Here is a 47,047-nt window from a genome sequence, read left to right as displayed (position 1 = left end):
GTGCTGGCCGTCGATGAACACCTCGACGTACGGGGCGTGACTGGATGTGATCTTGTGTTCGACCAGGCGGACCAACTGCGTGCTACCCGGATCCTCGACCGTGCTTTGGGCGGCCAGGCGCAGCTCACGGTACTTCGACCAGCCGCCGAGCAGGCACGTGCCCAGATCCAGGCCGCTCAGCAGTTCGCTTCCCGCCCGTGCGACGTTGCCGTTGAGCGCGTCCCTGAAGGCGGTGTCGGCGCGCCGGGCGCCGTCTTCGACCGTCTCCAGCATCCGCTGCGCGTCGATGGCCTCGCCCAGGGCCTTTACGGCGTAGCGGGGATCGCCGAAGAGCAGCAGATCGGCCGTGCTCGGATCGGTTTCGATGGACACTGTCACGTGAGGACCTCTCTGATCTCCTGACGACCGGGGTCGGCGTGCGGCTCGACGCGGATGCCCGGTGAGCTCACCGAGCCGCTGCCGTGAATTTCCACCCGGGGCGTGAGGTCGGGGTGGGGGACGCAGCGGATCGCGAAAGTGCGGGGTCTGCTCTGCCGAATCTGCTGGCGGGAGCGGCGACGGCGGATCAGCAGCAGACCGGTGAGTGCCGCCCCACCGGCGAGGGCCACCCCGCCTGTCAGGCCCAGCCCCCCATCGGGGCTAGGTGTCTGTGGGGTATCCGGCGGCGCTTTGAGCCACACCCTCACGCTGGTGTTTCTGGTGACCTTTCTGTCTTTTGGTGGGTCTTGGCGGGCGATCTTGCCCACGCGAGGAGAGTCTGGATGCAGCTGCAACTTCAGGCCCACGGCGGCGAGCTTCTTCTTGGCGCTCGCCTGGCTGAGGCCCTTCAGCTGCGGCACGACCACCTTGGGCGACGGCCGTGGGGGAGTCGGGGTCTCGGGGTCGGGCGTCAGCGACACCAGAGGCGAAGAGGTGACCGGTGCCATCGCCTCAAGGTCCACCCTCGTGCCGTAGGGAACGACCTTTTCCGCGCCGGGTTCCTGATGCACGACCGTCCAGTCGAGGCCTGCCTCGGCCGAGAGGACCCTGGAGGCCAGATCGAGCCCCTCGAGCTCTTCGGTGGCCTGCTGGAGAGTGAGCTCGGCCAGATCAGGCAGGCGGACGCCGTGTTTGAGCGTGACCTGGTCGCAATTTCCTGAAACGCTGATCGCGAAGGGCGGCGGCATGCCTGGAATATCAACAGGGTCCAGCTTGATGTGGATGCCCCGGGCGCGGAGCAGCTGCTGAGCTTCCTCAAGAGACAGTCCCATCACCTCCGGCAGCGAGCAGCCGGTGCCGTCCGGGGGTTCTTCCACAGTGGGTGACGGGGAAGAGATGAACGCTGCCAGTGACATCACGAGAATGAGAAACGGGCGAACCATCTTCCACCTCACGGGTCAATCGGTGACACCGGTATTCAGGGGCTTGGTCCTGCGGGGATACAGGACGGTAGGGTCAGTCGATGGACGGCGATCACGCGAATGTTGTTCGTCTCGGCATGATCTCTCCTTGGTAATTTGGGTGTTGGGGCGGGAATCTGCAAACATGGCGGTCCTGTACGCGAGCAGGTCTGGATTGCCGTACTGGTGGCTTCGTTCTACGCGCATCGTTGGAACGTGACATCCCCTTCGTTCCAATGAGGAACCGGGTCTTGACAACTGCCGGAGACTTAAAGCAGCGACCACTGATTGACGTCCCTGACTTCGGCGTCGTGGGTCGGTTGCCCGGCTCATTCACACCGCAGGGGTGCGTATGGATCTGGATCTCGGTTTGGTCGCTAATTTTTTGGTGTTAGTGCAGGAACGGCATTACGGGCGGGCGGCCGTGCGGCTGCATTTGACCTCATCGGCGTTGACCAAGCGCATCCACCGTCTGGAAGGACAACTGGGGGTCGCTCTCGTTGAGCGGGACCCTGCGGGGGTGTTTTCGGTGACCTCCGCGGGCCGGCGGTTCGCGATCGCCGCCGGGCCTTTGATCGCTCAAGCTAGCGCTGCTCGCGACAGTGCCCGGGCCACCCCTGCCCGCTGCACGCTGCGGGTTGGTATCCCCGCCGGCCTCGGCGCGATCCTAAGCCACACCGATATGACCGGCATCGCAAAAGAGGTCCGCCTCAGCTTCCCCGAGGCCCGACTGGTGCGCCAAGACATCCCCTTCCCCGCACTCACCGGCTGCCTACCCGAGCATCGGGTGGACGTCTTATGGACCATGGCGCCCGTGCGACATCCCGCCGTGGACTCCTACCCCCTGGCCACCAGTGCGCGCATCGGCGTGGTCGGAGCCCGGAATCCCCTCGCCGAGGCGAAGACGATGACCGTGGAGGACTTCAGCGAGCACCCCATCCTGTACAACCCGGCCGTCGCCGACGAGTGGATGAACCAGTTTTGGCTCGGGGATGTGCGGCCCCGCCGCGAGGCGCACCTGATCGAGATCGACGCCGGGAGCCTCACCCGCCTCCTGCGCCAAACCGCCGAGAGCACCGCCGTGATAGCCACCTTCGCGGAGATTGCTCCGCTCCTGGGCTCCGACTTGCGGGCGGTGACGCTGACCGGCGCCGCCCCGGTGCTCTTCCATATCGCATGCCGGCGCACCGACCGGCGTGGCGCCGTTCACGCCCTTGTGAAAGCTTTCCAAGCCCTCGGCACCCGCCCGCTGTAGGGGTGCCGTTAAGAAACGTGTCGCCGACCCCGAATGGCAACCTCTTCGCAGGTCGGGCAGAGCTGCCTTACGCAGAGACATCAACTTGCTGGAAGGTGACGTTCCCGTGAGTTGTCAGCCACTCAGGTAAATCGGACATTCTCGCCCGCGCCGGGGCCCCCGGTGGCCTCGGGTGCCGGGCGTTCACCCCCACCCGGTGCCGCCCACGCCCCGGACACCAGTCCACGATCGTCGGCCGCTATCCGTCCCGAGCCACAGGTCCTCGAAGAGGGAATTCAGATTCCCTGAGGGAGGCGGAACAGGCGGCCGGGGTCGCGGGCGGCTTTGATCTGGGAGAGGCGGGCGGCGTTCGCGCCGTAGTAGGCCGTGCGCCAGCCGCTGAGTTCGGAGTCGATGTAGTTCACGTAGGCGTGGTCGCCGAAGTGGGGGCGCATCGCGGTGTGCGCCTTCTTGGCCCAGGCCGCGGCTCCGGCGCGGTGGGCGTAGTACTGCACGCTGTAGAGGGCGGCCCGGTGCGGGAAGGCCGTGGCCTCGGGGCGGACCCGGCCGACGGCGCCACCGAGGGCGTCCAGGAGCACGGTGTGGTTGCCGGGACGGGCGACCTCGGCGACCAGGGCCTTGGCGCCGGCCTCTGAGAGCGGGCGGTAGGCCATGTGCGACTTGGCGCGGGAGTCGTCCCTGGACAGCTTGCCGCCGCGGGCCTGTCCCGGCAGGGATCCGGGCTGGTGGCACTGGGCGACCGAGAGCGTGGAGCAGCCGGCCATGACCATCATCGCGTGGCTGTAGGAGGTCTGCCGCACGGAGGAGGAAGAGGTCGCGCCGATCGCGTCCGCCAGCCGGTCGAGCAGCTTCTCGCAGGCCGCCCTGCCACCGAGGTAGAGCCCGACGATCTCCACGTCCAGCCCGTTCTCACGGCTCAGGTGCATGCCGGACCACATCGCGTCCGGGGTCGTGGGCGACCACGCCTGCCAGGCACGCAGGGCCTTGGCGGCCTTCGCCCACGGCCAGTGCAGGAAGAAGGTCGTGACCTCCCGCGTGGGGTGGGTCCGGAAGCCGAAGGAGACCGCCACGCCGAGGTTGCCCCCGCCGCCGCCGCGCGAGGCCCAGTACAGGTCGGGGTTGTGGTCGGCGTCGCAGGTCAGCAGCCGGCCGTCGGCCGTGACCATCTGGACCGACTCCATCACGTCGCAGGTCAGACCGTACTTCCTGGACACCACGCCGATCCCGCCGCCCAGCGCCAGCCCGCTCATCCCCACCGTGGCACAGGTCCCGGCGGGGATGCTGACCCCGCTCGCGGCCAGCCTGTCGTAGACGTCGACGAGCTTGGCTCCGGCCCCGACGGTCGCCCGGCCCGACGCGTGGCTCACCTTGCTCATCCGGGAGACGTCGACGACCAGGCCGGTCCCGGTGGACCAGCCCGCGTAGGAGTGCCCGCCGGAGCGTACGGCCAGCGGCACGTTCATCCGGCGGGCGAAGTTCACGCACTCGGCCACGTCGGAGGGGTTGGCGCAGTAGGCCACACCCGCGGGGCGCACTCCGTCGAAGGCGGGGTTGAACAGCCGGCGGGCGCTGTCGTAGGTGGCATCGCCCGGACGGATGAGCTTGCCGTCCAGCCCTCGTCCCAGCGCGTTCCAGTCCGGTGCACCGGGGGCGGTCGTCGCGCCCAGGCTCAGGGCGGCCATGCCGCCGATCCGAAGGAACGTGCGTCTGTCCGGAACGGTCCGCATATTTTTCTCCCGAGGGTCAGGTGTCGCTGCCCGTTGAGACGATCGGCAGGCTGCTTTGGTTGGTCACAGTCGCGTCACTTCGAGGGGTGAGCGTCCTGACCGCTTCCGAGGAGTGGGCGTTCTGACTGCGTTCGAGGGGTGAGCCTCCTGACCGCTTCCGAGGGGTGAGCGTCCTGACCGCTTCCGAGGGGTGAGTGTTCTGACCGCGTTCGAGGGTGGGCGTTCCGACGGTGGACGCCAAGAATCCGGCTGACGGTCCGCGGCGTCTCCGGGGCGGGAATTCACCCGTTCTTGGAGACGGCCCGAGACTCACCAACCGGCCGGTTCAACTGATCATGGTCGAGTCACCCCGTGGCGACTCGCAGGGCCAGGGCGGGGCACATCTCGACGGTTCTGCGGGCCATCCGGCGAAACTGGTTGGGGATGGCGTCGCGGCTGAGCACCGGGTAGCCGTGCTCGTCGAGGTGGATGAGGTCGGGGGCGAGCTTGGCGCACAGGCCGTGTCCCTGGCACCGGGTCCAGTCCACGGTCAGCCGTACCTCGGGGTCGTTCTCCTGCGGGGGCAGGGGAAGCACGCCCTTGACGGGACGGCCGCACGTGCCGTTGAGGATGTGCTCCTCGATGTCGTCGGGGAAGGCGCCCAGCGCCGACAGCACGAACCTGGACGTCCCGTCGGGGTGGAAGCAGGCGCCCCTTCCCTTGACCCCGGCGGCCCTGTGACGCAGCTCGTCCAGGGCGGCGGCCGACCCGTTCACGATCTCGGACATCGACCGCGCGATGTCCGGGAGCCCGAGCCTGCATGGCCCGCACTGCCCCGACGACTGCTCGGCCAGATATTTCGCGACCCTGGTCGTCTCACCCAGCGGGCAGGTCTCCGTGCCGAGCGGCACGATGATGCCGGCTCCGAGCTGCCCGCCCGCGTCGGTGATGCCCTGCCGGGAGACGGTCGCCACGACGGCGGCGTCCGGGTGGAGCCACCCGCCGTGATACCCGCCGAGCAGCACGCCCTCGCCGAGCGAGGCCTGGCACGCGTCCAGCACGGCGTACAGCGGCGTGCCGGTCGCGACCTCCACCACGGCCGGGGCCTTGGCGGACCCTCCCACGGTGAGCAGGACCGTCCCGGGCTCGCGGGCCGTGCCGACGTCGGCGTAGCGCTCGGCGCCCAGGGTGGCGAGTACGGCGAGCTGGGCGAAGGTCTCGGCGTTGGACAGCAGAGTGGGAAGCCCGTTCACCCCGCTCTCGACGGCCCGGACCTTGCGGCCCGGGGGCTCGCCCACGAGTCCGTTCACCGACCGGACCAGCGCGCCGCCCTCGCCGGAGATGAACCGTTCGACGATGCCGACCACGCGGACCCGGTCGCCGACGCCCCGCTCCTCGACCGCGGCGGCGACCGAGGACTCGCCCATCCCGCCCTTGACGGTCGCGATCACGACCTGCTTGGCGTTGATGGCGCCCGCCGCGAGCAACGCGCCCTCGATCACCAGGTGGGGGGTCCGGGTGAGCAGCATCGTGTCCTTGCTGCTCGCCGGTTCGCCCTCAGCCGCGTTGACGAGGACGACCTTCTCCGCACGCTTGTCCATCACGGCGCGGAGCTTGCGGGCGAAGGGGAACGCCGCGCCGCCCCGGCCCCGGAGGTCCACCTCGTCGGCCAGTGCCGCGAGTTCCTCCGCGCTCATGCTCGCCGCCGTGCCGTGCATGGCCCGGTGTGCGGCGAGATCCATCCTGCGGCAGTCCTCAAGCCCGGCGGTCAGCCGAGCCGGTCCCAGTTGCCGCACGGGGGGGACACGATAGGGAATCATCCAACGCCTCCGATCCGGTGAAGCTCGGGCGGATCCTCGCGCACCTGGCGGGGGATGCGGCCGACGATGCTGAGGGGTGGTGCGACATCCGCGGCGACGGGCTGTTCCACCGGCGCCTCGATGTGTACGACGACGTTCCTGGGCTGGAGAGCGGAGATCATCCTGATCAGCAGGGCGGCACCCACGGCGGTCAGGCAGACCACGTAGCTCCAGGTCACCCACTCGGCGGGCTGACGGCCCGCGGTGAGCCCGTGCAGGATGGACATCGGCCACGCCAGGTAGGCGGAGCCGTGCAGGAGCCTCCAGAGCCACGGCCTGCGGTTCGCCGCGAAGCTCGCCCTGGCGATCCCGGTCGCGAAGACCAGGAGCATCAGGTCGGAGGCGATCGCGCCGAAGCCGACGTAGAGGCCCGGACCGGCGGTCGCCGTCGGGACCACGGCGGCGGCGGGGGAGGCCCTGTCTTCCACGATCTTCATGAGCACGTGGGTGGCGATGAAGCCCACGCCCACCATCGCGGCGGCCCGGTGGGCGAACTGGGTACGGATCCTCCCCAGGGCGGGAAGGACGACACGATCCGCGGAGAGCAGCCCGAGCGCCACGGTGATGGTCAGCGCGACGAGGGCCACCACGCCCGCGAAGAACGAGAGAACTCCACGGACGGCCGCGGCCATGTCCATGCCTACCGGCGTGCGGGCCAGCATGAGCAGGGCGACCACGGAAACCGTGGTCACGACGCCGAAGGCGATCCGAGCGGGCCTCTGATCGAGGCTGGTTCCGTCCTCTGACCGGGTATGACGTGGAGTCCGTCGGTTACCCACTGACGCCTCCTTTCTGGATTTTCTGCGAATCGGCTCGATGACGTGTGCGGGTTGAGAGCGAGGTGCCCTCGGGTCCTGCGGGAATGCCGCACCCCCGTCTCCGCTGGGACTTGGGTGAAGGACGCGGAGACGGGGGAGCGGCGGTCTGGGGGTGGGTCAGCAGCGACGTCCCCGGTTGATGCAGTCCACGGCGGACCTCATCAGCTGGTTCGACATCACGTTCGCGAAGTCGGCGTGGTCGGTGACGGGGTTGTGGAGCTGTTCGGGGAAGGCGTCCACCGCGAAGGACGCCGTCCGCGGCGTGGTGTAGGTCAGGGTCATCCGGAGCTGCGGGATCGCCTTGGTGCCGGAGGGGCAGGCGCCGCGCGCGTCGGGGAAGAGCACGTGGGTGCGGTGGTTGGCGCTGTCGGTGTTCTGGCCGTCCCAGCAGCTGGGGAAGTCCAGGATCCGCAGGAGCTGGCTGCCGCGGGGGCAGAGCGGATACTTGGTGGTCACCCGGTTGGTGAATCCCGTGCAGCTCCACTGGGCGCGGCCGTTCGCGCCGCCGTTCGTGGCGGCCTTGGCGTCACCGGTGATGATCCGGATGAACCTGGGCATCGCGGTGACCTTGGACACCGGGTTCCCCCGGAACTGCAGGCTCACCTGGCGGGCGGTCAGGACGGTGCCGACGTTGCCGTCCGCGTCGTCGACGTTGGCGTCGGTCGTACGGTCGCGCAGGACCGGCCAGAAGTAGGTCGAACGGTCTCCGAGCGCGCACGTGGTGCCCGCCGCGGCCAGGGACTGGTCGGTGGAGAACCCGTCGGTGGAGAGGTTGCCGACGTAGTCGTGCAGGTGGTGGGCGCCGTTGCTCACGCCCGGGGCCACGATGAAGTTGTCGGGGTTGTTGTGGCGGTTCTCGTTCCTGCCGCACCGGGAGGTGAAGGTGCCCGAGGAGCCGGCGCGCTGGGTCCGGACCGTCTGGACGTTCCGCTGGACCTGCCTGATGTCGACGAAGTCCTCGGCGAAGGGCCCGAGGTCGGCGCACTCCGCCTCTTCGCCCTCGTCATGCCCGGGGGTCGCGGAGGGCGTGGGAGTGGCGGAGGGGGTCGCGGAGGGAGGCGCCTGGGTGGGCGTACGGCTGGGCTGAGTGGGCCTGCGGCGGGAGAGCGACTCGTTGGCGGGCTCATCCTCGGACGCCTGCGTGGGGGAGGGCTCGGGGGACTCGGGGGTCTCGGGGGAGGGCGACTCCGCGGGATCCGCGGGGGAGGCCTGGTTGACCGCTCCTCCGGCGGGGGGGAGATCCTGCGCGGCGGGGTCCTGCGCCGCGGGGTCCTGGCCCTGTTGGTTTTGCTGGTCTTGACCCTGCTGGTCCTGGTTCTGCTGGTTCTGGTCCTGACCTTGCTGGTCCTGGCCCTGCTGGTCCTGGCCCTGCTGGTCCTGCTGGTCCTGACCTTGCTGGTTCTGCTGGTTCTGCTGGTTCTGGTCCTGACCCTGTTGGTCCTGGGTCTGCTGCCGTTGAGCCTGGGCCTGACTCTGTTCGGCGGGGTCGCAGTGGTCACCGAAGGCGGGAACCGTACTCACCGTGAACGTGATGGCGGTGAGTGTGCTGGCCGCCAGTGCCAGTGCGGACATGGTGACGAACGCGCGTTTCAAGAGATTTCTCTCCTCACAGGTGTGTCGAGAGCAGCCGTGGCGGGCGGCGGCGACGGCGCCGGAGGTTCGGGCAGGATCGAGTAGTCGACCAGGCCCGTGCTCTCCAGCAAGGTCATGTGCTTCATGACCACGTTCACTGCCCGCTGGGCGAAGGATCGGATCAGGTCGTTACGGGTGCCGGCGCGTACGCCGGCGACGACCCCGAAGACCTTTCCGTGGGCCTGCCGCAGCAGTTGAGCGAAAGTGCGGTCGTATTCGGGGCCGGACAGGCCGGAGAGCTGTGCCATCCAGCCCTGCTGGTCGGCGTTGGGCTGGCTGGGCAGCACCACGTTCAGCCGGGCCGCGACGTCGCGGACTTCCTCGTCGAGCTTGAGGTGGTCGGTCATCAGGTGCATGCCGACCTCCTTGACCAGCTTGTTTCCCGATCGCTGCTGGGCCTGCTGGCCGGTGGGTATCTCCCAGAGACCGGCTTGGCGAACCTTGGCGAGGAAGTCGCGGTCGGCTGGACTCAGCGGCCCCTGGGGGGTCTGGGTCCAGCCCTGGAGGGTGGCGGAGGTGGAGGAGCCGCCGGGCGGCGTCAGCACCACGACCGCCACGGCGGCGATCGCGATGAAGATTCCGAACAGCAGGAACTCTCCGGTTCCGAAGCGGCGGCGCAGTTTTCTGAGCATGGTCCGGCCCGGTCGCCTAGTAGCCGTCCGTGGCCTGAGACGTCCCAGCGCGCGGCCTACTGTCCGGCGCGCCGGTGAACCACGTGCCGCAGACCCTCTGGCCTGCGCCTTCCTCCGCGTCCTGAATGGTGATGGGAATCGCGTAAGCCTCTCCTACGGTGGCACCCCCGCCGCGTCCGGCGAGAAGGGGGAGGGCGAGGACAGTTCCGACCGGCCACGGGATGTGCCGCTCTGCCATGGTCTTTCCTTCCCCGAGGACCCGCTGGTGCGGGTGCACTTGGTGGGAGATACGCGGCGCTCCCAAGGGAGGTTCATAGGAAGTGATGAGATAGTTAGAAATGACTGGAGTTGCCAGAGTTGCAGACGTGACTGATAACGAAGGTGTAAAGATGTGCCCGTGCGTCGTCAACTCGACAGTCGGTTCGAGAGCACGGACACCGATGTCGTCCTGGTAGAAGGTCTGTACCGGGAGTTCGGTGTCCCCCTGCTCCGACATGTACGTAAGGCCACAGGCAACGATCTGCAATGGGCCGAGGACGTCGTCCAGGAGACGCTCGTCCGCGCCTGGCGCAACGCAGGGAGGTTGCACAGAGAGCCGGGACTTCTATGGGCCTGGCTGCTCACCGTCGCCCGCCGTATCGTCATCGACGGTCGTCGCAGGCGAGGGGCGAGACCGCAGGAGGTCGAGCCCCCCGACGCGAACGCCGTTCCCGTTCCCGACGGATCGGATCGAGCGATCGAGGCGATGATCGTCGCCGATGCGTTACGCGAACTATCTCCAGAACACCGCGAAGTCATCGAGCACACTTACCTACGGGACCGTACGATTAACGAAGCGGCGGAAATCCTTGGGATCCCGCCGGGTACGGTCAAGTCCCGGCTCTACTACGGGATCCGGGCTCTCCGAAAGGTCCTGAAGGAGAGAGGTGTCGCGAGCTGATGGTCCCCTCCCCGCACTTTGACGTGGCTGCATATGCCCTCGGGGTACTCGATCAAGAGGACCACGAGGTGTTCGAGCGCCACCTCATGGCGTGCGAGGAGTGCCAGATCGAGCTCCGGGAACTGAGTGAGGTTCCCGGATTCCTCGATGTGGTACGGCGGGACCGCTCCAAAAGTCTGGACGACGACCGGACGCCACATTGACGTTTTGCCACTTTTCGGGTGGTATCAGGAGCGGTGCCGTGGCTCGGTCAATGGGGATCGAGCCAGGTTGCCGCTGGAGGTGTCGTGCCGCGGGCCATGCCCGGTGGGCGGAGTATCGGTACCGGCGAGACCGAACTCGCTCGGTTGTGCCGCGACCTTTCCGACCCCACCCTGTGGGATGCTTGTTCCACCGCCTCCCCCCAGCAGGAACTCGCCGTCTCCGACCACGAGATCGCCGGTTCTCCGCCGGTAGTGGCGAGGGGCCGCGGGTCACATGCCGACTCGCGGCGATCAGCCGGACATCCGTTCACGCATGGCGAGACAGCCGCCGCGCGACGGGTCTGCCGTGCCCGGACAGCCGGGCTGTGGAGGGCTGAGTGGCTGAATCGGGCCGAGTACGGGTAATTCGTTCCATAGAGGCGCCGTACCTCGGAGGATTTTCACCCCTTATGACCTTCCTCACTATAGGAATCATGGGCTTAGCCATGGTTCCTCACCAAAATGTGCAACAACCCCTCACAAAGGAGTGAGAGCGACATGCCGCTCGACGAGGCGAAGGACGAGCTGCTGAGGAGTGCCGCCGAGATGTGCGCGCACACACCGGGCAGCGACCACGTGAGTGATGAGGAGGCACTCGCCTTTCTCAGGCTCTATTACCGGCATGTCGCCCCAGAGGACCTGCTGAGCCGTAACCCGGTTGATGTGTACGGCCCGGCGATGGCTCAGCGGCAGCTCGCCGAGAAGCGCCCCCAGGGACGTGCGCTGGTGCGGGCCTACACGCCGACCCTGGAGGAGCACGGCTGGGATCCGGGAGGCTCGGTCGTCGAGGTGGTCACCGACGACATGCCCTTCCTGGTCGACTCGGTGACGATGGAGTTCAACCGGCACGAGATCGGCACCCAGCTCGTCGTCCACCCGCAGATGCGCGTCCGCCGCGACATGACGGGCAAGCTGCTGGGCCGCGGCGAGGAGGACATCACCGGGCAGATGCTCGCCGAGTCCTGGATGCACTTCGAGATCGACCGGCAGAACGACCCGGCCGTGCTCAAGCAGCTCGAGACCGACCTGCAACGGGTCCTGGAGGATGTGCGCAACGCCGTCGAGGACTTCGTCAAGATGCGCGCCCTCGCCCTGCAGACCGCGGAGGACGTGTCGGTCAACCCACCGCCCCTCGACCCCGCGGGGGTGGAGGACAGCCTGGAGCTGATGCGCTGGCTGGCCGACGGGCACTTCACCTTCCTCGGTTACCGCGAATACCGCCTGGAGGAGGGTGAGGAGGGCGACAGGCTGCATCCGGTGTTCGGCACGGGTCTGGGCATCCTCCGCCACGACAAGGTGGGCTCCGACAGCTTCGCCGCGCTCCCTCCCGAGCTGCGTGCCAAGGCCCGTGAGAAGCAGCAGATGCTGATCATCACCAAGGCCAACACCCGCGCCACCGTTCACCGCCCGACCTATCTGGACTACGTGGGCGTGAAGCTCTTCGACGCCTCGGGCGAGGTCGTCGGCGAGCGGCGTTTTCTCGGCCTCTTCACCCACGTGGCCTACAGCGAGTCGATCTCCCGTGTCCCGGTGCTCCGCCGCAAGCTGGCCGAGGTCCTCGAACTCGCCGGGCTGACCGCCGACAGCCACGACGGCAAGGACCTCATCGAGATCCTGGAGACCTTCCCCCGCGACGAGCTCTTCCAGACCTCGGTGGAACAGCTGCTGCCGATCGCGCTCGGCGTGCTCCTGCTGCGCGAGCGCAAACAGGTGAAGGTCTTCCTCCGCCCGGACGACTACGGTCGTTACATCTCGTGCCTGATCTACCTTCCGCGTGACCGTTACACCACCAAGATCCGCCTCAAGATGCAGGAGATCCTGCTCAAGGCGGTCGGCGGGGCCTCGTTCGACTACAGCGCGATGATCGGCGAGTCGGCCCTCGCCCGGCTGCACGTGGTCGTGCGCGGCGAGCGGGGCAAGCCGCTGAACGCCGACGCGGTGAACGTGGAGGAGCTGGAGGCGAAGCTGGCCGCGGCCACCCGTTCCTGGGAGGACGACCTGGCCACGGCCATCACCGAGCTGAGCTCCGAGGATGAGGCGCCCCAGCTCATCCGCCGGTATGCCTCGGCGTTCCCCGAGGGCTACAAGGCCGACTTCCCGGCCCGGTTGGCGGTCGCCGACCTGCGTCGCCTGGAGGCGCTGGCCGGATCCTCCGACGAGATCGGGATGAACCTCTACGAGCCGTACGACTCGCCCGAGGGCGAGCGCCGGTTCAAGCTCTACCGGATCGGCGGGGCGATCTCCCTGTCCCGCGTGCTGCCGCTGCTCCAGCGGATGGGCGTCGAGGTGGTCGACGAGCGGCCGTACGAGATCGACCGTGACCACCGTCCGGAGACCAAGGACGCCTGGATCTACGACTTCGGCCTGCGTTACACCCCCTCTTCGGAGGTGGACAGGGATGAGTTCAAGCGGCTTTTCCAGGACGCCTTCGGCGCCCTGTGGTACGGCCAGGTCGAGAGCGACGGGTTCAACGGGCTCGTCCTGGCGGCCGGACTGACCTGGGAACAGGCCGAGATCCTGCGCGTCTACGCCAAATACCTGCGCCAGGCCGGGACCACGTTCAGCCAGGCCTACATCGAGCGGGTGCTGCTGGGCAACGTACGGCTCGCGCGGCTGCTGGTGCGGCTGTTCGAGGTCAGGCTCGACCCCCGGCGCTCGCAGGAGGTCCGCTCGGAGCTGTGCGACGCGCTGCAGGAGGAGATCCTGGGGGCCCTGGACGAGGTGGCCTCCCTGGACGAGGACCGGATCCTGCGGGCCTACCTGGAGATGATCAACGCCACGCTGCGGACGAACTACTACCAGACGACCGCGGACGGCAGGCGTAAGCCGTACATCAGCCTGAAATTCGACTCGCCGTCGATCAGCGTGCTGCCGCTGCCCCGGCCGAAGTTCGAGGTGTTCGTCTACTCCCCGCGGGTCGAGGGCGTGCACCTGCGCTTCGGGAAGGTCGCCCGAGGCGGCCTGCGCTGGTCGGACCGGATGGAGGACTTCCGCACCGAGGTTCTCGGGTTGGTGAAGGCGCAGATGGTGAAGAACACCGTCATCGTTCCCACCGGCTCCAAGGGTGGCTTCGTCGTAAAAAATCCGCCTAAGTCGGGCACGCGGGAAGACACGCTGGTCGAGGGCATCGCCTGCTACCGGATGTTCATCTCCGGCCTGCTGGACATCACCGACAACCTCGTGGACGGTCAGGTGGTCCCGCCCGCCGACGTGGTCAGGCACGACGAGGACGACACCTACCTGGTGGTCGCCGCCGACAAGGGCACCGCGACGTTCTCCGACATCGCCAACGGCGTGTCCAAGGAGTACGGCTTCTGGCTGGGCGACGCCTTCGCCTCGGGCGGCTCGATCGGCTACGACCACAAGGCCATGGGCATCACGGCCCGGGGCGCCTGGGAGTCGGTCAAATATCACTTCCGCACGATCGGCGTGGACGTGCAGACCACCGACTTCACCGTGGCCGGCGTCGGGGACATGTCCGGCGACGTGTTCGGCAACGGCATGCTGCTCTCCCAGCACATCCGGCTGGTCGCCGCCTTCGACCACCGGCACATCTTCGTCGACCCCGACCCGGACGCCGCGCGCAGCTACGCCGAGCGTGCCCGGCTGTTCGCCCTGCCGCGGAGCTCGTGGGCGGACTACGACGCCTCGCTCATCTCCAAGGGAGGCGGCGTCTGGCCGCGTACGGCGAAGGCGATCCCCATCTCCCCGCAGATGCGCGCCGCGCTCGGCATCGCCGACGGGGTGAAGTCGCTGGCTCCCAGCGACCTGATCAGCGCCATCCTGCGAGCTCCGGTGGACCTGCTCTGGAACGGCGGCATCGGCACCTATGTCAAGGCGTCGAGCGAGTCGAACGCCGCGGCCGGTGACAAGGCGAACGACGGCCTGCGGGTCGACGCCTCCGAGCTGCGCTGCAAGGTGATCGGCGAGGGCGGCAACCTGGGCTTCACCCAGCTCGCCCGGATCGAGTTCTCGCTGAACGGCGGGCTCGTCAACCCCGACTTCATCGACAACTCCGCCGGGGTGGACACCTCCGACCACGAGGTCAACATCAAGATCCTGCTGGATCGGGCGGTCCGCGACGGTGAGCTCACCGACAAGCAGCGCAACCAGCTCTTCCTCGACATGACCGACGAGGTGGCGGATCTTGTCCTGCGGGACAACTACGACCAGAACGTGGTGCTGGCCGCGGCCCGCGCGCAGGCGCCGGAGATGCTGCACATCCACTCCCGCCAGCTGCGCAGGCTGGAGCGGGCCGGACTGGTCAACCGGGAGCTGGAGTTCCTGCCCTCGGACAAGACGCTCGCCGAGCGGCGTCAGGCCGGGCTCGGGCTGACCCCGCCGGAGTTCTCGGTGCTGCTGGCGTACACCAAGCTGGTGACGGACGCGGAGATCCTCGCCTCCGACCTGCCCGACGACCCCTATCTGGCGTCGTGGCTGGTGTCCTACTTCCCGTCGGCGCTGCGCAAGCGGCTCCGCACCTACATGGACGCCCACCCGCTCCGCCGGGAGATCATCACGACCGGCGTGGTGAACGACCTGGTGAACTCCAGCGGGACCACCTTCATGTTCCGCATCGGCGAGGAGAGCGGCGCGTCGGCCCCGGACATCGTCCGCGCCTACCTGGTCACGCGCGAGGTCTTCGACCTGCCGAGCTTCTGGCGGCGGATCGAGGAGCTGGACAACAAGGTGGACACCTCCACCCAGATCGCCATGGAGCTGGAGGCCCGCAAGCTGGCCGAACGGGGCAGCCGCTGGCTGCTGGGCAACCGGCGCTCGCCCCTGGACCTGGCCTCCACGGTGAGCTTCTTCGCCAAGGGCATGAACGGACTGGTGCCGCACCTGCCCAAGCTGCTGACCGGGTCCGACCTGACCGCGTTCGAGGACCGGCGAGACAGCTTCATCGCGCGGGGCGTCCCCGAGGACCTGGCCGAGCGGGTGGCCGCGATGGTCCCCGCGTATTCCACGTTCGACCTGGTGGAGGTGGCCTCGCGCACCGGCCGTCCGGTGAACGAGGTGGCCGAGGTCTACTTCGATCTGGCCGACCGGCTCCAGCTCTCCAGGCTGCGTGAGCGGGTCGTCGCGCTGCCCAGGGACAACCGCTGGAACTCCATGGCGCGGGCGGCCCTCCGAGACGATCTCTACGCCTCGCACGCCTCGCTCACCCACGACGTCCTGGTGCACAGCACACCGGGACTGACCCCCGAGGAACGTCTGGCGCGCTGGACCGAGGCCAACGCGGCGGCGGTGGCCAGGGCCAAGCAGACCCTGTCGGAGATCTGGGAGAGCGACAACTTCGACCTGGCGACGCTGTCGGTGGCGCTGCGTGCGATCCGCACGCTGGTGGCCACCACCAACCTCCCGCACAGAGAGGCCTGACCCTCGCGGGCTGGGCCCTCCCGACCGGAGGGCCCAGCCCGGTGACAGGTCAGGACCGGCGAGGAAGACTCAGTCAGACCGGGATTCGGCCCCGGACAGGATCCGGGCCGAGGGGAGAGCCGGCCGGGCCGGGATTCGGCATGGCCGGGAGTGCGGGCCGACGGGAGGATCCGGCCTGGCCGGGTCCGGTCCCCGGGTTCAGCTCACGGTCACCTTGGTGATGCCGCCGAGATAACCGATGACCTTGGCCGGCCCGCCGCTGTTCTTGGCCGGGACCGTGCTCACGTACAGCTGCGTCTCCACGGTGCGCAGCTCCTCGCGGACGAAGCTGTCCGAGGTCAGCTTCGCGACGTCCGGCGGGATCCTGAAGTCCGACGCGCACGGTTCGACCTTGACCGTCTGGGTCGTCGTCCTGATCAGCGAGTAGAGGACCAGCGCGCCGCCGTCGGCGGTGCGCAGCGCGTGCACCGGATAGTCGCTCGCGGCGAAGATCGAGTCGTAGCCCAGGCAGGCGTTCTTCTCGGCCGGGCGCTTCTCCGCGATCTCGTCGGCGTAGCCGGTGGTGTGCGGGCCCTCCTCGATCAACCCGGCGGCGAAGCCCTGAGCGCCCTCCTCGGCGGAGGTGGCGTGGAGCGGGGCCATGAGCCGGGGGCTGATCTCCACGGTCGTGTCCTCCTCGCCCAGCGCGGTCGCGTAGCCGTCCGCGTCCTTGACGATCGCCGGTGCGCGCGTCCCCACGTCGAGCAGCGAGGTGGAGCTGAGCCGCCAGTCGTCCCTGCCCTGCCTGATCACCGTCAGTACGGCGGAGCGCGCCTTGCCGGCCGTGTCCTCACGTCTGACGATCGCGGCGAACCAGGGGGCGCTCCCCTGGACCCTCGGGACCAGCAGGTCGGGTGCTCCCCAGGTGTAGTGGGGGAGCGCGTCGGATGAGGAGCTGAAGGCGGCCGCGGTGAGGGCCTCCTGCCCGTCACGGGTCTGTTCCAGGATGTTCTTGCGGTCGGCGTCCAGATGGGGCGTCGCCGCTCCCAGCACCCCGTCGGCGCTGATGATCCCCGCCAGCACCCTTCCGGCCTCTGTCAGCGTGACCTGGGGCACGGGAGAGGGAGGAGGGGAGGGGGTGGAGGCGACGGTGGCCACGGGGCTGCCGGTCGTGGGGGTCGGTTTGGGCGAGGCGTCGCCGCCCCCGCACGCCGATGTGCCGATCAACACGGCCAGGGCGAGCGAGAGCAGACCTCGTCGCCCATGTCCCCGCACGTCCGCCTCCCGAGTGGTCCCCGCGCGCCCATGCTAGCCATGGCGGAGGTGCTTGCCGTACACAATGGGGCTTGGTGGTCGCGTACCCTTTACAGACGTGGCACTCATCGACCCGGCAGAAGAGATAAACGAGCTTAGAGGCACGCTGAACAGTATTCAGGACGTGCTCGACCTCGACGCGATGCGCAAGCAGATCGAGGAGCTGGAGGACCAGGCAGCCGCACCGGACCTGTGGAACGATCAGGACCGGGCGCAGAAGGTCACCAGCAAGCTCTCCTTCCTGCAGGGCGAGGTCAACAGGGTCGAGTCTCTGGGACGGCGGCTGGAGGACGCGACCGTCCTCTACGAGCTGGCCGCCGCGGAGGACGACGAGGAGACCCGCGAGGAGGCCGACCGCGAGCTGGCGTCCCTGAAGAGCGACGTCGGCGCCCTGGAGGTCCGCACCCTGCTCTCGGGCGAATACGACGCCCGCGAGGCGGTTGTCACGATTCAGTCTCAGGCGGGTGGCGTGGACGCCGCCGACTGGGCCCAGATGCTCCAGCGGATGTATCTGCGGTGGGCCGAGCGCAGGGGCTACCCGACGGACGTCTACGAGACCTCCTACGCGGAGGAGGCCGGGATCAAGTCGACGACCTTCACCGTCAAGGCGCCCTACGCGTACGGCACGCTCCGCGGCGAGCACGGCACCCACCGCCTGGTCCGGATCAGCCCGTTCGACAACCAGGGCCGCCGCCAGACCTCCTTCGCGGGCGTGGACGTGGTGCCGGTCGTCGAGACGACCGATCACATCGACATCAACGAGGACGACCTGCGCGTCGACGTCTACCGGTCGTCGGGGCCCGGCGGCCAGGGCGTCAACACCACCGACTCGGCGGTCCGCCTGACCCACCTGCCCACCGGCATCGTGGTCTCCTGCCAGAACGAGCGCTCCCAGCTGCAGAACAAGGCGACCGCGATGGCGGTCCTGCAGTCCAAGCTGCTGGAGCGCAAGCGCCAGGAGGAGACCGCCGCGCTGAACGAGATCCGGGGCGAGTCCACCACCTCGTGGGGCACCCAGATCCGCAACTACGTGCTTCACCCCTACCAGATCGTGAAGGACCTGCGGACGGGCGCCGAGGCGGGTAACCCGAGTGCGGTGCTGGACGGCGACCTCGACGGTTTCATCGAGGCCGAGATCCGGTGGACCCGTCGCCAGGAGTCGGGCGCCGACGACGCGTAGGCGGGCGCTGGAAGGCAGGCTGACGCCGCCTTGAGCGGCCGTGAGGCCCCCTCACGGGTGTTCGTGTACATCGTGAGGGGCGTCTCCGTGTCAGGCGCTCGTAAGGTGCTTCAGGGCGAGGGTGAGAAAGAAGAGCGCGATCAACGCCAGCGAGATGAGCGCCGGCGTCATCCCTCCCAGGCCGTTCTGGTGCAGCCGCTCGCGGTTGGCGCGACAGCGGGGACAGCGGCCTTCGGCGACGGGGTGAGCGCACCCCGCGCAGACCAGGTCTTCACAGCTCATGAGGTCCTCCCTCTTCGAGGTCAGAACTACTTTATGCGGTCGTTACCGGGCGCCGAATCGTTTTGTTTCCGTTATGGACGTTCCATGCCAGTCTTCCCCCTAGACTGGGCTCCGGCCAACCGGAACGTCGATCCAGAGTAAAGACCGGCGCCCTCCGGCCGGCGCGAGGCGGAAGTGGACCTCTGCCACTCCCGAGACCGTCCTACCCCCTAGACTGGCATGCCGTGATGCGCCTGTGATCCATTTTGATAATGTCACCAAGGTCTACGTGAACCAGAACCGGCCCGCGTTGGACCACGTCAGCGTCGATGTCGACAAGGGCGAGTTCGTATTCCTCGTCGGCCCCTCGGGGTCCGGGAAGTCGACCTTCCTCCGTCTGGTCCTGAAGGAGGAGCGCCCCAATTCCGGCGCGATCCACGTGGCCGGTAAGGACCTTGCCCGACTGTCCAACTTCAAGATCCCGCACCTGCGCCGTCGGATCGGGTGTGTGTTCCAGGACTTCCGACTGCTCCCGAACAAAAACGTGTACGAAAATGTCGCGTTTGCTCTGGAGGTCATCGGCAAGCCCAGGCGATTCATCCGTAAGGTGGTCCCCGAGGTCGTCGAGCTCGTCGGCCTCGAAGGCAAAGCCCACCGGATGCCCGACGAGCTGTCCGGTGGTGAGCAACAGCGGGTCGCGATGGCCCGGGCGTTCGTCAACCGGCCGATGATCCTGCTGGCCGACGAACCGACCGGAAACATCGACCCCGCGACGAGCATCGGCATCATGAAGGTGCTCGACCGGATCAACCGGACCGGCACCACCGTCGTCATGGCCACTCACGACGCAGCCATCGTCGACTCCATGCGCAAGCGCGTAGTGGAACTGGAGGACGGCAAGATCGTCCGAGACCAGTCGCGTGGCGTGTACGGCCAGGCGTACTGACACCAGGACCGGCAAAAGCGACAGGAAGAGCATGCGGGCAAACTTCATCTTCTCCGAGGTCTGGATTGGCCTCCGCCGTAACCTCACGATGACGATCGCCGTCGTCGTGACCGTGGCGATCGGCATGGCGTTGCTGGGCGTTGGCCTGATGATCAGCTCTCAGATCTCCAGCATGAGGGACTTCTGGACGGACAAGGTCGAGGTCTCGGTCTTCCTGTGCAAGAAGAACGACGCCTTCCCGCAGTGCAAGACCAGCGGCGGCGTCAATGAGCAGGAGCAGGCGGATCTCAAGGCGGAGATCGAGGCCATGCCGCAGGTCGAGCAGGTCACCTTCGAGAACGCCGCCGAGGCCTACAAGAACTTCCGGACCCAGAACGCCAACAACACCGTGCTGCTCTCGGCGATCCAGGTCGATGACATGCCCGAGTCGTTCCGGGTGAAGCTCAAGGACCCCAATACATACGCCGCGGTGATCGAGGCGCTCAGCGGCCGTCCAGGGGTCTCGAACGTGATCAATCAGAAGGAGCTCCTGGAGAAGTTCTTCGGATTGCTGGAGAAACTCCGCTGGGCGGCCCTGATAATCGCGATCATCCTGGTGTTCGCCGCGACGCTTCAGATCGGTAACACGGTCCGGCTCTCGGCCTACAACCGAAGACGTGAGACGGGCATCATGCGCCTGGTCGGTGCCTCCAATCTCTACATCCAGCTCCCGTTCGTGATGGAGGGCGTGATCTCCGGCCTGATCGGCGGTGTGGTGGCCGCGATGCTGCTGATCGTCAGCAAGGTGTTCCTCTTCGACGCCGTGCAGGTCGCCCTCAACAACAACAGTGAGCTCGCGTGGGAGACGGTCGCATCGGTGATCAGCCTCACGATGGTCGTCGGTGTGATCATCTGTGTGCTCGCATCCTTCTTCACGCTCCGTCGTTACCTACGTGTCTGACGCGCCGGTGACTGTGCCCACGGCGCCCGTGGTGTCCGTCGCGCGCCCGCGCCGGGTTCGTGTTTCGCGCTCGGCGCTGATCTCGTTTCCGCTTCCGGGCGCGGCTCACGGCCCCGGTCCCCGGTAGGCTCCAGGCATGCCACGTGAGATCGGGCGGAAGGTCATCGCCCAGAACAAGCGTGCCTGGCACGATTACCACATCGAGGACACCTACGAGGCTGGTCTCGTGCTGCAGGGCACCGAGGTCAAGTCGCTGCGTCTTGGCCGGGCCTCCCTCCTCGACGGCTATGCCGTCATCAAGGACGGCGAGGCCTGGCTGATCAACGTCCACATCCCCGCCTACACGATGGGGACGTGGACCAACCACGCCGCGCGCCGTACCCGCAAGCTGCTGCTTCACCGTAAGGAGATCGCCAAGCTGGTCTCCAAGACCAAGGAGGGCGGCCTTACGCTGGTGCCGCTCGCCCTCTACTTCAAGGACGGCAAGGCCAAGATCGAGATCGGTCTCGCCAAGGGTAAGAAAGACTGGGACAAGCGGCAGACGCTGGCTGAGAACCAGGCCAAGCGTGAGATGGCACGCGAGTTCAGGCACAGGAACAGGTAATTGTGACGGGGAAGGCTCGGCGTACCGCCGCCGCGGCGCTCGCGCTGGTGGCGATGGCTCCCATGCTGTCGGGGTGTTTGGAGGAGCCCTCGGCCCACGAGGCGGTGCGCGACTTCCTGGTCGGCTGGCAGACGGGTGACTACACCGCGGCCGCCGAGCGCACCGACGGGGACGAAAAGGTGGTCCGAAAGGCTCTGGAGGACGCCAAACTCCAGCTCGACGCCGCCTCGTTCCGCTTCAACCTCACGGGAATCCGGGGCACCGGCGAGCAGGTCGAAGCCGACTTCAGGGCCGAGGTCGACCTGGGGGAGAACAACCCCCTCTGGGAGTACGACGGCAAGCTTCCGCTCCACCTGGTGGACGGCAGCTGGAAGGTGCGCTGGTCGCCCGGTGTGCTCCACCCCCAGTTGCACGAGGGGCAGCGCTTCGCGGTGGACGTCACCCCCCAGGAACGCCAGCCGATCCTGGACCGCAAGGGCGAAGCCCTCCAGGAGGAGGCCACCCTGTACGTGGCGAGTGTGATCCCGGCCACGTTGAAGAACGCGGAGGAGGTCTGCGAGCGGATCTCCAAGATCACTGGATTTCCGCAGGACCGCCTGCTGAGCCGGATCCGTTCCGCCCGGCCCGACATCCCGGTGCCGCTCGTCACCTTCGGCCGCATCAAGTTCGCCCAGCTCGGTAAGCAGATCGAGGCCATTCCCGGCGTCACGATCACTCCGCAGCAGCAGTCGCTCAACCCCGACTCACCCACCCAGATCGTCGGCAGCGTCACCGCGGTCACCCCGGAGCTCGTGCAGCAGCTCGGCGGCCCGCAGCGGGCCGGAGAGACGGTGGGCCGGACCGGGCTGCAGAAGGTCTACCAGGAGCACCTGACCGGCTCGACCGAGACCAGCGTGATCACCGTGGACCTCAAGACGATGGCGGTGACCGAGCTCAAGAAGTGGAAGCCCGACCGCTCCACCTCGCCGGTCCACACCACGCTCGACCGTACGGACCAGGAGACCGCCGACGCCGCGCTGCTCGGTGGAGGGGTCCCCGGCATGCTGGTCGCGGTCCAGGCCTCGACCGGTGAGGTGCTGGCCGTCGCCAGCACCAAGGGGAAGTACGACCAGGAGAAGGACGCGCTCGCCGGGAGGTTCCCCGCCGGGAGCGCCTTCTCGATCATGTCCGTCGAGGGTCTGATCAAGGCCCAGATGAACCCCAAGCAGAAGCTCGCGTGCCCCAGCGAGCGGAGTGTCGGCGGCGCCCGGTTCCGCCAGGCGGGACCGCCCGCCGGAGAGACGCCGAGCCTCCAGGCCAACTTCGCCACCGGGTGCGTGACCGCGCTCGCCTCGCTCGCCCGCAAGATCGGAAGCGCCGATCTGACGACCAGCGCCGCCCAGTTCGGCATCGGGGCGCCGTGGACCCTGCCGCTGAAGTCCTTCAGCGGTTCGATAAATTCGAAGAAGCCGCTGACCACGGACGCGGCCACGGCCAGGGCCATCGCGGGCCAGAACGTCCTGGTCAGCCCGCTGTCCATGGCGCTGGTCGCGGGAGCGGTCGCCTCGGGCACCTGGCGGCCGCCCGTCCTGGTCACCGCCCCGAAGACGCTCGACCCGTCGGTCAAGGCCGCTCCGTCCAAGGAGCCGGACCCGATCAAGATCGATGAGAAGACGGTCGAGACCCTCCGTACCTTCATGCGCTCCGGAGTGGTCGCGGGCTCCGCCCGTGCCGCTGCGGCCCCGGGCGATCCGGTTCACGGCATCACCGCGGTCGCGACCCGGGATCGCAAGCCGCTGGCCTGGTTCGTGGGCTGGCAGGGAGACGTGGCGGTGGCGGTGCTGACGGCGAGTGAGGATCCCACGGCGGGGGCTGCCGTCGCGGGCCGGTTCTTCCGGGGCCCGCACGACAAGTTGTGACTCTTCGAAATATTCTTTTCACCCTGAGCAACCATTGAGCACCTTGTTTGCGTCTTTCTTAGTGACTGGGCACCGCTTGGGGGGTTGCGGACTCAGTCGCTGTGATGAGGTCAGGGCTTCGATCTCGGGGGAGGCCCTGCCGTCCGGGCCGGCTCGACCCTGCCGGTCACACCCCGGGGACGCGGGTGAGTTCGCCGCGTCCCCGGGGTTCTGCCCCCGGGTCCCAGCGCGCTCGTGCCTCCTGCAGGCTCTCGTCCACCGGCTGCCGTCCTACGATCCCTGTCGTCTCTTGTGATCTCGCGTCGTCTGGGGGCTGATTCCGCCTCGTACGGCGCGCCCGTCGGGAATTCAGTTGGCGTTACCACCGTTGTAACGGGTATCTTCGGATAGCTCGGCCCCCCGGGGTCGGGTTGAAAATTCAACAGGGGGGTGACTGGTTTCGACTTTGGCTTTACAAGTCAGGTGAAGCGGGTCGAGGACTGCGGACATAACCTCGTTAACACTGTGACCGCGACCAACAAGTGCCAATAAGACGCACTCCGAAGTCAGCCAGGGCAACCTGGCACTCGCCGCCTAAGCAGCGAGTGACTTCTGCCAGCCCGGGAGCGCCTCCGGCCCGGATCTGGCATCGCTAGGAGGCTCAACCGATCGACCCGGCCACGGGGAAGATCGGGAAATCAAACAGTGGCTGAGCCTGTCGGCGTCTTGCCTGTGTGATCGCCGGGGCTGAGAAAAGCACAACAGGCTCCACCCGGAGAAGCCCTGTCTTGAAGTTGAAGGACGCGGGTTCGATTCCCGCCACCTCCACCCCCGTTCCATATTCGAAACGTATGGAACAGATCGCCCGAGGGCGGTCGGTAGGCGACATCGCCCACCGACCGCCCTCGGTTTTTTACTGCCGCGCCCGTCCTCTTTCGAGTACGCCGCGCCGACCTCGGAGATACGTAGGTCCGGGCCGGTGTGCGCGGAACGGCGGCTATACGCCGACGAGGTCGTCGGGCTCTTTGCTTGTCATGCCGACGGCCGCGGTGGTCCTGCGCCGGGCAACGCGTCCCGACACGCGGTAGCCGGCGGCCATGGCGGCGATGACGAGGAGAGTCTCGGCGGTGCCCCACGTCCAGGTGGATGCGCTGACCTGCTTGGCGGGGATCTTCGGCAGCTCCGCCGACACCGACGTGGCGTGTGCGGCGGCTTCGGCCTGGAAGGCCTGGTTGCGGGCCGAGCCGTGCAGGAAGGGTGCGACGAACAGCACCGTCATGCCGAGCAGCAGCTCGACCGCGAGCAGGGCGGGGAACTGCCGGAGGAGGATGGTCCGCAGGCGCCGCTGGTCACCGCCGGCACGCAGGGCCTCGATGCGGGGATGCAGCCAGAACTGGTTGAAGACGCCGAGCAGCAGCATGGTGCCAAAAATGAGGATCTTCACGCCCAGCACCCGGCCGTACATCGTGGTGAACAACTGCGAGGGACCGTCGACATGCCCCCAGTACAGGAACAGGCCGGACAGCACGATCGCCGCCACACAACTCATCGCCAGCACGGAGAAGCGGCGGATGACCCCCGACCAGAACGCGCCCCGCGCGGTCTCCGGAACTCCGCCGGGCAGGGCGAGCAGGAGCAGTCCGGCCAGCCCCCCGATCCAGGCCGCGCCGCCGAACAGGTGCGCCATCCATATCACGGTCTCGAAACCGGTCCGGCCCCAGTCGTCGGGTACCTCGGACGGGAACTTGGTCGTACCCAGCGCCACCGCGCCCGCGGGCAGGCCGATGCCGAGCAGCCACGACCGGGCCCGGCCGCCGGACACCGCCCTGAACGCGAGCGGGGCGACCAGCGCGGCACCGACCAGTGCGAGGGTGACCTCCAGGCCGGACAGGAGCCCGGTGCCGCTGCCGTCATACAGCGAGTTCCAGGCCGCGGCGTAGTCGTATCCGCCGGACTCCGATGCCCCGTGCGCGAGATCGGTCAGCACCGCCGGCACCGCCAGCACTCCGAGGACGACGGCGGCTCGCGCCAGCCGCGTCGTGACGGGGGCGAGCACGCCTGCGCCGATCCGCCGGGCCACGGGTCCCGCGGCGAAAAGAGCCAGTGCGATCAGGCCGGCGAAGCCCATGAGCGTGATCCATGTCGCCCATGCCACCGCGGAGTCTGAGAAGGGTCCGAGCGGCGTTGGGGGCGGCGGAACCGCCGCGAGAGTCGGGAAAGACACGGTTCACCTCAGGTATGGCATCGCCAGAAGACGGGAGAAACTTAGGTTAGGCATAGCTAACTTTTGAGTCAACGTGACGATTTTCACCGCCGATCAGTGATCCGGCGGCGGCCTGATTGCGTGGAACCTGCCTGATTACGTAGAGTCAGCCCGATTAAGTGGGTTCGACCTGATTGCGTGGAGTCCGGATCGTCGAGCAACGAGCCAAACCGGCCACCAGGAAGCGCCCGGCCGCCACCGTCGGCGCGATCATCGGCGCCTCCTCGGACCGTCGCAAGCCAGCTCACCGCTACTTTGCCCCTGGCCGTAGCAGCAGGAGTTCAGGGCCGAGCCGTCGTCCTGGGTGCCGTCCAGGGCCAGACTGCAAGGGGCGTATCATTTATGTTACGCTCTCTGTGGGAGGTGAGTTCGATGGCTGGTCTGTTCTGGGAGGACCTGCGGCGAGATCTGGAAGACCCTCGGTTTCTCCGCGAGTACGTCGCTGAGTCGGTCAGGATCATGGCGACCGATGCGATCATCAACGCGCTCGATGAGGCTCGGGTGTCGGCTGGCCTGTCGAAGGCCGAGCTTGCGCGGGCGATCGGGGCTGAACCTGCGACTGTGCGGAGGTTGTTCTCCTCCGGCAACGCCAACCCGACCTTGGGCACACTCGCCGCCATGGCGGCGGCATTGGGGCTGCGTATCTCGGTTGAACCATTGTCTGTAGCGGATCGGGAGGCTGTTACCGAACCCCTTCTCTCGGGAAGCACGACGGAGGAGGGGGCGCACAGAATCGCCGAACTGCGCAATGACCGACGGCGGAAGCCCATCCCTCTGTAGCGGGACCTTCAGGCGATCGAGCGTGGGTTGCAGGACAGATATTCCTTACCGAGGCCTCGTACGGCGTCGTATTGACGAATGTCCGGTGCCGGGCAGGCCGGTGCCGGATCCTCGCGATCCGGCACCGGGCCTCGCCGGATTCCGTCAGGACACGTCGACCCAGTCGAGGGTCCGGTTGACCGCCTTCTTCCAGCCGGCGTAACCGGTGGTGCGCTGCTCGTCGGACCACTCCGGCTGCCAGCGCCGGCCTTCCTGCCAGTTCTGCTTGAGTTCCTCGATCGACTTCCAGAAACCGACGGCCAGCCCCGCCGCGTAGGCGGCGCCCAGCGCCGTCGTCTCGGCCACGACCGGCTTGGAGACGGGCACGCCGAGGACGTCGGCCTGGATCTGCATGCACAGCTCGTTGGCGGTGACGCCGCCGTCGACCCGCAGGACGTCAAGGGTGACTCCCGAGTCCTGCCGCATCGCCTCGACCACGTCACGGCTCTGGTAGCAGATCGCCTCCAGCGTGGCCCGCGCGATGTGCGCGTTGTTGTTGAAGCGCGACAGGCCGACGATGGCGCCGCGGGCGTCGGACCGCCAGTACGGTGCGAACAGTCCGGAGAAGGCGGGCACGAAGTAGACGCCGCCGTTGTCCTGGGCCTGCCGCGCGAGCGACTCGCTCTGCTCGGCTCCCGAGATGATGCCGAGCTGGTCGCGCAGCCACTGAACGGCCGAGCCGGTCACCGCGATGGAGCCTTCGAGCGCGTACACCGGCGCGTCCTCGCCGAAGCGGTAGCAGACGGTGGTGAGCAGTCCGTGGTTCGACCGCACCAGCTCGGTGCCGGTGTTGAGCAGCAGGAAGTTGCCGGTGCCGTAGGTGTTCTTGGCCTCGCCCACTCCGAAGCAGACCTGCCCGACGGTGGCCGCCTGCTGGTCGCCGAGGTCGCCGGAGAGGGCCACCTCACCCTTGAGCGGGCCGTTTCCGCGGGTCATGCCGTACAGGCCGGGGTGGGAGGAGGGCTGGATGCTCGGCAGCATCTGCCGGGGGATGTCGAAGAACGACAGCAGTTCGTCGTCCCACTCCAGGGTCTCCAGATTCATGAGCATGGTACGGCTGGCGTTGGTGGGATCGGTGACGTGCACGCCGCCGTCCGTGCCGCCGGTGAGGTTCCACAGAAGCCACGAGTCGGTGTTCCCGAAGATCGCCTCTCCGGCCTCGGCCGCCTGGCGCACGCCGTCGACGTTCTCCAGAATCCACTGGATCTTGCCGCCGGAGAAGTACGTCGCGGGAGGGAGACCGGCCTTGTGGCGGATGACGTCGCCCCTGCCGTCACGGTCGAGCGCCGAGGCGATGCGGTCGGTGCGCGTGTCCTGCCAGACGATGGCGTTGTAGTACGGGCGGCCGGTGACCCGGTTCCAGACCACGGTGGTCTCGCGCTGGTTGGTGATGCCGAGCGCGGCGAGGTCGGACGCGGCCAGGCCGGCGCTGTTCAGCCCCGTCTCGACGACCGCCCGCGTGCGCTCCCAGATCTCCGTCGGATTGTGTTCGACCCAGCCGGCCCGCGGCAGGATCTGCTTGTGTTCGAGCTGGTGGATGGCTATCTCGTTGCCGCCGTGATCGAAGACCATGAAGCGGGTGCTCGTCGTTCCCTGATCGATTGCTCCGACAAAGTCAGGCATGGATGGTGCCTCCTCTTGAGGGTCGGCTTGAGGGAGAGGCTCGGCCCGGCTGATTTCAGGTGGGTTTGTAATCGGTGGGGGGAGCCACCCGCCCCGCCTCGGGTTCCTTCTCCTCCGGCAGGAAGCGACCCACCAGGGCCTGGTAGAGGCCCGCGCCGATCAATGCCCCGATCACCGGTGCCACGATCGGTACCCAGAAGTAGAGCCGGCCATACTGATCTCGCCAGGCGTTCTCGTAGCCGGTGAGGAACGAGGCGAGCCGGGGCCCGAAGTCACGGGCCGGGTTGATGGCGTAGCCCGCGTTGGTTCCCCAGGCCATGCCGATGCCCACGACGATGAGGCCGACGATGAAGGGGGCGAGGTTCGCCAGGGGAGCCGAGTTGCGGGTGTCGGAGACGGCGAGGATGAGCAGGAGCAGGATCGCGGTGCCGATCACCTGGTCGCGGAACGCGCCCCAGGTGCCGATGGGCAGGGTTCCGTTGCCGGGCAGTGTGGAGAAGACGAGCTGCGTCTTGGTGGTCAGCCCGGGGTCGACCTTCTCGAGCACTTCGCCGTAGTTGAAGCGGACGATGATCGCGGCCACGAACGCCCCGGCGGTCTGCGCCAGGGCGTAGGGCAGGACCTTGTACCAGGGGAAGCCCTTGAACGCGGCGAGGGCGATCGTGACGGCGGGGTTGAGATGGGCGCCGCTGATGCGAGCCGCGACGTAGACACCCATCGTGACGCCGATGCCCCACGCCCAGGCGATGCTGTCGTGGTCACCGATGCCGCCCGCCACGACCTGGGCCACGACACCCGCGCCGAACAGGATCAGGATCATCGTTCCCGCGAACTCGGCCGCCATCTCGCCGAGCAGGCCGTGGGCCTTCAGTCGTCCGAGCACTCCGCGGGCTTCCAAAGATTCCGCCATGTCTTCTCCTCCCGGTGCAGTGCCGCGTCAAAGCCCGTGCCCGATCCCCGGGCTGGCCGGGGGTGCCGACGGACGGGCCGTCGAGGGAAGCCGTCAATAAGGGACGAACCTCTCGGCTGCCCGGGACGTTAAGCGCGAAATGGGACGCGGTCAACGGCCGAGTGAGGTTTATGTCAAATATTGGTCAGAAATATTGGTCATTAGTAACATTTCCTGACCATGGAGGGGGCAGCTGCCTTTGATCGCAGGTCGGCGGGAGGTCTCACTGTCCGCGTCGGCATCGTCGGGTAAAGGCCGCTTCAGGAAAAGGTCGATCGTCGCGGTTGACGCCCCTGCGCGCGGCGGGGCCAGGGAGCCGTCCATGCGGATCGGGGCGCGGGACCGGAACCCGGCCGCGAGGGGTGCGATCCGCCTCTGAGCGGTGGCCGGCCGGCCGTCGGGAGCGGTGCGGGCCTGATTACTTCGCTATTTCGGTAATGGGTGATCCGACCCCTGTCGGGGTACGAAGCTTTGCTTCGGCTGGAGATCGACCTGCAGGTCAAAGGGGGATGAGAAGCGTATCGCCGGTGCGCTTGGAGGATGATATGGGCCGTCTTAAGGTGGTCACGGTCGGTACGATAGTCGTTACGGCGGGTGCTGTACTGTCCGGGTGCGGGGCTCAGGATGATGCGCAGGACAAAAACCCCAAAGTTAATGCCGCGGCAAAGGCGTCGGCGGCCGCGGTCACGCGGGCGAACCTCATCAAGACCAAAACGGCGGCCGCCGCCAAGGTCAAGGCCAACGAGCTGGGCCAGATCCCCGTTCTCATGTACCACCGGATCGTGGACAAGCCGGGGAACCAGGACGACCGCACTCCCGCGCAGTTCCGCACGGAGCTCGAACGGCTGGCGGCGGAGGACTACGTCCCGGTCACGGCGGCCGAGTACGTCACCGGGCGCATGGACATCCCGGCGGGAAAGCACCCCGTCGTCCTCACCTTCGATGACTCCTCCCCCTCGCAGTTCGCGCTCGACGGGACGGGCGCGCCCAAGGCGAACACCGCCGTCGCGATCCTCCAGGACGTCGCCCAGCGCCACCCGGGGTTCCGCCCCGTGGCCACGTTCTACGTGACACGCGACATGTTCGGGATGACCAAGCCCGAGGAGCGGGAGCAGGTGCTGCTCTGGCTCGCCGGCAAGGGGTACGACATCGGCAACCACACGCACGACCACCTGAGCCTGCGCGGGAAGCCGGAGAAGGAGGTCGACGCCGAGGTGGCGAAGGGCCACCGGCTCATCACCAGCCTGATCAACGCGGTCCCGGTCACGATCGCCCTGCCGTACGGCAACCAGCCCAACACCAAGGAGTGGGCGCTCAAGGGCAGTTCCGGGGGCGTCTCCTACAACTACGGCGGTGTGTTCCTCGCCGGATACACCCCGGCCATGTCGCCGTTCAACAAGGAGTTCGACCCGCTCGGCATCCCGAGGATCCGCTCGATGGACAAGAAGGGCGACTGCGCTCGCTTCTGCTCCGTGGCCTGGCTCGACTGGCTGAAGGCCAACGCCGACGATCGCTACACCTCTGACGGCGATGTGAAGACGGTCGCCTACCCCAAGTTCAAGGCGCCTTTCATGACCATGCGCTTCACCGACCGCGCCCTTCCCTACTGATCGCGTCTCGGTTTCATTTCCTCTCGTGCGGCCCCTGGAAGAGCCTTCCAGGGGCCGCACGACTTCCAGGGGCCGAACGGGGAGACGATCAGCTGCTGGGAAGCTCGCCGAGGGTGACCGTGACGGTCGAGGTGGAGCCGTTGGGGCGCAGGAGCTGCACCTTGGCCTGGTCACCGGGGTTGAGGGTGGCGAGCAACTCCGACAGGGCCTGAGTGCCCGTGATGCGGACGTTGTTGATCGATATGATCACGTCGCCGACTCTGACGCCGGCCCTCGAAGCGCCACTTCCCCTGCTCACCCGCACGACGCCGACGCCCACGGTCCGGCCGTCGATGCCGATCACGGTCTGCACGGTGACGCCGAGGGCGGCCCGGTGGGTGTTGGTGACCTTGCCGTCCTTGACGATCTGCGTGGCGATGTCGGTGGCGGTGTTGGACGGGATCGCGAAACCGATGCCGGGCGCCGCGCCGCCGCCGAGCTCGGGGTTGAGGGCGGCCAGGGTCGGGATGCCGATGACCTCGCCGGAGAGGTTGACCAGGGCGCCGCCGCTGTTACCCGGGTTGATCGCGGCGGAGGTCTGGATGGCGCCGGTGATCGTCGCACCGGGTGAGCCTTCGTCTTCGGGATCGTCGTCCTGGGGTTCGCTGACCGTACGGCCCAGCGCGGAGACGATGCCGTTGGTGACGCTGCCGGACAGCCCCAGAGGGTTGCCCATGGCCAGCACGATCTGGCCGACGCGCAGCTTGCTGGAGTCGCCGAACACGGCCGGGGTGAGCCCCTCGGGGTCGTCCACCTTGATCACGGCCAGATCGCCGAGGCCGAAGGACTCCACCAGCTTGGCCGTCCGGGGGGTGCTGCCGGTGGCGAGCGTGACCTTGAACTGGTTCGCCCTGCCGACCACGTGGGCGTTGGTGATGATGTGGCCCGACCTGTCGTAGACGATGCCCGAACCGAGGCCGTTCGCCGTGGTGATCTGCACGATGGACGGCAGAACCTTGGCGATGACCCGTTCGTAGGCCGTCTCCAGGGCGACCGCTCCGGGCGCGGCCTCGGCGGAACGGCTGGGCGAGGTGCTGGGCGAACCACTGGGCGAACCGCTGGGCGAGGCAGTGGGTGTGACGGTGGGTGTGGCAGTGGGCGTGCCGAAGAATATGTCGGCCGGTGGAGAATTCACCCCCGGACCGCAGCCGGCGAGCATCATGGCGGCTGCGGCGAGTAAGGCGACACGTGACGTTGATTCCCCCATATGGGGATATCTTCCCAGCTCAGGACGGAAGATACGTCTCGCGTAGGCTGCTCCGGCTGAGCTTGCCGGTGGGTGTGCGCGGTAGCTGCTCGCGGTATTCGATCACGCGGGGATGCTTGAGGCGGGCCAGCCGGGGCACGCAGTGGGCCAGCAGGTCGGCGGTGAGGCCGGGTCCGGGGTCGGCGCCCGGCGCGGGCTGGACCAGGGCGACGACCCGGTGTCCCCACTCCGGGTCGGGGACGCCGATCACGGCCACGTCCGCCACCGAGGGGTGTTCGAGGAGGGCCGCCTCGATCTCGGCGGGATAGATGTTCACGCCGCCGGAAATGATCAGGTCGGTGCGCCGGTCGCAGAGGAACAGGTATCCGGCCTCGTCCAGGTAGCCGATGTCACCCGGGGTGTAGAGGCGGCCGAGCATCGCGGAGGCGGTTTTGATCGGATCCTGGTGATACTCGAACCGGTTGATGCCGCCGATGTAGACCAGGCCGGGCTCGCCGGGCGGGAGTTCGGCGCCGTCGTCGTCGACGATCGTGAACGCGAGGCCGTCGACCGCCCGGCCGACCGTGCCGGGCCGTTCCAGCCACTCGGCCGAGGAGACCATGGTCGCCACGGCGGCCTCGGTCGAGCCGTAATATTCCCACAGCACGGGACCGAGCCAGTCGATCATGGCCTGCTTGGTGGCCGGCGGGCAGGGGGCGGCGCCGTGATACAGATGCGTCAATGACGATAAATCATGCTTTTCCCTGATGGCGGGGGGCAGGGCCAGCAGCCGGTGGAACATGGTCGGCACCATGAACGCGTTGGTGACCCGGTGCCGCTCGACCAGCGCCAGCGTCTCCTCCGCGTCGAACCGCTCGGTCACCACGAGCGTGTGGCCGAACTGCAGTGCCATCATCGCCTGGCCGTACGGGGCGGAGTGGTAGAGCTGGGAGAGGAGCAGGTGCACGCCGTCGAAGGGCAGCGCGAAGTGACGCCAGCTCTTGCGCATCAGGATCGGGTAGAGGTCCTCGGGGCTGACCTCGATCAACCGGCGCCGCACGCCCTTGGGCTTGCCGGTGGTGCCCGAGGTGTAGAGCATCATCGACCCGGCCCTGCGCTCCGCGGGCGAGGTGACGGGCTGCCCGTGGGCGAGCTCGTCGACCTCCAGGAACCCCTCGGGCACCGCCTGCGCGTACCGCTGCGAGCCGACCACCACCCGCGCGGCGCAGTCGGTGATGATGTAGCCGACCTCCTCGGCGGTGTAGTGCCAGTTCACCGGGACGTGGTACGCGCCGATCTGGTAGGTCGCGAGCATCATCGTGATCGCGTCGGCCCCGTTGGGCAGGACCGTCACCACGGCGTCGCCGGGGCGGGTGCCGCGGGCGACGAGGCCGTGGGAGACCTGATTGACCCGGTCGTGGAGCTCGCCGTAGGTCACGGTGGCACCCGCGATGACGGCGATGCGCCCGGGATCGGCCGTTGCGATCTCATAGAAGCCCCTCATAGGCGTGACCATACAGAACGACATTCTGTATGTGGAAGGGGGGGCGCCATTGCCTGGGCTGGTGCACAGCTCGTGGCCGAAGCGTGATACGAGGGGGTTCACCGTTTGGGCACGGTGACATAACCTGACGCTCATGGCGGATGCTGGCGGCAACGCCTCCGGGCGCTCATACGAGAGATACATCCCGTCCTACGACGCGCCCACGGCGCCCATACCGGCCATTCCAGCCGAAGACGGCTCGATCGTCAGCCCGCGAGTGCCTCGCCGGTTCCCCATCGGGGACGGTGAAGAGGTTGTTCTGGTTCCCCGGCCCAAGCCCATTGGATCGTTCCCTCCGGCCGCCGCCGTATCTCTGTCATTCCCGCCGGGCGCGGAGACGTCGGGGACATACCCGCGGGGCGGCGACGCCTACGGCGCCGGAAGGGCGGGCGTGACCGGCAGACCTCGGAGACCCGGCGCTCTCGGCAGGCTGCTGATGAGGATCGGTGACACCCCGATCCGGACGGTCTACAGCGTGGGCGCGGCCGGTCTCGCCGTCGGCGCGGTCACTCTGATCTTTGTCCTGTTCTCCGGCGACGAGCCCGTCAGGCAGGTGGTGGTCCCCCGGGTGGAGGGACCCGCCGCGGCGGCCAAGCCGACGGTGCTTCCCATCAAGCTGCCCAGCCTGCCCAAGGCGACCACCCTGAGGACGTTGTCGGGCACGCTCAGCCCGGTGGTGGGCACGGTGACCGACGCCAAGGCCGCGATCGCCTACTCGAAGCTGGGCGGTCCCTGGTCGATCAAGGCCGCCCCTCCGTTCTCCGCCGGCCAGCGGGTGGGCGCGGCGCGGTTGCCGCGCACGACGATCGCCTCCAGCCTGCTCCCCGGCGCCACGCCGGTCGCGGCCCTGAAAACCGACGCCGACTACCGCAAGGCGGCGCTGACGGCGGTGAGGTGGACGATCCGCAACCACCACCCCGCGGGCAGCAAGGTCGCCTGGACCGCCTCGCAGAAGCTGGCCACCGGCAAGGGATGGGTGCTCGGCTACCGGGTGACCTATGCGATAAGGGGCCGGAAGCACACGTCCCAGGCGGCGCTCGCGCTGCTCGACATCGGCCGTCGCAAGCCCGCCATGCTCTTCGTGACCGTGCCCGACATGCACAGGAAGCTCTGGGCCGACATCGCGCCCCTGATGGCGGGCGCCCGCGCGCTGTGACCTCCCCGAAGTCGTGGCGGCGGGCGTCCGCGCACCGCGATGGGAAGCCGGTGAGGGCGAACGCCTGCACGTTGCGGTGGGGAATGGTGTGATGGTGGGCATTCGCGCCTTTGGATGGAAAGCGTCGTGATCGTGAATTTCCGTGCATTACGGCGGGAAATGTTGGGATGGTGAATGTCTTCCGCGTTGTGATGGAAGCATCTTCTAGAATATGATTCTGCCACTGAATCGTGTCTGGAGGCTGTTATGGCGATCGGGTTGAGCGAAGAGCACGAGGCGCTCCGGGAGTCGGTGACCGGCTGGGCGGAACGAAACATTCCGTCCGGGGTCGTGCGTGCCGCCATCGCGGCCGAGAACGAGGAGCGCCCCGTTTTCTGGTCGGGGCTGGCCGACCAGGGACTGCTCGGCCTGCACATCCCGGAAGAGTACGGCGGCAGCGGGTACGGCCTGCTGGAGACCGCCGTCGCCGTCGAGGCTCTCGGCGAACGGGTGGCCCCCGGCCCCTATGTCCCCACCGTGTTCGCCGGCGCCGCGATCCTCGCCTCGGACGGCAAGGCCCACGCCGAACTGCTTCCCGGCCTCGCCGACGGCACGCTGACCGGCGCGGTCGCGCTGGCCGGTTCGATCACGGGCGCCCGGGGTGAGGACGGCGCCCTGACCATCGGCGGCGTCGCGGAGCTGGTCCTGGGCGGTGCCCTCGCCGACGTCCTGGTGCTCCCGGTGAACACCGATCGCGGCGAGGAGTGGGTCGTGGTGGACGCCTCGGCGGCGACCGTGACGCCGGTCAAGTCGCTGGACCTCACCCGCGGTGTGGCCAAGGTCGAGCTGGAGGCGGTGGCCGTACCGGCCGGACGGGTCCTGGACGGACTGGAGGGCCCCGGCGTCCTCAACCTGGCCGCGATCCTGTTCGGGGCGGAGGCCGCGGGCGTCGCGTCGTGGTGCGTGAACGCCGCCTCCGAGTACGCCAAGGTGCGCGTGCAGTTCGGCAGGCCGATCGGGCAGTTCCAGGGGGTCAAGCACAAGGCCGCCCGGATGCTCGTCGCGCTGGAGCAGGCCCGCGCGACCGTGTGGGACGCGACCCGCGCGGCGGAGGGGAAGGGCGGATCCGAGGCGAAGGAGATCACGGCCGACGAGCTGGCCTACGCCGCCGCGATCGCGGGCGTGGTCGCCCCCGACGCGGCCGTGCTGTGCGCCAAGGACGCCGTCCAGATCTTCGGCGGCATCGGCTACACCTACGAGCACGACGTCCACCTCTACTACCGCCGCGCCCTGACCCTGCGCGCGCTGCTCGGCTCCTCCGGCGAGTGGGCCGAGTCGGTGGCCGAACTGGCGCTGAACGGCGTGAGCCGGGCCATGGAGGTCGATCTCCCGGACGACGCCGCCGCGTTGCGCGAGGGGATCCGGACGGAGATCGCCGAGTTCGCCAAGCTGGAGGGCAAGGACCAGAAGCGGGCGCTGGCAGGAGCCGGTTACGTCATGCCGCACCTGGCCAGGCCGTGGGGGCGCGACGCCAAGCCGCTGGAGCAGGTGCTCATCATCCAGGAGCTCAAGGCCGCCCAGGTCAAGCTGCCTCAGATGATCATCGGTGCCTGGGTGGTGCCGTCCATCGTCGCGTACGGCACGCCCGAGCAGCAGGAACGCTTCCTGCCGGCCACGCTGAGCGGTGAGATGATCTGGTGCCAGCTCTTCTCCGAGCCAGGCGCCGGTTCCGACCTCGCCGCGCTGCAGATGAAGGCGGAGAAGGTCGAGGGCGGCTGGAAGCTCAACGGCCAGAAGGTCTGGACCTCGGTGGCGCACTTCGCGGAGTGGGGCATCTGCATCGCCCGCAACTCCTCGGAGGGTTCCAAGCACGAAGGCATCACCTACTTCCTGGTGGACATGAAGGGCCCGGGCGTCACGGTCAGGCCGCTCACCGAGATGACCGGCGAGAACCTGTTCAACGAGGTCTTCCTCGACGACGTGTTCGTCCCGGACGACCTGGTCGTCGGCGAGGTGGGCCAGGGCTGGAAGGTCGCCAGGAACACCCTGTCCAACGAGCGGGTCTCGCTCTCCTCGGGTTCGGGCGGTACCGGCTCGTCGGTCTCCGACCTGGTCGGCCTGGCCGGACGGCTCGGCCGGGAGCTCACCCCGGCGGAGCGTCAGGAGCTGGCCCGGGTGGTCTGCGAGGGGCATTCGATCAGCGCGCTCGGCCTCCGGGTGACGCTGAAGCAACTGACCGGGGTGGAGCCGGGCGCCGACGCCTCGGTCCGCAAGCTCCTGTCCACCTCGCACGCCCAGCACGTCGCGGAGTGCGCGGTCGAGCTGCTCGGCACCGCGGCCCTCATCGCCGCCGACATGAAGCTCGGCGACGCCGGTTACTGGAACCGCGCCGTGCTCTCCACCCGCGCCATGACGATCTACGGGGGTACCACGGAGGTCCAGCTCAACATCATCGGCGAGCGCATCCTGGGCCTGCCCCGCGACCCCGAGCCGGGCAAGTAGCAGGGGCGGCGCTGAGCGCTTCGACGGAGGTTCGGCTCGACGTCGCCGACGGGCGCGGCCCCGGCCTGCCGGGAACCGGTTTCCGGCAGGCCGAGGCCGCGCTCTTTTTGAAACAAGTTCTTGTTGTTTTTTCGTACAGACGAAAGGTTCTAGACTAGAACACGTTGCAGTTTGCTGGGCGTGAGTCGTACCGTGGGCGCATGCGGACACGTGTCACGGACATGCTTGGAATCGACCTTCCGATCTTCGCGTTCAGTCACTGCAGGGACGTCGTCGCCGCGGTCAGCCGCGCCGGCGGGATGGGCGTGCTCGGCGCGCTCGGCTTCAGCCCGGACGAGCTCGAGACGGAACTCAAGTGGATCGATGACCACGTCGACGGCAGACCGTACGGCGTCGACGTGGTCATGCCCGCCTCCTACGTGGGAGGCGACCTGAGCGTCGACTCTCCCGAGGATCTGGTGGGACGGCTGCAGGGGATGATCCCCGACGGTCACCGGAAATTCGTCGACGATCTGCTGGCCGCGCACGGCGTCGCGGAACTGGCCGGTGTGGACGCGGGCAAGGTCCTGCTCGGCTGGACCGACGCCACCGCCCGGCCGCAGGTCGAGGTGGCGCTCAGGCACCCGATCGCGCTGCTCGCCAACGCCCTCGGCCCGCCCCCCGCCGACGTGGTCGAGCTGGCGCACGCCCAGGGCGTGAAGGTGGCGGCGCTGGCCTCCACCCCCCGGCACGCGATCAAGCAGGTCGAGGTCGGTGTGGACATCGTCGTCGCCCAGGGCACCGAGGCGGGCGGGCACACCGGTGAGATCTCCACGATGGTGCTCCTCCCGCAGGTCGTGGACGCGGTGGACGTGCCGGTGCTGGCCGCCGGCGGCATCGGCAACGGGCGCCAGATGGCGGCGGGCATGGCCCTCGGCGCCGAGGGCGTGTGGACCGGATCCATCTGGCTGACCGTCGAGGAGGCCGACACCTCCGAGGTGGTCAAGCAGCGCATCCTGAAGGCCACCTCGCGCGACACCGTGCGCTCGCGGTCGTGGACGGGCAAGCCCGCGCGGCTGCTGAAGAGCGAGTGGACCGAGGCCTGGGAGGCCGCCGACTCGCCCGGCACCCTGCCGATGCCCCTGCAGTACATGCTGATCTCGCCGGCGCTGCGCCGGATCGGCCGCTCCGACGCCGCCGAGCTGGCGACCTTCCCCGCCGGGCAGATCATCGGCGCCATGAACTCGGTGAGGTCGACCAGGGACGTCGTGTTCGGGATGGTCGAGGAGTACATCGAGGCCACCGAACGCCTCGGCCGTCTGACCCGGGACTAGCCGGGGCCGATTCCGTGAACGGAACGGCTCCCGTGTCGCCTCCGCGAGAGCCGTTCCCCCTGATTGCCGCCGATGCCGACAGTCAGCGGGGCGAAGCGGAGCGGTAGCGCGACCGCATCGGTGAGGAAGTGCTACCTTGAAGACAGTTGCAGTTGTGGTACCCATGAAACTTTGTGTGCACCTGACGGGATGTAACCTTCAGGTGCATTTTTGTTTGCCGGTCATCTCCGGATGGGCTCAACGCGGCGACGCGGGATCCGTACAACGCGGATTCCGGTTCTGCCCCCCTATCAAAGGAGATCGACATGGCTACTGGAACCGTGAAGTGGTTCAACGCGGAAAAGGGTTTCGGCTTCATCGAGCAGGATGGCGGCGGCGCTGACGTCTTCGCCCACCACTCGAACATCGCCACCCAGGGTTTCCGCGAGCTGCAGGAAGGCCAGAAGGTGACCTTCGACGTCACGCAGGGCCAGAAGGGCCCGCAGGCCGAGAACATCGTTCCCGCCTAATCGCAGCGCACTGACACGAGGCCGGGGCCCGCACCTGTACAGGTGCGGGCCCCGGCTCATTGTGCGGGCCGGGCCCTTCGGGACCGGTCTGCCGAGCTCCGAAGGCCCGCCCTCTTCGCCCCCCATCCGATTCATCCGATGACGAGCCCGCGCAGGAGCTCATCGAAGGCGCCGGGCGGCAGGGTGGGCGGGCGGCTCATCGAGCTCTACCGCCTGCGGCGATCGAACCTCGTGAGGGCGGAGCCGTAGACGAAGTCGCGTGACTTCTCGATGAAATCCTGGGGAAAGCCGAGGTCGATCCGGCTTGCCTCGTCCAGTCGCCGCACCGCCTCCTCGGGCAGCTCCAGTTCGAGCGAGGCGAGGTTGTCGGTGAGCTGGTCCAGGGTGCGGGCGCCGATGATCGGATGCACCCACGAATGGTGTGCCCGGATCCAGGCGAGCGCGACCTGCGAGGAGGTGACGCCGAGGTCGTCGGCGACGGCGTCGACCTGCCGGGCGATGTCCAGCCCACGTTCGGAGACGTCGGCGCGGTTGATCCGGGATCCGGTGGTGGCGTCGGTACGGGTGAACCTCCCCGCCAGCACGCCACGGGCCAGCGGCGCCCATGCCGCGACCGACAGGTCAAGGGCGTCGGCCATGGGGAGCAGTTCGCGTTCGATGTCTCGCTGCATGAGGCTGTAGGACAGTTGCAGGCCGATGAATGAGGTCCAGCCGCGCAGCTCCGCCAGGGTGTTGGCCCGGGACACCACCCAGGCGGGTGCGTCGGAGATGCCGATGTAGAGCACCTTGCCGGCCCGCACCATGTCGTCCAGGGCGCGCATCGTCTCCTCGATGGGAGTGTCCCGGTCCCAGATGTGGACCCACAGCACGTCGATGTAGTCGGTGTTCAACCGCTGCAGGCTCTGCTCCACCGAGTGCTTCAGGTTCTTGCGATGGTTGCCGGAGGCGTTCGGGTCGTCGCCGTCCATCGACACCGTGTACTTGGTCGTCAGCACGAACCGGTCGCGATCGGCGCCGAGCAGTTCGCCGATGATCCGTTCGCTGGATCCTTCGGTGTACTTGTTCGCCGTGTCGATCACGTTGCCGCCCGCCTCGGCGTACGCGGTGAGCATCTTGCGGCATTCCTCCGATGACGAGCCCCAGCCCCAGTCCTCTCCGAAGGACATCGTTCCCAGGAACGCTTCGGAGACCCGCAGTCCGCTGCGGCCGAACGTGGTGTATCTCATGCCGATCTCCTTTTATTCGATCTCAAAAGGGGACCATACGCCGTGTCTATACGGAATGTCTATACACGATGTCTATACAGAGGGTTCAGCTGGCGCGTTACGATGACGCCATGGGGGATCGAGACGAGTCGCCGCAGGCACGCCGCCGTTCTCACCGGGCCGGGCGCGACGATCGGGATCTTCGCCAGGTGATTCTGGACGCCACCCGGCGGCTGCTGGACGACCGTCGTTTCGACGAGCTCAGCGTGGCCGACATCCTGACCGCGGCCGATGTCTCGCGCGGCAGCTTCTACTTCTACTTCGCCGGCAAGCACCAGGTCCTCGCCGAACTGGTCCGCCGGGCCGTCGACCAGGGGCATGAGGCGGCCCAGCCGTGGCTCGGGCACGCGGAGGAGCAGGAGCAGCGGGCAACCGTCCGCCACGGCATCAGCCAGGGAGCCAAGCTCTGGCGCGACGAGGCGCCCGTGCTACGAGCGATCGTGGAGAACTGGCGCAGCGACCCCGATCTGAGCGCGCTCTGGCTCCAGTTGATGAACGGCTACACCGTCGCCACCGCCGAGCGCATCGCCAACGACCGCGCCTCCGGCGCCATCGCGCACACCGCCGTCGACGCCACCGCTCTGGCCACCGCCCTGACCTGGCTCGGCGAGCGGCTCTACTATCTCGCCACCATCGACGTGGCCCCGTTCGATGACCAGGACGCGCTCGTCGACGTGCTCACCCACATCTGGATGACCTCTCTCTACTCCGCCCCGCAGGCCATCGGAGATCACACGACGGGCTCGGACCTCGTTTGAGCTCAGGTGATCACCGATGGGTGGCCACCTCTGCCCCGTGCGCCCTGGCGACGACCTGGCGAGAGTCCCGCCCCGGACGTCCCCGCCCGTCCGTGGCGGGCGACAGCGGCTCGATCCGCCGCCAGGCCCTATCGGTCGGCTCACCCTGTCTCACCGTCGTCCGGCGGCCCCAGGGCGAGCCCGTCCGGCCCACCGGCCATTCCCAACGGGAAGATTCCGAAAACCATGGGCGCGGTCATGTCCCGATCTTGGATCGCCTTCTTCCAGAGATCCGGGGGGAAGGCCGGGCGCTGGAATCCCCGGTTTTCAAACCGGGGAGGACGTCAAACGGTGAGCCACTCGGTAGTGATCACTACGCCGTCGGCCTTGCAGCTGAGACTGAACGGTCCGGTGGCCACGTGCTCGCAGGTGAAACGGCCGAGGGTATCGGTCGTGATCGTGATCTGTCGTGATCCCAGAATCTCGATCTCCGCGGTCTGGGGCGGGATCAGCTGGCCCACGAGACGACCGGCCGTGATCTCCAGATCGAGGGTGAGCCCATGTCCCAGGAACGTGAGCATCCGCGGCTGGCCGGCCCCTCGAACGGCCGCCGACTGGTCCAGGGAGTCGAAGGTCAGCTCGGCGAGTTCGGCGTCGAGCGTGTTCAGCGCGTAGGCCTCGACGGCCGTCTGGAGCAGATGCGCGGGGACGGGGTCGATGATTCCGGCGGCGTGGCGGAGCATGTCCTCCAGCGCGTCCTCGTCGTTCACCGGATCCCTCGCCCGGTGCTCGTCGTTCACCGGATCCCCTGCTCGGCCAGATGGGCACGGAGTCGCCGTAGACAGCGCTGCCTGATCGGGCCGATGCTCCCGACGGCGATGCCCAGCGCCGCCGACACCTCCTGGTAGCTGGGTGGCGGGGACGCCATCAGCACGCGCAGCAACCGCTTGCAGTTCTCGCCGAGCTCCTGGAACGCACTCCAGACCTGCCGGACCCGCTCAGCCTCCGCCGCGGCCTCCTCCGCGTCGATCACCGACTGCTCGGGCGTCCGGTCGTCGCCGGCCCGGTCGAGCACCTCCGGATCGTCGGTGGGCGCGAGGCGGCGCGTCGCCTTGATCACCTTCAGGCACTCGTGCCGTGCCGTACTGGCCAGCCAGGATCCGGCCTTTTCCGGCTCACGGATGCGGCGCAGGTGCTGCGCGAACCGGAACCAGGTGGTCTGGTAGACCTCCTGCCCGTCGGCCTCCGTCAGCCCGTGTGCCCGGACGACGGACCACACCAGCGGGCTCAGGCCTTCCACGAGCGCCTTCCAGGCCGCCGCGTCTCCGCCGACGGCGGCCTGGAAGAGTTTGCCGATCGAGTCGCGATCCACGGCCTCACCCCTTGTATCCGGGATGTCATCGTATGTCGCGGGACCAGCCCGTAGATGTGTCATGAGCGAGAAGGAAGCTTCACCACCGGGGTGGGGCTCCAGGTGGTCGGCCGGAGCGCGGGAACGCAGGCGCCACGGACCTCGGCGAATCCGGTATTGGCCGTGAAGAGTTCTCTCGCGGCCGCCCGGGGATCGGTCTCCTTGTTCGCCGTCATGTAGTCGGCGATCATGCCGACCACCAGGGGGGTGGCGAAAGAGGTGCCGCTCCACTGCGCCAGGCCCTCGAACCGGGTCGTCTCCACGTCGGCCGGCGTCGGGTGGCGTTTCTCGCTGAGCGCGCCGACGTGCTTGGGCCGCTGGCAGGTGCAGGCATAGGAGAAGCCGTACCGGCACGCGTCGTAGGTCGAGTGCTGGTACTCGTAGCGCACGGGCTCCTGGATGCCGGTGAAGGTGCTGACCAGCCCCTCTCCGGGCGCGTACACCTTGACCCATGACCCGTGGTTGCTGAAGCAGGCCCCGAACTCGCCGTCGCCCCTCAGCGCCCCCACCGACACCACCGCGTCCTCGTATCCCGGCAGCGCCGCGTAGGCGGCCGGCCAGAACGGCGTGGCGCTCGAGTTGTTGCCGGCGGCGGCCACCAGCAGGGTCCGGTCCTGCGCGCGCAGGGCCTCCATGAACGGCTCCAGCCCCTTGAGGGTGCTGTGACATCCGTTCGGCGTCCCGGCGGAGAGACTGATGATGTCGGGCCATCCTCCGGAGACCGCCTCGAACAGCTTCCCGCCGAGTGCGTACTCGCTGATGGCGCCGGCGTTCTGGAGCGTGTTCCGGACGGTGATCCTCGTGTTGGGGGCCACCGCGGCGACCAGTCCGGCGATGAACGTGCCGTGGCCGACGTACTGCTTGAGGATGCCTCTGTCGTCGATCGGATCCACCCTGCCGTCGCCCCCGATGGACCCCCCTCCCCGGTTGAGGTCGCCCTCGATGGACGACCCTTCCTCCCAGTAGGCCTTGTAATCCTTCACGAGCCCGGTGTCGATCACCAGGATGGACACCGGGTTGCCCGGGGACAGGGCGTTCTGGACCACCTCCGGATTGCGCGGCAGAGCACGCGGCACCGGTTCGTCACCCGGGCAGCAGTTCACGGCGATCGACACCATGTGGTTGCGGCTCACCAGCCGGCGCCCCGCCCGATGCTCCTGGTCGCGCATGACGCGCAGGGCGTCCGACACGTTCCGGTCGCTCCACCCGCCGCCCTCGCCCGGGTCTCCGACCTGGATCCGGGAGACGCCGCCCGGGTTGACCTCCGGCCCGGCCCGGCGCACCAGTCTCTCCCTGCCGGGAGTCTCCCGGAATCTGTCGGCGACGGCGTCGACGACGAGGTGGGCCTCCTCGTCGCGGGCCAGGACGTAGCCCTTCTCGTAGAGGAACTCGGGGGCGTCGTCCGGTCCCGCGGAGAGGGGGATGTCCGCCATCGCTCGCTGGATCTGGTCGAACTGCTCCTGGAATCTGTCGGGCGCCATGTCACGGTCCTTCGCGAAGTGGATTCGTCGTCAGCAAGAGCCCGCCGATCCCTGGCTGATACACCTTCCTCACGTCTAACATCAATCCGTGACCGGGGGAAGCCCACCGATTCTCGACCTGCTCCCCCTCGTCTTCGCCCGGCCGAAGGACGCGCTTTCGGGGGCGCGGGCCGTGCTGGAGGCCGGGCCGACGGCTCACGACGCCTCCGTGGCCCACCAGGTCATCGGGATCTGGGAGCGCGACTTCGGCGACCTGGGCGCCGCGCTCACTCACCTGCGGCGTGCCCGCGCCCTGGCCGCCCGCTCCGGCTCTCCCGATCGGGAGGCCGACGTGCTCGCGACCCTCGGTGCGGCCCTCATGCACGCGGGCAGGACGCGGCACGCGATGAAGGCGCTGGACCAGGCGGTCGAGCGGGGAGCGGGTACGACCCTCGCCCGCGTGCTGTTCCGGCGCGGCTACGTCTGGTGGGTCCTCGGGCACCACCGGCAGGCACTGGACGACCTCAGGCGGGCCACCCCCGTCCTGCGGCAGGCCGGCGACGTGATCTGGACGGCTCGCGCGCTCACCCTCCGCGCCACGGTCCACCTGGCGATGGGTTCGGTCGAGCGGGCCGAGGCCGACTTCGGCAGCGCGGAGCGCCTGTGGGCCACCACCGACCAGGAGCACGACAAGGCGGACGCCGTCGAGAGTCGCGGCCTGGCGGCCTTCCGCTCGGGGGACATCCCCGCGGCGCTGCGCCTGTTCGACGAGGCCGCCCGGAGTTACGCGGCGCTCGGCACCCCGATGTTCATGCTGAACATCCGGCGCTGCGAGGTCCTCATGGCGGCGGGGCTCGCGCGCGAGGCGCTCGACGAGGCCGACGGCGCGACGAACGCGCTGGACGGCATCGGCGGGCAGAGCACGCGCAGGGCCGAGCTCCTGCTCGCCGCCGCACGGGCGGCGAACGCCACGGGCGACGCCGCGACGGCGATAGCGCGGGCCACGGCGGCCATCAGTCTGTTCTCCAGCCAGCACCGCGAGTGGTGGGAGGTGCACGCCCGGCTGGTGCTCGTCGAAGCCCGCGTCGCCGGGGGACGGATCTCGGGGCGGCTGGTGGGCGATGCCGCCACGGTGGCGGCGCGGCTGTCGGAGCTGGGCTCGCCGAGTGCCGTCGAGGCGTCGCTGCTGGCGGGCCGTACGGCTCTCGCCCTCGGATGGGCGGACGACGCCGAGCGGCACCTGGTCGCCGCCGCACGCGGACGGTCCAGGGGACCGGCGTTCGCCCGGGTGGGAGGCTGGGCGGCGCAGGCCCTCCGGGCCGAGGCCGCGGGATCCGTCAGGGGAGTGCTGGACGCCTGCCGGCGCGGCCTCGACCTGCTCGACGAGCACCGGCTGACACTGGGCGCCTCCGAACTGCGGGCACGGGCGACCGCCCAGGGAGCGGAGCTGGCCGTGCTCGCCCAGCGGGCGAGCCTGCGGTCGGACCGTCCGCGGCGGTTGCTCGTCTGGAGCGAGCGGTGGCGGGCCACCGTACTGACCGCCCCTCCCACGCGCCCGCCCGCGGACCCCGCGCTCCTGCGGGACCTCACCGCCTTCCGGGAGATAACCAGCCGGGCGGAGGCCGCGCGGTCGGCGGGCGCGTCGATCCCCGCACTGGAACGCGAGCGGCGCCGCCTCGAACGGGAGATCCGCTCCAGAACGCTCCACATCCGCGGCGAGGGGAGGAGCGACGGTCGCCGGCTCGACGTGCGGCGGCTTCTCGACCGGATCGAGGACGGCAGGCTGGTCGAGATCGTCGCGGTCGACGGCGAGCTGCACGTCCTGCTCTGCGGCAACGGGCGGGTGCGCCGGTTTCCCGCGGGACGGTTCGCCGACGCGATGGCCGAGGTCGACCACCTGTCCGCCGGCCTCCGGAGGCTCGCCCACACCGGTGACGCCGGCCGTCTCGCCCTCCTCGAAGCCGGTGGCCGCCGCCTTGAGGAGATTCTGCTGGGCCCCGCCGTAGGGCACCTCGGGACGGGCCCGGTCGTCGTGGTCCCGCCGGGCAGGCTGCACGGCGTGCCGTGGGCGCTGCTGCCCGCGCTGCGCGAACGCGCGTTCAGCGTGGCGCCGTCCGCGAGCTGCTGGCTGCGCGCCCGAGAGATCGAGCCTCCCCCCGAGGGGCGGTTCGTGCTTGTCCGCGGTCCGGACCTGGCGACGGGCGGCGCGGAGGTGCCGCGGCTGGCGAGCCGGTACGGCGGGGCGACCGTGCTGGAGAACGGCACGGCGTCGGTGCCCGCCGTCCTCGAGGCGATCGACGGTTGCCTTCTCGCCCACATCGCCGCGCACGGGACCTTCCGGGCGGACAGCCCGATGTTCTCCTCGCTCCGGATGGACGACGGCCCGCTCACCGTGCACGATTTCGAGCGCCTGCGCCGGAGCCCCCATCAGATCATCCTGTCGAGCTGTGATTCCGGCAGGCTGGCCTCGGTCGGGTCGGACGAGCTGCTCGGCCTCGCCGCGGCGCTGCTGCCGCTCGGCACCGCGGGGATCGTGGCGAGCTGCGTCCCGGTCAACGACGAGGCCGTGGTGCCGCTGATGCTGGCCCTCCACGAGGGGATGCGGGCCGGGCTGACGATGGCCGAGGCCCTTCGCGACGCGAGGCGGGCGCCGCCGCACGACGCCGTCCACCAGGCGGCCGGATGGGCCTTCTCCGCGATCGGAGCTGCCTGACGGCACCGCGCGGGGAAGCGGACGTCCCCGGTCCGGGGAGAAATTTCCCGGCCCGGGGGAACCGGCGGGGGCTCGGATGAATCTCGATCTGGGGAAACCGGCGGGGTTCGGAGGAGCGCAGGTCCGGGGGGACCGGCAGGGGGTCTCGGTCCGGGGGGAACCGGCAGAGGTTCGGAGACGTGCCGGTCCGGGGGGAACCGGCGGGGTTCGGAGGTGTTCCGTCAGAACAGGCTTCCCAGCCCGGTCCGGTCACCGCTGCCGAGGCGCTCGTAGGCGCCGTACAGGTGGTTGGCCACCGTACGGATGGACAGTGTGAGCTGCTCGGCGATCTGCCGGTTGGTCAGGCCCGTGGCGGCCAGGCCCACGATCTGCCGCTGCCGGGGGGTGAGCTCTCCCAGCGTGGCGTCGACCAGGACCGGAGTGCGTGCTCCCTGGCAGCGCCGGGCCAGCGTCGAGGCCCTGTTCCGCGAGGTGCGCGCGGCCCGGTGATCCCGGTGGATCATGGCCGCCTGCGCGGACGCCTCGGCCGCGTGGAGCAGCAGACCACGCTGTTCGAGCCGGCTCGCCACCCGGTCCAGGGCCTGCCCATCGCGCGAGATCAGCGCGGTCGCGTGAGCCGTCAGCAGCGAGGCGAGACCGCCGGGCCACCGCCTGAGCCGCTCCACGACCAGACCGGGAGCACCCAGCCGCACGGCGTCGTGCAGCGCGAACACGTCGTGCGAGGCGAGCGCGTCGTGCGGGACGGGCACCTTGTACGGAGCGAACACGTCATGCGAGGCGAACATGTCATGCGAGGTGGACGCGTCGTGCGGGACGGGCACCTTGTACGGAGCGAACACGTCATGCGAGGCGAACATGTCATGCGAGGTGGACGCGTCGTGCGGGACGGGCACTTCGTGTGGAGCGAACACACCGTACGAATCGAACGCGTCGTGCGAGGCGAGCACGGAGACCTCCGTGAGAGATCGCAGTGCCCCGTCGAGGTCCCCCTCGGCCGCCAGCAGCCACGTGCGGGCCGGGGTGGACG

General features: G+C 68.5%; 36 protein-coding genes and 1 other RNA gene. 18 read left to right on the top strand and 19 right to left on the bottom strand.

Annotated features, from left to right (window positions below; all coding sequences use genetic code 11):
* Together CHC08_RS40870 and CHC08_RS40865 are read right to left on the bottom strand one after the other, a co-directional pair.
* Positions 1-378, bottom strand: a 378-nt coding sequence (locus CHC08_RS40870; protein ID WP_143653558.1) for a hypothetical protein, incomplete at its 3' end; no start/stop codon positions are given.
* Entirely contained in the window at positions 375-1,361 is a 987-nt protein-coding gene (locus CHC08_RS40865; protein ID WP_143653557.1) for a PASTA domain-containing protein, read from the bottom strand. The genes CHC08_RS40865 and CHC08_RS40870, both read right to left, overlap by 4 nt.
* Before the next feature lie 370 nt (positions 1,362-1,731).
* Between CHC08_RS40865 and CHC08_RS40860 the strand changes: the two genes are divergently transcribed.
* Positions 1,732-2,634: a LysR family transcriptional regulator gene (locus tag CHC08_RS40860; RefSeq protein WP_089212762.1), complete on the top strand. Its 903-nt coding sequence runs from the start codon at positions 1,732-1,734 to the stop codon at positions 2,632-2,634.
* Between the two features lie 275 nt (positions 2,635-2,909).
* On the opposite strand, the gene CHC08_RS40855 is transcribed toward CHC08_RS40860, so the two are convergent.
* The 5 genes from CHC08_RS40855 to CHC08_RS40835 form a co-directional block, all read right to left on the bottom strand.
* The gene (locus CHC08_RS40855) at positions 2,910-4,361 is read right to left on the bottom strand and encodes an FAD-binding oxidoreductase (protein WP_089212761.1); all 1,452 of its coding nucleotides are present in this window, start codon (positions 4,359-4,361) and stop codon (positions 2,910-2,912) included.
* A 344-nt stretch (positions 4,362-4,705) separates the two neighbouring features.
* Positions 4,706-6,160, bottom strand: a complete 1,455-nt coding sequence (locus CHC08_RS40850) for an NADH-quinone oxidoreductase subunit NuoF family protein (protein WP_089212760.1) — start codon at positions 6,158-6,160, stop codon at positions 4,706-4,708.
* Positions 6,157-6,891 carry a hypothetical protein gene (locus CHC08_RS40845; RefSeq protein ID WP_089212759.1) on the bottom strand — a complete coding sequence of 245 codons (735 nt, stop codon included), beginning with the start codon at positions 6,889-6,891 and terminating at the stop codon, positions 6,157-6,159. The genes CHC08_RS40850 and CHC08_RS40845 overlap by 4 nt, the downstream gene beginning before the upstream one ends.
* A gap of 243 nt (positions 6,892-7,134) precedes the next feature.
* On the bottom strand, positions 7,135-8,610 hold the full coding sequence (locus CHC08_RS50985) for a DUF1996 domain-containing protein (RefSeq protein ID WP_245878880.1): 1,476 nt from the start codon (positions 8,608-8,610) through the stop codon (positions 7,135-7,137).
* Complete coding sequence (locus CHC08_RS40835) at positions 8,607-9,281, bottom strand: DUF4142 domain-containing protein (protein ID WP_089212758.1); 675 nt, start codon at positions 9,279-9,281, stop codon at positions 8,607-8,609. The genes CHC08_RS50985 and CHC08_RS40835 overlap by 4 nt, the downstream gene beginning before the upstream one ends.
* 391 nt (positions 9,282-9,672) lie before the next feature.
* Between CHC08_RS40835 and CHC08_RS40825 the strand changes: the two genes are divergently transcribed.
* From CHC08_RS40825 to CHC08_RS40815, 3 genes are all read left to right on the top strand, one after another.
* The gene (locus CHC08_RS40825; protein WP_245878879.1) at positions 9,673-10,221 is read left to right on the top strand and encodes a sigma-70 family RNA polymerase sigma factor; all 549 of its coding nucleotides are present in this window, start codon (positions 9,673-9,675) and stop codon (positions 10,219-10,221) included.
* Positions 10,221-10,424, top strand: a complete 204-nt coding sequence (locus CHC08_RS40820) for a zf-HC2 domain-containing protein (RefSeq protein WP_089212756.1) — start codon at positions 10,221-10,223, stop codon at positions 10,422-10,424. Before CHC08_RS40825 ends, CHC08_RS40820 begins: the two co-directional genes overlap by 1 nt.
* Before the next feature lie 537 nt (positions 10,425-10,961).
* Positions 10,962-15,842 carry an NAD-glutamate dehydrogenase gene (locus tag CHC08_RS40815; protein ID WP_089212755.1) on the top strand — a complete coding sequence of 1,627 codons (4,881 nt, stop codon included), beginning with the start codon at positions 10,962-10,964 and terminating at the stop codon, positions 15,840-15,842.
* Between the two features lie 198 nt (positions 15,843-16,040).
* Here CHC08_RS40815 and CHC08_RS40810 read toward each other — a convergent pair whose 3' ends face one another.
* Entirely contained in the window at positions 16,041-17,096 is a 1,056-nt protein-coding gene (locus tag CHC08_RS40810; RefSeq protein WP_143653556.1) for a DUF8094 domain-containing protein, read from the bottom strand.
* Positions 17,097-17,193: 97 nt separating this feature from the next.
* Here CHC08_RS40810 and prfB point away from each other — a divergent pair, with 97 nt between their 5' ends.
* On the top strand, positions 17,194-18,315 hold the full coding sequence (prfB, locus tag CHC08_RS40805; protein ID WP_089212753.1) for a peptide chain release factor 2: 1,122 nt from the start codon (positions 17,194-17,196) through the stop codon (positions 18,313-18,315).
* Positions 18,316-18,405: 90 nt separating this feature from the next.
* Here the strand turns inward: prfB and CHC08_RS40800 are convergent, their stop codons facing one another.
* Positions 18,406-18,597, bottom strand: a complete 192-nt coding sequence (locus CHC08_RS40800; RefSeq protein WP_089212752.1) for a hypothetical protein — start codon at positions 18,595-18,597, stop codon at positions 18,406-18,408.
* A gap of 235 nt (positions 18,598-18,832) precedes the next feature.
* Here CHC08_RS40800 and ftsE point away from each other — a divergent pair, with 235 nt between their 5' ends.
* From ftsE to ssrA, 5 genes are all read left to right on the top strand, one after another.
* Entirely contained in the window at positions 18,833-19,522 is a 690-nt protein-coding gene (ftsE, locus tag CHC08_RS40795; protein ID WP_089212751.1) for a cell division ATP-binding protein FtsE, read from the top strand.
* A gap of 31 nt (positions 19,523-19,553) precedes the next feature.
* The gene (gene ftsX, locus CHC08_RS40790) at positions 19,554-20,462 is read left to right on the top strand and encodes a permease-like cell division protein FtsX (protein ID WP_089212750.1); all 909 of its coding nucleotides are present in this window, start codon (positions 19,554-19,556) and stop codon (positions 20,460-20,462) included.
* 136 nt (positions 20,463-20,598) lie between these two features.
* Positions 20,599-21,066, top strand: a complete 468-nt coding sequence (smpB, locus tag CHC08_RS40785; protein WP_089212749.1) for an SsrA-binding protein SmpB — start codon at positions 20,599-20,601, stop codon at positions 21,064-21,066.
* Positions 21,067-21,068: 2 nt separating this feature from the next.
* Positions 21,069-22,964, top strand: coding sequence for a penicillin-binding transpeptidase domain-containing protein (locus CHC08_RS40780; protein WP_089212748.1), 1,896 nt, complete (start codon positions 21,069-21,071; stop codon positions 22,962-22,964).
* A gap of 425 nt (positions 22,965-23,389) precedes the next feature.
* Positions 23,390-23,774: a transfer-messenger RNA gene (ssrA, locus tag CHC08_RS40775) on the top strand.
* 166 nt (positions 23,775-23,940) lie between these two features.
* On the opposite strand, the gene CHC08_RS40770 is transcribed toward ssrA, so the two are convergent.
* Complete coding sequence (locus tag CHC08_RS40770) at positions 23,941-25,098, bottom strand: copper resistance D family protein (RefSeq protein WP_218825731.1); 1,158 nt, start codon at positions 25,096-25,098, stop codon at positions 23,941-23,943.
* Between the two features lie 480 nt (positions 25,099-25,578).
* On the opposite strand from CHC08_RS40770, the gene CHC08_RS40765 reads away from it, so the two are divergent.
* Positions 25,579-25,986 carry a helix-turn-helix domain-containing protein gene (locus CHC08_RS40765; RefSeq protein ID WP_218825730.1) on the top strand — a complete coding sequence of 136 codons (408 nt, stop codon included), beginning with the start codon at positions 25,579-25,581 and terminating at the stop codon, positions 25,984-25,986.
* A 144-nt stretch (positions 25,987-26,130) separates the two neighbouring features.
* Here CHC08_RS40765 and glpK read toward each other — a convergent pair whose 3' ends face one another.
* Both glpK and CHC08_RS40755 read right to left on the bottom strand, forming a co-directional pair.
* Positions 26,131-27,648, bottom strand: coding sequence for a glycerol kinase GlpK (gene glpK, locus CHC08_RS40760; protein WP_089212745.1), 1,518 nt, complete (start codon positions 27,646-27,648; stop codon positions 26,131-26,133).
* A gap of 55 nt (positions 27,649-27,703) precedes the next feature.
* Entirely contained in the window at positions 27,704-28,558 is an 855-nt protein-coding gene (locus CHC08_RS40755) for an MIP/aquaporin family protein (RefSeq protein ID WP_245878878.1), read from the bottom strand.
* A gap of 584 nt (positions 28,559-29,142) precedes the next feature.
* On the opposite strand from CHC08_RS40755, the gene CHC08_RS40750 reads away from it, so the two are divergent.
* Positions 29,143-30,207, top strand: a complete 1,065-nt coding sequence (locus CHC08_RS40750) for a polysaccharide deacetylase family protein (RefSeq protein ID WP_179282504.1) — start codon at positions 29,143-29,145, stop codon at positions 30,205-30,207.
* 88 nt (positions 30,208-30,295) lie between these two features.
* Here the strand turns inward: CHC08_RS40750 and CHC08_RS40745 are convergent, their stop codons facing one another.
* Together CHC08_RS40745 and CHC08_RS40740 are read right to left on the bottom strand one after the other, a co-directional pair.
* Positions 30,296-31,381 (bottom strand): S1C family serine protease, encoded by a 1,086-nt coding sequence (locus tag CHC08_RS40745; protein ID WP_245878877.1) that lies wholly within the window; start codon positions 31,379-31,381, stop codon positions 30,296-30,298.
* 91 nt (positions 31,382-31,472) lie between these two features.
* Positions 31,473-32,936 (bottom strand): AMP-binding protein, encoded by a 1,464-nt coding sequence (locus tag CHC08_RS40740; protein WP_089212741.1) that lies wholly within the window; start codon positions 32,934-32,936, stop codon positions 31,473-31,475.
* A gap of 133 nt (positions 32,937-33,069) precedes the next feature.
* Between CHC08_RS40740 and CHC08_RS40735 the strand changes: the two genes are divergently transcribed.
* The 4 genes from CHC08_RS40735 (at position 33,070) to CHC08_RS40720 (ending at position 38,434) form a co-directional block, all read left to right on the top strand.
* Positions 33,070-34,131: a hypothetical protein gene (locus CHC08_RS40735; RefSeq protein WP_143653555.1), complete on the top strand. Its 1,062-nt coding sequence runs from the start codon at positions 33,070-33,072 to the stop codon at positions 34,129-34,131.
* Between the two features lie 246 nt (positions 34,132-34,377).
* Entirely contained in the window at positions 34,378-36,612 is a 2,235-nt protein-coding gene (locus tag CHC08_RS40730) for an acyl-CoA dehydrogenase family protein (RefSeq protein ID WP_089212739.1), read from the top strand.
* A gap of 200 nt (positions 36,613-36,812) precedes the next feature.
* Positions 36,813-37,925, top strand: coding sequence for an NAD(P)H-dependent flavin oxidoreductase (locus CHC08_RS40725; RefSeq protein WP_089212738.1), 1,113 nt, complete (start codon positions 36,813-36,815; stop codon positions 37,923-37,925).
* Between the two features lie 305 nt (positions 37,926-38,230).
* Positions 38,231-38,434: a cold-shock protein gene (locus CHC08_RS40720; protein WP_089212737.1), complete on the top strand. Its 204-nt coding sequence runs from the start codon at positions 38,231-38,233 to the stop codon at positions 38,432-38,434.
* A 206-nt stretch (positions 38,435-38,640) separates the two neighbouring features.
* Here the strand turns inward: CHC08_RS40720 and CHC08_RS40715 are convergent, their stop codons facing one another.
* Complete coding sequence (locus tag CHC08_RS40715; RefSeq protein WP_089212736.1) at positions 38,641-39,660, bottom strand: aldo/keto reductase; 1,020 nt, start codon at positions 39,658-39,660, stop codon at positions 38,641-38,643.
* Between the two features lie 110 nt (positions 39,661-39,770).
* Between CHC08_RS40715 and CHC08_RS40710 the strand changes: the two genes are divergently transcribed.
* Entirely contained in the window at positions 39,771-40,457 is a 687-nt protein-coding gene (locus tag CHC08_RS40710; RefSeq protein ID WP_089212735.1) for a TetR/AcrR family transcriptional regulator, read from the top strand.
* A gap of 323 nt (positions 40,458-40,780) precedes the next feature.
* Here CHC08_RS40710 and CHC08_RS40705 read toward each other — a convergent pair whose 3' ends face one another.
* The 3 genes from CHC08_RS40705 to CHC08_RS40695 are packed head-to-tail and all read right to left on the bottom strand — an operon-like array spanning position 40,781 to position 43,328.
* The gene (locus CHC08_RS40705; RefSeq protein WP_089212734.1) at positions 40,781-41,236 is read right to left on the bottom strand and encodes a hypothetical protein; all 456 of its coding nucleotides are present in this window, start codon (positions 41,234-41,236) and stop codon (positions 40,781-40,783) included.
* A complete protein-coding gene (locus CHC08_RS40700; protein WP_089212733.1) occupies positions 41,233-41,808 on the bottom strand; it encodes an RNA polymerase sigma factor in 576 nt (191 codons plus the stop codon). The genes CHC08_RS40705 and CHC08_RS40700 overlap by 4 nt, the downstream gene beginning before the upstream one ends.
* A 59-nt stretch (positions 41,809-41,867) precedes the next feature.
* Positions 41,868-43,328, bottom strand: a complete 1,461-nt coding sequence (locus CHC08_RS40695) for a S8/S53 family peptidase (RefSeq protein ID WP_089212732.1) — start codon at positions 43,326-43,328, stop codon at positions 41,868-41,870.
* Positions 43,329-43,416: 88 nt separating this feature from the next.
* Between CHC08_RS40695 and CHC08_RS40690 the strand changes: the two genes are divergently transcribed.
* Entirely contained in the window at positions 43,417-46,020 is a 2,604-nt protein-coding gene (locus CHC08_RS40690; RefSeq protein ID WP_089212731.1) for a CHAT domain-containing protein, read from the top strand.
* A 221-nt stretch (positions 46,021-46,241) separates the two neighbouring features.
* On the opposite strand, the gene CHC08_RS40685 is transcribed toward CHC08_RS40690, so the two are convergent.
* The coding region (locus CHC08_RS40685) for a helix-turn-helix transcriptional regulator (RefSeq protein ID WP_218825729.1) at positions 46,242-47,047 on the bottom strand (806 nt) is incomplete at its 5' end.

Source organism: Streptosporangium subroseum (assembly GCF_900188345.1).
In the GTDB taxonomy this organism is placed as follows: domain Bacteria; phylum Actinomycetota; class Actinomycetes; order Streptosporangiales; family Streptosporangiaceae; genus Streptosporangium; species Streptosporangium subroseum.
Note: the sequence above shows the minus strand (reverse complement) of the source record. Positions and strands in the feature narration are given on the sequence as shown.

Coding starts and splice junctions, on each gene's coding strand:
- CHC08_RS40865 (WP_143653557.1), bottom strand. CDS start 1,361: ATGGTTCGCCCGTTTCTCATTCTCGTGATGTCACTGGCAGCGTTCATC.
- CHC08_RS40860 (WP_089212762.1), top strand. CDS start 1,732: ATGGATCTGGATCTCGGTTTGGTCGCTAATTTTTTGGTGTTAGTGCAG.
- CHC08_RS40855 (WP_089212761.1), bottom strand. CDS start 4,361: ATGCGGACCGTTCCGGACAGACGCACGTTCCTTCGGATCGGCGGCATG.
- CHC08_RS40850 (WP_089212760.1), bottom strand. CDS start 6,160: ATGATTCCCTATCGTGTCCCCCCCGTGCGGCAACTGGGACCGGCTCGG.
- CHC08_RS40835 (WP_089212758.1), bottom strand. CDS start 9,281: ATGCTCAGAAAACTGCGCCGCCGCTTCGGAACCGGAGAGTTCCTGCTG.
- CHC08_RS40820 (WP_089212756.1), top strand. CDS start 10,221: ATGGTCCCCTCCCCGCACTTTGACGTGGCTGCATATGCCCTCGGGGTA.
- CHC08_RS40815 (WP_089212755.1), top strand. CDS start 10,962: ATGCCGCTCGACGAGGCGAAGGACGAGCTGCTGAGGAGTGCCGCCGAG.
- CHC08_RS40800 (WP_089212752.1), bottom strand. CDS start 18,597: ATGAGCTGTGAAGACCTGGTCTGCGCGGGGTGCGCTCACCCCGTCGCC.
- ftsX (WP_089212750.1), top strand. CDS start 19,554: ATGCGGGCAAACTTCATCTTCTCCGAGGTCTGGATTGGCCTCCGCCGT.
- smpB (WP_089212749.1), top strand. CDS start 20,599: ATGCCACGTGAGATCGGGCGGAAGGTCATCGCCCAGAACAAGCGTGCC.
- CHC08_RS40765 (WP_218825730.1), top strand. CDS start 25,579: ATGGCTGGTCTGTTCTGGGAGGACCTGCGGCGAGATCTGGAAGACCCT.
- glpK (WP_089212745.1), bottom strand. CDS start 27,648: ATGCCTGACTTTGTCGGAGCAATCGATCAGGGAACGACGAGCACCCGC.
- CHC08_RS40755 (WP_245878878.1), bottom strand. CDS start 28,558: ATGGCGGAATCTTTGGAAGCCCGCGGAGTGCTCGGACGACTGAAGGCC.
- CHC08_RS40750 (WP_179282504.1), top strand. CDS start 29,143: ATGGGCCGTCTTAAGGTGGTCACGGTCGGTACGATAGTCGTTACGGCG.
- CHC08_RS40740 (WP_089212741.1), bottom strand. CDS start 32,936: ATGAGGGGCTTCTATGAGATCGCAACGGCCGATCCCGGGCGCATCGCC.
- CHC08_RS40735 (WP_143653555.1), top strand. CDS start 33,070: ATGGCGGATGCTGGCGGCAACGCCTCCGGGCGCTCATACGAGAGATAC.
- CHC08_RS40730 (WP_089212739.1), top strand. CDS start 34,378: ATGGCGATCGGGTTGAGCGAAGAGCACGAGGCGCTCCGGGAGTCGGTG.
- CHC08_RS40725 (WP_089212738.1), top strand. CDS start 36,813: ATGCGGACACGTGTCACGGACATGCTTGGAATCGACCTTCCGATCTTC.
- CHC08_RS40720 (WP_089212737.1), top strand. CDS start 38,231: ATGGCTACTGGAACCGTGAAGTGGTTCAACGCGGAAAAGGGTTTCGGC.
- CHC08_RS40715 (WP_089212736.1), bottom strand. CDS start 39,660: ATGAGATACACCACGTTCGGCCGCAGCGGACTGCGGGTCTCCGAAGCG.
- CHC08_RS40710 (WP_089212735.1), top strand. CDS start 39,771: ATGGGGGATCGAGACGAGTCGCCGCAGGCACGCCGCCGTTCTCACCGG.
- CHC08_RS40695 (WP_089212732.1), bottom strand. CDS start 43,328: ATGGCGCCCGACAGATTCCAGGAGCAGTTCGACCAGATCCAGCGAGCG.